The sequence below is a fragment of the Pseudomonas sp. VEM90 genome (genome assembly GCF_054611535.1).
The window spans coordinates 1-55,147 of sequence record NZ_JBTRAR010000006.1 but is presented as its reverse complement, the minus strand read 5'-3'; the positions used below and the strand labels follow the sequence as shown (position 1 = coordinate 55,147).

Sequence of the window (55,147 nt, the reverse complement as noted above, 5' to 3'; positions counted from 1 at the left end):
ACCAGTGGTACCACGCCTTGTTGGTATTGGCCGATGACTGCCTGCAACTCAGCCTTGTCCTGCTGCGTCAGGGCATCCTTGAAGTAACCGCTCAGGTGCTGCAGCACGTTGCTGTGGGTGCCGCGGCTGGCGCAGCGGCGCAGAGCCTGCATCAGCTGGCTGAAATAGCGCGGGCCGATGCTCTGTGGTTCGTCATCCTTGCTCATGCTGCCAAGCAGGCGGCCGAGGGTGCGATAGGCCTGAGGGTTGTTGGCCATCAGCAAATACTTGTAGCGCGAATGAAAGCGCACCAGAGCACCACGGTTCAGGCCTTCGGCCAGCAGGCGCTGCCAGTCGGCGTAGGCGTAAACGCGGCTTATGAAGTTTTCGCGCAGCACGGGGTCATGCAGGCGGCCTTCTTCCTCTACTGGCAGGTCCGGGCGCAGCGCGCAGAAGGCCTGGGCATAGACACCACGGCCGCCATGCACGGCCGGGTGGCCATTGTCCTGATAAACCTTTACCCGTTCCAGGCCGCAAGAAGGAGACTTCTGCATGAAGATGTAGCCACAGATGTCGTCAAGTTCGTCGGCCATCTGCTCGCCATAGGTGCGCAGCGGGTCGGTCAGGTCTTTGCCGGGGTCACGGGTGCCGACCACTTCGGGCTGCTCGGGGTTGCCGACCAGCCGAATCGGGTCGCGCGGAACGCCCAGGCCGATTGCCACTTCCGGACACACGGGTAACCAGTCGAAGTGATGCTCCAGCTGTTTACGGCACAGGTCGGAGGCCTTGTGGCCGCCGTTATAGCGCACGCTGTGCCCGGTCAGGCAGGCGCTGATGGCGATACGCGGCTTGCTGTGGGCTGAAGGGTCGTGCATGGCTGCCTCCGAAAATAAACCTGTACGCGACTAAAAACTTGTACAGGTTTATTTCAGCACAGCGCTGAAGTTATGCAAACTAGTATTTTTGTACAGTTCTGCATCACTCAAGGTGTTCGAGCAAGCGCCGCGCTGCTTCCTGGCCACTGAGCCATGCGCCCTCGACACGCCCGGACAGGCACCAGTCCCCACAGGCGTACAAGCCCTGGTCAGCATCGGCCAGTGCCCCCCACTCATGGTTGCTGCTGGGGCGGGCATAGAGCCAGCGGTGGGCGAGGGCGAAGGTAGGCGGCGGTACCACGCAGCCGACCAGTTCGGCGAATTCGCCCCACAACTGCTCGATGACTTCTTCCTTCGGCAGGTCGATGTGCTGCCGGCTCCAGTCTGACGTGGCGTGGAGTACCCAGGTGTCCAGGTGCTCGTCGCGGCCAGGCTTGCTGCGATTGCGGGCCAGCCAGCCCAGCGGGCTGTCCTGCACGAAGCAGCCTTGCATCGGTGTATCCAGTGGTGCCTCGAAGGCGAGGGCGACGGCCCAGGTAGGTTCCATTTGCACCCCAGCGGCCACCGCAGCCAGCTTTGGTGTAGCGGCCAGAAGTGGCGTGGCCTGCGGTGCCGGGACGGCGATGACCACACGGCTGTAGGGGCCGTGGCTGCAACCTTCGGTGTCCTGCAGGTGCCAGTACTGCTTGCCGCGAAACACTTCCGCTATGCGGCAGCCGAAGTTGACGGTGACGTCCTTGAGCAAGCCTCGGGTGATGGCGCTCATGCGTGGCACGCCTACCCAGCGCGTTTGCTCATCGGGGGAGGGCGTGAGTTCGTCATCACGGTAGTTGTACAGTTGGGGCTTCCACTGCTCGGCCCAGCCGGCAGCCACCCATTGCTGCACCTGATCGACAAAACGTCGGTCACGGGCAGTAAAGTACTGTGCGCCCAGGTCGAGCGCGCCGGCCTCGCTGCGCTTGCTGGCCATGCGCCCGCCACTGCCGTGGCCTTTGTCGAACAAGTGCACGGATTGCCCGGCCTTCTGCAAGGCCTGGGCGGCTGACAAACCGGCAATGCCGGCCCCGATGATGGCGATAGGTACTGTCATGATGGCCTCTTCAAACCTTGCTGTGAGCAGACTACGCTGTCAGGCAAACCTGTACAATGCAATAATTCTGTATAAGGTTATTCCGTGTTGGCGGGCAGGTTGGCCTATGTTTATACGAGAGCGTCGGGTCAAAAAAGTGCCTTGATGTTAAAAATAGACCACCGCCGCATTCTGCGAGGACACAGCCATGCATATATTGCTGACAGGTGGCACCGGTTTGATTGGCAAGCATCTGTGCCAGTACTGGCTGGGCCAAGGGCATCGGCTTACGGTTTGGAGCAGGCGTCCTGAACAGGTGGCGAAAATCTGCGGTAGCGGCGTACGTGGTATCGCGCGCCTGGAGCAGCTGGAGGCCAACGATCATCTTGATGCGGTGGTCAACCTTGCGGGTGCGCCAATTGCCGACAGGCCCTGGACAGCCGCCCGGCGCAACTTGTTGTGGGCCAGCCGTGTCACCCTTACCGAGCAATTACTGGCTTGGCTGGGCACCCGTGAGCAGCGCCCGCACGTGTTGATCTCCGGCTCTGCGGTAGGTTGGTACGGAGACGGTGGCGAGCGTGAACTGACCGAGGCTTCACCCCCAGTGCGCGCAGATTTCGCCAGCCAGTTGTGTATTGCCTGGGAAGAGACCGCCCAGCGTTCGCAAGCACAGGGGATCCGCGTGGTACTGGTACGTACCGGCCTGGTGCTGGCCAGCGACGGCGGCTTTTTGTCGCGCCTGCGCATGCCTTTCAAGCTGGGGCTGGGCGGACCTTTGGGCAACGGGCGGCAGTGGATGCCCTGGGTTCATATAGATGACCAGGTCGCCCTGATTGATTTTCTCTTGCAGCACAAGGATGCCAGCGGTCCTTATAATGCCTGTGCCCCGGAGCCTGTGCGCAACCGTGAGTTTGCCAGGCGACTGGGCCGCGCCCTGCATCGGCCGGCGCTGTTGCCAGTGCCGGCATTGTTGCTCAAGGCGGGCCTTGGCGAGATGTCGACCTTGCTGCTGGGAGGCCAGCGGGCGCGCCCGGTACGCTTGCTGGAAGCCGGCTTCACCTTCCGCTTCAACGATCTGCAATCGGCGCTGGACAACCTGTCCAGTCGCCTCTGACATAGGACGCTGCATGACCGATCACGCCCTGCTGCTGGTCAACCTGGGTTCCCCGGCCTCCACCTCGGTGGCCGATGTGCGCCGCTACCTCAACCAGTTCCTCATGGACCCGTACGTGGTCGACCTGCCGTGGCCGGTGCGGCGCTTGCTGGTGTCACTGATCCTGGTCAAGCGCCCGGAGCAGTCGGCACACGCCTACGCTTCGATCTGGTGGGAGGAGGGCTCGCCTCTGGTTGTGCTGACCCGTCGCCTGCAGGCAGCGATGGTCGAGCACTGGCCCCATGGCCCGGTGGAAATTGCCATGCGCTACGGCCAGCCGGCCTTGCCTGAGGTGTTGGCGCGGCTGGCCGCCCAAGGTGTGCGCAAGGTGACTTTGGCACCGCTTTATCCGCAGTTCGCCGACAGTACGGTAACCACTGTGGTCGAGCAGGCGAAACAGACGGTCAGCGAGCGCCAGTTACCGTTGCAGATGCGCGTGCTGCAGCCGTTCTACGAGCACCCGGCGTACATCGAGGCGCTGGCAGCCAGCGCCCGGCCGTACCTGGAGCAGGGTTACGACCACCTGCTACTGAGCTTCCATGGCTTGCCGGAACGGCACCTGAAGAAGCTGTTTCCGAAGGGGGTCAAGCACGACCTGCGTGCTGCCGATTGCTGCCACGGTGCACCCGCCGAAGTACGTTCGGTTTGCTATCGCGGGCAATGCCTGGCTACGGCCAAGGCCTTTGCGCAGAGCATGGGCATTCCTGATGGCAAATGGTCGGTATCGTTCCAGTCGCGGCTGGGGCGGGACAAGTGGATCGAACCCTACACCGAGACGCGGTTGGATGAGCTGGCCAAGGCCGGTGTGAAGAAGCTGCTGGTGATGTGCCCGGCGTTTGTGGCGGATTGCATCGAGACACTGGAAGAGATTGGCATGCGTGGCAGCGAGCAGTTTGTCGAGGCTGGTGGCCAGGAACTGGTGCTGGTGCCGTGCCTGAATGATCACCCGGCGTGGGTCAGGGTGTTGGCTGATATGTGTGAAAAGGCCTGAATCGAAGGGGCCGTGTTGCGGCCCCTTCCGACCGGTTATACATCCAGCTTCTTGTGCTTCCAGCCATCATTGCCCGGCAGAATCAGGTTCAGGGCAATAGCTACAATGGCGCACAGGGCGATGCCCTTCAGGCCCCAGTCATCCGGGCCGTCACCGCTGCCGATCAGCACGCCGCCGATACCGAACACCAGTGTCACCGAGACGATCACCAGGTTGCGTGCTTCGGCCAGGTCGATCTGGTGGCGGATCATGGTGTTCATGCCCACCGCTGCAATCGAGCCGAACAGCAGGCACAAGATGCCGCCCATCACCGGCACCGGGATGCTTTGCAGCAGCGCGCCGAACTTGCCGATGAACGCCAGGGTAATGGCGAAGACCGCCGCCCAGGTCATGATCTTCGGGTTGTAGTTCTTGGTCAGCATCACCGCGCCGGTCACTTCGGCGTAGGTGGTGTTGGGCGGGCCGCCGAACAGGCCGGCTGCAGTGGTAGCCAGGCCGTCGCCCAGCAACGTCCGATGCAGGCCAGGCTTTTTCAGGTAGTCACGGCCGGTCACGCTGCCCACTGCGATCACCCCGCCGATATGCTCGATCGCCGGCGCCAGCGCAACCGGGACGATGAACAGAATGGCCTGCCAGTTGAACGCAGGGGCGGTGAAATTGGGGATTTCCAGCCACGGTGCGGCAGCGATCCTGGCGGTGTCGACCACGCCAAAGGCGAACGACAGGGCAAAGCCCACCAACACACCGGAAATGATGGGAACCAGGCGGAAAATGCCCTTGCCAAATACGGCAACGATCAGGGTTGTCAGCAGCGCAGGCATCGAGATCAGCATGGCCGTCTTGTACGGCATCAGCGCTGTACCGTCCCCACCTTTGCCCATCGCCATGTTGGCGGCGATCGGTGCCATGGCCAGGCCGATGGAGATGATCACCGGGCCGATCACCACCGGCGGCAGCATGCGGTCGATGAAACCGGTGCCTTTGACTTTGACCATCAGCCCCATGAAGGTGTACACGAAGCCGGCAGCCATTACGCCACCCATCGTCTCGGCAAGGCCGAACTGGCCTTTGGCGAGGATGATCGGCGTGATGAAGGCAAAGCTCGAGGCCAGGAACACCGGTACCTGACGACCGGTGACCAGCTGGAATAGCAGCGTGCCGATGCCGGCGGTGAACAGCGCGACGTTCGGGTCGAGGCCGGTGATCAGGGGCATCAGCACCAGCGCGCCGAATGCCACGAAGAGCATCTGCGCGCCCGAAACGACCTGGCGCCAGAGCGGGTCGTTGAAGCCGTCCTGCATGGTCAGGCGTCCTTTTGCTTGGTGCCGAAGATCTTGTCACCGGCATCGCCCAGGCCAGGCACGATGTAGCCGTGTTCGTTCAGGCGCTGGTCGATCGAGGCGGTGTAGATCTTCACGTCCGGGTGGGCTTTTTCCACCACCTCGATGCCTTCTGGCGCGGCGACCAGGACCATGGCGCGAATCTCTTTACAGCCGGCCTTTTTCAGCAGGTCGATGGTGGCAACCATCGAGCCGCCGGTGGCCAGCATCGGATCGATGATCAGGGCCAGGCGCTGGTTGATGTCCGGCGCGAGCTTTTCCAGGTAGGTGTGGGCTTCGAGGGTTTCTTCGTTACGGGCAACGCCGACGGCGCTGACCTTGGCACCCGGGATCAGGCTGAGCACGCCGTCGAGCATGCCGATGCCGGCGCGCAGGATCGGTACTACAGTGATCTTCTTGCCGGCGATTTTTTCAACCGAGACCTTGCCACACCAGCCGTCGATCTCGTAGGTTTCGAGGGGCAGGTCCTGGGTGGCTTCATACGTCAGGAGCGCGCCGACTTCCTGGGCGAGTTCGCGAAAATTTTTGGTGCTGATATCGGCACGGCGCATCAGGCCGAGCTTGTGGCGGATCAGCGGATGGCGGATCTCACGAGTGGGCATAGGGGGGCTCCGAAAGGCGGGCAAAAAAACCGCGCTAGATTAATCTATTCAGCCTGTGCTGTCGTCTGGTCATTCTGGACGTTAGTCCATAAATGCTTGATCTGTGACGAGCGGATGCGTACCTTTGCCCGCTTTTCCAAAATGCCCCCCCGGAGAGCGCCATGTCCGCCGATCTCGAGCATATCCGTCAAGTCATGCGTGAAGCTGACTGCCTGTACACCGAAGCCGAAGTCGAAGCGGCCATCGCCAAAGTCGGCGAGCAGATCTGCAAGGACCTGCATGACAAGAACCCGGTTGTGTTCTGCGTGATGAACGGCGGCCTGATCTTCTCCGGCAAACTGCTGACCCACCTGCAGTTCCCGCTGGAAGCCTCGTACCTGCACGCTACCCGCTACCGCAATCAGACCAGCGGCGGCGAGCTTTTCTGGAAGGCCAAGCCGGAAGTGTCGTTCATCGACCGTGACGTGTTGATCGTCGACGATATCCTCGACGAAGGGCACACCCTCAGCGCCATCATCGAGTTTTGCAAGCATGCCGGCGCCCGCTCGGTGTACACCGCTGTGCTGATCGACAAGGACCACGACCGCAAGGCAAGCCCTGACCTCAAGGCCAACTACGTGGGCCTGCCTTGTGTTGATCGCTATATCTTCGGTTACGGCATGGACTACAAAGGTTACTGGCGCAACGCTAACGGCATCTTCGCCGTAAAGGGGCTGTAACCGTGCGCCAGCCTGCGTTCATCGACCAATCGCTGTTCGCCGGGCTGGCCGAAAAGGCTGCTGGCAACCCGCGTGGGCGGCAGCACCATAACTTTCACGAAATGGAAGAGCCCTGCCACCGCATGGCGGTCGGGCTGCAACCGAGCACCTATATTCCGCCGCATCGCCATTTGAGCGCCGACAAGGCTGAAACCTTGATAGCGCTCAAGGGGCGCTTTGGCCTGTTGATTTTCGATGAACAAGGCGCGGTGACTGACAAGCGGGTGCTGCAGGCCGGGGGCGACTGTCTGGGTGTGGATCTGGCGCCTGGTACCTACCATGGTTTGGTGGTGCTGGAGCCGGACAGTATGCTGTTCGAGTGCAAGGCTGGGCCATACCGACCGGTGGGCGAGGGCGAACACGCACACTGGGCGCCGCGCGAGGGTGAAGCTGGTGTGGCCGATTACCAGGCCTGGATGCGCGCGCAGTTCGATTGATATCGGCTGTACCCGGCGTGCTAGAGTGCTCCTTCATACAAGGAGCCTCACATGCGTGCGATTCTTCCCCTCCTGCTGGCGGTCAGCCTGCCGCTCGCTGCCGCACCGCTGCACAGCCAGTTCCTGCCTCCTGATGACCAGTCCCTGCGCCAGGAAGCGCCGACCAGCCAGCAATTGCTGCAAGTGACTGACTATTCCGTGGTCGTAGGGGCTCAGCGCCAGTCCGATCAGCAGCCGATCCCGATCACATCGTCGTTGCAGGTGCGCCTGAAGGGCAAGCCGCTGAGCAAGGGGGCGACCATTGCCCAGGTGCTGCTGACGTTCGATGGTGAAGCGGCCAAAAGCCTGAAAAAGCCTGTGTATGACGCTAAAACCCGCACCTTGAGCCTTAATTACCCGATCAGCAACTACCGGGTGGTCATGGACCTGCTGCGTAACGAAACCTTGTACGTGCAGTTTCTGACTTACGGCAACGGCCACATCTGGGCCGACCTGCACACCGGGACGGTACGTACGCGTTGAGGCACGCAGCCTGCGGGGGGTAAACTGCCGGCCTTCGAAATTCCGTGATGGTCCAGTTGGAGTCGGCAATGCGTAAAGACAAGAAACAGGTAATCGGTGACGAAATCAGCGACGACTACATCAAGTCGTTCCTTCAGTTCGAGCCGGCCGATGGTGTGACTTCGCCGTCACTGCACAAGCTGGTCAAGGCCTACCGCGGCCTGCGTGTCGACGACTTCGAGCGCTTTGTAGGTTTCTTCGTCGAAGCTGGCCTGGACCTGGATGGCAAGGACGAGCACGGCAAAACCTTCGTCGAGCAGATTGCCGACCAGCGCAATGCACCTGAGTACATCGAGATCATCGATAAAGCCCGTGGCTGATTGGTAACCTGTGCCGGCCCTTGCGCGGGTAAACCCGCTCCTACAAAGGATATGCGGTCCTTGTAGGAGCGGGTTTACCCGCGAAAGGGCCGGCACAGGCTGACAAACGCCCAGGCACAAAAAAACGCCCCGAGGGGCGTTTTTGCGTTTCAGGCCGGCTTAGGCGTAGTGCTTGGCCGCCGGGCTGCTTTCTGCCAGGTCCAGGGCCGCGTCGTTATCGGCACTGATCTTGTGGTACAGCGCAGCATCGGTTGCCAGGGTCTTCTCGCGAGCCGGGAAGATTTCCTTGAGCTTGGCAGCCCAGGCACCCTTGGCCTGCTCGGGGAAGCAGCGCTCGATCAGTTCCAGCATGATCGACACGGTCACCGAGGCACCCGGCGATGCGCCGAGCAGTGCTGCCAGGCTGCCGTCCTGGGCCGAGACCAGCTCGGTACCGAACTGCAGTACGCCGCCTTTTTTCGGGTCTTTCTTGATGATCTGCACGCGCTGACCAGCCACTTCCAGGCGCCAGTCTTCGGCCTTGGCCTGCGGATAGAAACGACGCAGGGCTTCCAGACGCTGCTCCATCGACTGCATCACTTCGCTGACCAGGTACTTGGTCAGGTCCATGTTGTCGCGGGCCACAGCCAGCATCGGGCCGATGTTGCCCATGCGCACCGACAGCGGCAGGTCCATCAGCGAGCCGTGCTTGAGGAACTTGGTAGTGAAACCGGCATACGGGCCGAACAGCAGCGAAGTCTTGCCGTCCACGACGCGGGTGTCCAGGTGCGGCACCGACATCGGCGGGGCGCCGACAGCGGCCTGGCTGTAGACCTTGGCCTGGTGCTGCTTGACGATTTCCGGGTTGTCGCAACGCAGCCACTGGCCGCTGACAGGGAAGCCGCCGAAGCCTTTGCTTTCCGGGATGCCGGACAACTGCAGCAGCGGCAGGGCCGCGCCGCCGGCGCCGAGGAAGACGAAGCGGGCGTCGACTTCACGGCTGCCGCCGCTGTTGACGTCCTTGATGCTCACGGTCCAGCCGCTGCCGTTACGGCGCAGGCCGACAACCTTCTTGCTGTACTTGACTTGCGCGTCCGGCGAGTCGCCCAGCAGCTTGAGCAGCTTGTTGGTCAGTGCGCCGAAGTTCACGTCGGTGCCTTTGGCCACGCGGGTAGCAGCGATGTGCTGGTCGGCCGGGCGGCCAGGCATCATCAGCGGCATCCAGTCGTTCATCACGGCCTTGTCTTCGGTGTATTCCATCTCGGCGAAGGCGTGGTGTTGCTTGAGCAGCTCGAAGCGCTTCTTGAGGAAGGAAACACCCTTGTCACCCTCGACATAACTCAGGTGTGGGACAGGGTTGATGAAGGCACGCGCCGAGCCGAAGTTGCCCTTCTTGCTCAGGTAGGCCCAGAACTGGCGCGAAACCTCGAACTGGGTGTTGATGTGCACGGCCTTCTTGATGTCGATGCTGCCATCGGCGGCCTGCGGCGTGTAGTTCAGCTCGCACAGGCCGGCGTGGCCGGTGCCTGCGTTGTTCCAGGGGTTGGAGCTTTCCGCGGCCCCGGAGTCCATCGCCTCGACGACCTCAAGCTTCAGGGTCGGGTCAAGCTCCTTGAGCAGTACGGCCAGGGTGGCACTCATGATGCCCGCGCCTACCAGTACCACATCAACCGATTCGTTCTGCGCCATTTAACGCGTCTCCACAATCTACAGCTACCTAATTGACAGCATAGGACCTGGGGTTGCCAGGGTCGCCATGTCCGACTTTTCGCAGTTCTTGCAACTTCCGCGGACACCGCCAATCAGTCTTCGGGTTCGTGTATTGAACGCCGTTTGCCACAGGTGCGGCAATTCGACTTATGGTCAAGGTGTCGTGCGTGCGTTATGGAACGGTTCAGACACTCATACGGGATGAGCGCATCTGCCGCCTGTTCAGGGCTGTTCGGGACACATCTGCCGCTTTTGCACATGCCAGACTGTTCATTTGCTCGCCACACTCTTGTGAAGTTGTGAAAACCGTTTTTTCACGCTCTTTTGGAGACGTGAACCTCAAAAGGGGACTGCGCGATGGCAACCCGCAGGTTCATGCAGTGTGAAGGGCCGGAAAAACAGGCACGACAGCCGATGCAAGACCTGAGTGGAAGGCTCTCTGTGGGCGAAGCGGTGAAGTTGCCGGGGTCAATCGGCGAGTGCGGGGCCCGATCAGGAGACGTCCTTATAATCGGGGGGAGATTATAGCGATGTCGCGGGCAGAAATGTCGCCATTCGTGGTTTTTATTGCAGCGTTTGTCAGGCAGCGAGGAGGCGCTGGTGCCAACGGCGGTTTGCGCGGGCGCAAACCCGGGCTTCGATGGGCAGCTCGCGGCCCAGCCAGGCCAGCTGAATTTCGCGGATCTGCACCCAGTCGAGGCCGCTTGGTGCCTGGCTGCATTGCTTGAACGCCAGGCATTTGCCATCAGCGTCAAGGCGGGCATAAGCGTTGTGGCGCGGCCGTTGGAAGAGCTGAGTCCAGAGCGAGGTCATGGCGGCGAGTCCTTTGCGTTAGGGCTTGGCGCAAGGATAAGGGGGTGGCCATGAAACGATTGTGACAAGCGGGCCGGGCCGATGACTGGTCTGTGCCTGGCTAGGTATACTGTGGGCCTTTGCCGCATTTTCTGGAGAAACGCGCATGTTGCAACGTCTGTTGTTCGGTTTGATCGCCGTGGCCAGCCTTAGCCTTGTCGGTTGTGCCCACAGCCCGCAACAACTCAACCCGCAACCCACGCTCAAGGCCCAACTGGCCCCGGTTGGCCATGGCCAGCCGGTGGTGGTCCGGGTAGTCGATGGCCGGCCTTCGCAGTCTCTGGGTACTCGCGGTGGCATGTACCCCGAGACCAGCACCATCAGCGTCAGCGGTAATGACGTGGTACCCAAGCTGCAGGCCCAGGCTGAAGCCGCTGTGCGCCTGCTCGGCTTCACCCCGACCCCGAACGCCGGCAATGCACCGCAGCTGACCGTGACCTTGGCCGAGCTGAAGTACCAGTCGCCGAAAGACAACCTTTACGTGACCGAGGCCACCATCGGCGCCACTTTCCGTGCTGATGTGACCAATGGCGGCCGCCGTTACAGCGGCCGTTATGGCGCTTCGCTGGACCAGCGTTTCGGCATGGCGCCGAATCAGGACACCAATAACCAGCTGGTGGGGGATGTGCTGAGCGATGCCCTGACCCGCCTGTTCAAGGACCCGAGCATCGGGCAGGTGCTGGGTCAGTAAGCTTCAGGTTATGCCAGAAACCCGCTGCCTGAGTGACAGGCAGCGGGTTTTTGCTGTCTGGCCAGCACAGATTCACGCAGCTTCTATGTGGAAATCCAGCAAGCTGAACCCTGTGCCTGCATCCACTTCGGGCAAGTCCTCATGTACATGCCCGCCAAGCGCGCAGTAGACCAGCCACTGGCGGTCCTGCACATTGATCGCAAAACCATCGATCAGCGCCTGTTGCTCATCACTCTGGGCAACGAGGTAAAGGCGGTCCTGGTTTTCGGCGTGCAACATGAAAAAGCTCCGGGTCATCAAAAGGCCGACAGGGTCGCCTGTATTGATGACGAGCGGATGACAGATGAAATTTAATGACAGTTTGTCGCCAAGACCGGGCGCCAAGGTGCGACTTGGGTAGAATGCTGGCCTTTGCCATTGCTCACATCGAGGTTGCGTGATGTCCTTGCAAGTGCTCTGGGGGTTCCTGGCCGCCCATCCCACCAAGCTGATCAACCTGCTGGCGCTGCTGCTGACCTGCCCGGGCGGTTTGCTGCTGCACAGCGCGCGACGGCGCGAGGCCGAAACCCGCGAGTACATGGCGGCAGACGAGGGGGTAGTGAACGCTTTCGACCTTCGTGTGCCGAAATACTTCTACATTCTTGGCTTTTCGTGCCTGGCGATGGCACTGCTGCTTTCCTGGTTCAGTACCTGGATCTGAGAAGCATCGGGGCTGCAACGCAGCCCCAAACCTGATCAGGCTACAGGTGCCTGCTGCCTGACCTGATACTGGTTGCGCACTGGCGTCGCATACTGCAACACCAGGTACGGCCGCTGCTCTTGCGGGCAGGCATCCAGACGCCGTTGCCATTCTTCCTTGGCCTTGGCCAGTTCATCCGCGGGGAACACCTTCTCGGCGCTTGGCACCTGCAGGGCTTCGTCCTTGCCCTCCCACATCGCATACGCCAGGTAATGCACCGGAAACAGTCGGTAGCCCCCCAGGATCTGCCGGTCGATCTCCGCCGCCAGCTGCTTGGTGTCTTCGTGGTACTCGGTTACCGGCGGCGCAAAGTTGATGTGCACGCGGCCCTTGTAGCCGGTGATGCCTTTGGCGATGCTGTTGTCATCTTCGCCGGGCGCCTTCTGGTAGGTGCCGGTGGTGGCGCGGATGTACAGCTCGCGGGCCTTGGCCTGGTCGCACGGGTCGTATTCGTAGCTGATCGATACCGGGGTCAGGTTCAGGCTCTGGATCACTGCACCGAACGGTTCGTCCTTGCGGCTCATGTGGAACATCTTGAGAATCGCCGAGTCGGTACGGTCGTCACCGTCCTTGGCCCGACCTTCGGCCTGGGCGATCCAGATCGAGGTGGCATCGTTGCGGATCGAGTGGTTGATGTAGGCCGACAGCAGTTGGTAAGCAGCCAGTTTTTCGCGCCGCCCGCTGATCGAACGGTGCACGATGAAGCTCTTGTTCAGGCGCATCATGTCGCTGACAAAGGGCTTCTGCAGCAGGTTGTCGCCAATGGCGATACGCGGCGTGGGCAGGCCGGCGTGGTACACCGCGTAGTTGACGAAGGCCGGGTCCATGACGATGTCACGGTGGTTGGCCAGGAACAGGTAGGCGGTGCCGGCCTTTAGCTGTTCCACACCCGAGTAGGTGACGCCGTCGGTGGCGCGATCGATGGTCTGGTCGACGTAGTACTCGACTTTGTCCTGCAAGGTCGAGACACAGGTAACGCCGGCGAATTCCTTGCGCAGGCGGCGTGCGATCAAGGGCTTGAGCAACCAGCCGAGAGCACCGGCCGCACGCGGAAAGCGGAAGTGGGTGAGGATATCGAGGAATGCCGGGTCGCTGAGCAGGCGTGCCAGAACGGCAGGGACCTCAGCGTCGTCATACGGTCGGATGGCATCGAATTCGCCCATCATGCTCTCTTGTTGGAAACGGCTAGGGTAATAAGGTAGGGACGGGCTCCGAAAAACGGCTCGGACGCACACAGACCCTGTAAACAGACCGGCAATTATACGCATAAGTCACTGCGGAGGCCGCGATGCTGGAAACCGACTTCTATGATTGCCCTTATTGTGGCGAACGTGTGGAAACTACCGTCGATCTGTCTGCTGGTGATCAGGTTTATACCGAGGATTGCCAGGTGTGCTGCCAGCCTGTGGTGTGCATTCTGCAGGTGCACGGTGACGAATGGATGCTCGAAGTCCGACGCGAGGACGATACCTGATGCAGCGCATCTACGAACCGGAAGGCCTGCTCGAAGCGGAAATGCTGGCAGGCATGCTTGCCAGCGAGGGGATCGAGGTACATGTGGTCGGCCGTGACCTGGTCGGTGCCGCCGGCGAGCTGCCCTTGCAGGGACTGCTGGGGCTCGTCGTGTCTGATGAGCAGGCCGAATGCGCACGACAGCTGATCGATGCGTACAATGACGCCCAGCCACTGGTTGGCGACGAACCGGAGAATGTCCCCGGTACCTTGATCTGCTAGGTTCTGAATTCGCCCATGTGTGGACGTTATGCCCTGTTTCGCTGGCCCCAGGCCCTTGCCAGTCTGCCAGGTTTTCCCGTCGGCCAGCCGGCCCAATGGAATATATCGCCTGGGGCGTCGGTGCTGATCCAGCGTCAGCTTGACGGCCAGCAGCAACTGGCCAAGGCGCGCTGGGGGTTGACCCCGGCCTGGCTCACCGACCTGTCCCGTACCCCTGCCCATGCCCGCGCCGAAACGCTGGCCGAACAGCCGATGTTTCGCGATGCATTTCGCCAGCGCCGCTGCCTGATGCCGGCCAACGGCTTTTACGAATGGCGTGGCAGCGTGCGCAAACGCCCGTACTGGTTGACCCCGGGGGAGGGCGCGGCGCTCTACTTTGCGGCGGTGTGGGAGGCCTATCCGGTGCAGGATCAGGTTTGGCTGAGTTGCGCGGTGGTGACCCAGGCCGCCATGAACCAGCGTCGGCCGCTCATCCTCGACGAAGCGGGGCAGGCGGCCTGGCTTGACCCGGACACGCCGGTAACCCGCTTGCACGAGCTGCTGGCCAGCCCGCCGGCGACGTTGCGTGAGCGGGCCTTGGCCAATTTCGTCAATGACCCGAAGCTGGATGCGCCGGAGTGCCTGACCCCGGCTTGATGGGTTGTCTGCGCCGGCCCTTTCGCGGGCAAGCCCGCTCCTACAACGGTCGTGTTCCCCTGTACGGGCGGGCTTGCCCGCGAAGGGAGCGGTACAGGCGACGAAAATCTTCCCAGCGGCCAAGGCGGCCATTTTCGGCAATGAGCCGAAGCGGGATTGATGGGGTGCCTGCGCCGGCCCTTTCGCGGGCAAGCCCGCTCCTACCAACGGTCGTGTTACCCGTGTAGGAGCGGGCTTGCCCGCGAAGAGGCCGTTACAGCGACGAAAATCTTCCCTGCGGCTATGGCAGCCACTGGCGACTCGGCCTAGGATACGGCGCATGTAAAAAGGGAGTGTTTTCATGCGTAAGTCTTTTGTCGTCAGCCTGCTGAGCGCTGGCATTCTGCTGGCCGGCTGCCAGGCGGTGAATACCACCAGCGGTGGTGCTGTTGGCGTCGAGCGCCAGCAATACATGTTCAGCATGCTCTCGACCGATGAGGTCAACAAGATGTACGCCCAGTCGTATCAGCAGACCCTGGGTGAAGCATCGAGCAAGGGTGTGCTCGACAAGTCCAGTGCCGATGCCAGGCGTGTGCAGGCAATTGCCAGCCGCCTGATCGCCCAGGCGCCCAAATTCCGCCCGGATGCCGCGCAGTGGGACTGGCAAGTCAACGTGATCAAGAGTGACGAACTGAACGCCAACTGCGGTCCGGGCGGCAAGATCATCGTCTACACCGGGCTGATCGATCAGCTCAAGCTCACCGATGCGGAAATTGCCGCAGTGGTGGGGCACGAGATTGCCCACGCCTTGCGCGAGCACAGCCGCGAGGCCATGTCCAAGGCATACGGTGTGGAAATGGCCCGCCAGGGTGCCGGTGCCATCTTTGGCCTCGGCCAGGGCAGCATGGCCATGGCCGACACGGTGGTGAACTACGCCATGACCTTGCCCAACAGCCGGGCCAACGAGAACGAGGCCGACCTGATTGGCCTGGAGCTGTCGGCCCGTGCAGGCTACGACCCGAATGCCGCGATCACCTTGTGGAACAAGATGAGCAAGGCTTCCGAAGGTGCACCGCCTGAGTTCATGAGTACTCACCCGGCGTCCGAGAGCCGCATTGCTTCGCTGCAGGCGGCGATTCCGAAGGTGATGCCGCTGTATCAGGCTGCAGCCAAGCCGTGAATGCCTGAATCCTGGGGCTGCATGGCAGCCCCAGCTTTTCCCTTTACCCAATCCAGCCACTGGCCTTCATCGCCGAATAGACGGCCACGATCGCCAGCACGAAGAACGCCGTTGCCGCCAGGCGACGAATCAGCGTCAACGGCAGTTTGTCAGCCGCGAAGTTACCCGCCAGTACCACCGGCACGTTGGCAATCAGCATGCCCAGGGTAGTGCCGATAATGACCATGATCAGGTGCGGGTACTGTGCAGCCAGCATCACGGTGGCGACCTGGGTCTTGTCACCGATTTCGGCCAGGAAGAACGCAATCAGCGTCGTCAGGAACGGCCCGAAACGGCGAGCCGGGTTCTCGTCGTCATCCATCTTGTCCGGTACCAGCGTCCACAGTGCGGTGGCGGTAAAGCTCGCAGCCAGGATCCAGTGCAGGGCCGAATCGCTGAAGAAGCTGCCGACCCACGCCCCCACGGCACCGGCTGCGGCATGGTTGGCCAGGGTGGCGGCGATGATGCCGGCGATGATCGGCCAGGGTTTGCGGAAGCGGGCAGCGAGAATGAGTGCGAGTAGTTGCGTCTTGTCACCGATCTCGGCCAGGGCAACGATAGCGGTGGGGACCAGCAGTGATTCCAGCATCAGGATTCCTACGGGGGCGGGTCGACACGGCTATGACACGTACAGCCTCCCCGCCCCGGGTAAGGTGTGCGTGTCATAGGTCTTGTCAAACCCTCGATCCGTCTATGCGGATCTCGCCATGCAGGCGTGCATGGTGGGTCGCACGCGCCATGGTCTGTGGACCAAGTATGTTGACGCGTACCGGGCGAGCTGGGTGCTCGCGGGAGACTACTCCCCTAGGACGGTGCGGATTCTGCCTAGGCAAAACGTTTTCGGCAAGCGCTGTTTTTTATCCGCGAGTTGCCTGGTAGATGCGGAAACCATCGGCCTCGTCACGTACCTGGCAGTTGCCCAATGCCCCTTCGATGAGTGGCTGGTAGCGCAGGAAACTGTTGGCGACCAAGCGCATTTCGCCACCTTTTCGCAGATGAATGGCGGATTTTTTCAGCAAGTTTTCCGAAGCCTGGTAGTTGGTATGTACGCCGGTGTGGAACGGTGGGTTGCTCAGGATAAGGCTCAGTTCAGTAGGGGCTGCGTCGATGCCATCGCCGCTGATCACTTCGCCTTCCAGGCCGTTGGCCGCCAGCGTCAGGCGGCTGGCGGCCACGGCGAAGGCATCCACGTCCAGCAAGGTCACCCGGCTTTGTGGGTAACGGCGTTTGAGCGTGGCACCCAGTACCCCGGCACCGCAGCCAAAGTCCAGCATGTGGCCACCGGGCAGGCCGTCAAGATGCTTCAGGAGCAGGGCGGTACCTCGGTCGAGTCGGCCATGGCTGAATACCCCAGGCAGGCTGACCACCTGCAGCGGGCCGTCTTCCAGGGCCAGCTCGAAGCGCTCGGCCAGGCTTTCCAGCGGTTTTGCCTGCGGCGCCTGGTCGATGGTCACTTGCCACAGCTGGCAGTGCCGGGCGCTGTCGAGTTTGCGTGGCTTGCCAAAGGCCTGCAGCTGCTTGGCCGCGCCCTCGATGCCACCGCGCTTCTCGCCGACCAGGTACAGCTCGCGGCCAGCCAGTCGCGACGCCAGGGCGTTGAGCAGGTAGGCGGCCAGCTCGCGGGATTTGGGCAGGAACAGCACGGCGCTGTCGAATGCTGCTTCAGGGGCCTCGACGCCGTAATGGCTGCGGCCTGCGAAGCGGCTTTCGAGCATGGCCTGATCACCGGCATGCCAGGTCCAGGCCTGGGCCTGAGGCAACTGGCCGAGCAGGTCGTCGGCGGGGGCGCCGGCGACCAGCAGCGGCCCCTGAAACAGCTCAGCCTGACGGAGCAACACTTCACTGCGCGGGTCCATGGACGACGTCTCCTGGAAAAAAGTGGCGCAGTGTAGCAGAGGCGGGCGCCAGGCTCAGCTGACCACACGGCGTGGCTGCCCGGCGAAGAAAGCCTGGGCGTTCTCGCTGAGCTGGCCGACGATGCGCTGGCGCGACTCCACGGCACCCCAGGCGCTGTGCGGGGTGATGATCAGGCGCGGGATGCCGGGCTCCAGCAGCGGGTTGCCGTTGACCGGCGGCTCCACGCTCAGCACGTCGGTGGCCGCGCCGCCCAGGTGACCACCGCGCAGGGCATCGGCCAACGCCTGTTCGTCGATCAGGCCACCACGGGCGGTGTTGACCACCAGCGCGTTGGGCTTGAGCAGGGCCAGTTCGCGGGCACCGAGCATATGCCGGGTGTGCTCGTTCAGCGGGCAGTGCAGGGTCAGGGCGTCGACTTGCGGCAGCAACTCGTCCAGCGACAACCGGTCGGCGCGCTCCGGTCGGCCAGGGATCTGCCCGCTCAGTACCCGCATACCGAAGGCTTCGGCCAGCCTCGCCACTGCGCCGCCCAGTTCGCCGTGGCCGAGCAGGCCGAGGGTTTTGCCCTCCAGTTCGACGATAGGAAAGTCCAGCAGGCAGAACTGGCTGGCCTTGGCCCACTGGCCATCGGCCACCGCCTGGTTGTAGTCGCACAGCCGGGTGGCCAGGGCCAACAGCAGGGCCAGGGTATGCTGGGCGACAGACGGCGTGCCGTAGCCCTGGCAGTTGCACACCGTGATGCCCTGGGCGCGGGCGGCAGCCAGGTCGACATTGTTGGTGCCGGTGGCGGCCACCAGGATCAGCTTCAGTTGCGGGTTGGCGGCCAGGGTTGCGGCGTCGAGCATGACCTTGTTGCTAACCACTGCCATGGCGCCCTGCAGGCGTTCCGCAACCTGTTCCGGGCGGGTGGCGGCGAACAGTTCGAACGCGTCGAACTGCTGCTTCAGGGGCGAAAGGTCGAGGTCGCCAAGGTCCAGGGACTGGTGATCGAGAAACACGGCGCGACGCGGGCTGGACATGAAGATCTCCGGTGGCAGGGAGGGATAAGGGCGTTGTGGCCATTCGCGGGCACGCCCGCGCCCACAAGGTCACCACAACCCTTGCAGGAGCGGGCTTACCCGCGAAGAGGCCCTCAGCTTCGGCGCAAACCTGAAGCCGCCGCCGCAGTGTCTAGCTCAACCTTGCCGCCAGTCAACGCCCGCCACTCATACCTCTGCCACGCAAATCATTCCTTCGGCTGATTTGGCCGTCACATTGGCGAACTACAGTAAACCCAGACTTGTCCGGCCCGCTTTTCAGAAAAGGGATCCCCATGTTGCAGACACGCATCATCAAGCCCGCCGAGGGCGCCTATGCCTATCCATTGCTGATCAAGCGCCTGTTGATGTCCGGCAGCCGCTATGAAAAGACCCGCGAAATCGTCTACCGCGATCAGTTGCGGCTGACATATCCACAGCTCAACGAGCGCATTGCTCGCCTGGCCAATGTGCTGACCGAGGCTGGGGTGAAGGCCGGTGACACCGTGGCGGTGATGGACTGGGACAGCCATCGCTACCTGGAATGCATGTTCGCCATTCCGATGATCGGCGCTGTGGTGCACACCATCAACGTGCGCCTGTCGCCCGAGCAGATCCTCTACACCATGAACCATGCCGAAGACCGCGTGGTGCTGGTCAACAGCGACTTCGTCGGCCTGTACCAGGCCATCGCCGGGCAGCTGACCACTGTCGACAAGACCTTGCTGCTGACCGATGGCCCGGACAAGACTGCCGAACTGCCCGACCTGGTCGGCGAGTATGAGCAACTGCTGGCTGCTGCCAGCCCGCGCTACGACTTCCCGGACTTCGACGAGAACTCGGTGGCCACTACCTTCTACACCACTGGCACCACCGGCAACCCGAAGGGCGTGTACTTCACCCACCGCCAGTTGGTACTGCACACACTGGCCGAGGCCTCGGTCACCGGCAGTATCGATAGCGTGCGCCTGCTGGGCAGCAACGATGTGTACATGCCCATCACCCCGATGTTCCACGTGCATGCCTGGGGCATCCCCTACGCTGCCACCATGCTCGGCATGAAGCAGGTGTACCCGGGGCGCTACGAGCCGGACATGCTGGTCAAGCTTTGGCATGAAGAGAAGGTCACCTTCTCCCACTGCGTACCGACCATCCTGCAGATGCTGCTCAACTGCCCGAACGCCCAGGGGCAGAACTTCGGCGGCTGGAAGATCATCATCGGCGGCAGCTCGCTCAACCGTTCGCTGTACCAGGCCGCCCTGGCGCGCGGCATCCAGCTGACCGCCGCGTATGGCATGTCGGAAACCTGCCCGCTGATCTCCGCCGCACACCTGAACGATGAACTGCAGGCCGGCAGCGAGGATGAGCGCGTCACCTACCGTATCAAGGCCGGTGTGCCGGTGCCGTTGGTCGAAGCGGCCATCGTCGACGGTGAAGGCAACTTCCTGCCCGCCGATGGTGAAACCCAGGGCGAGCTGGTACTGCGAGCGCCTTGGCTGACCATGGGCTACTTCAAGGAGCCGGAGAAGAGCGAGGAGCTGTGGCAGGGCGGCTGGCTGCACACCGGTGACGTCGCCACCCTAGACGGTATGGGTTACATCGACATCCGCGACCGCATCAAGGATGTGATCAAGACCGGTGGCGAGTGGGTTTCCTCGCTCGACCTGGAAGACCTGATCAGCCGCCACCCGGCCGTGCGCGAAGTGGCGGTGGTGGGGGTGGCCGACCCGCAGTGGGGTGAGCGCCCGTTTGCCCTGCTGGTGGTACGTGACGGCCACGAGATTGACGCCAAGGCGCTGAAGGAACACCTCAAGCCGTTCGTGGAACAAGGTCATATCAACAAGTGGGCGATTCCAAGCCAGATCGCCGTTGTTACTGAAATTCCCAAGACCAGTGTCGGCAAGCTCGACAAGAAACGCATCCGCCAGGACATCGTCCAGTGGCAGGCCAGCAACAGCACGTTTCTTTCCACGTTGTAATCGTTGTGCGGGTCGCGTACGTAAGAGCGCGACCCGCATGTTAGAGAGCCCGCCGTCTTGCCAAACGACAGAAATGCGCCATCCTTGAGCAGTGCCAGCCCGCAACCGAGACAAAACTGCAGCGTGATGGTGGCATGGAGCGCAAATCACACTTTAGAGGGATCAAGCGCCTGTGCCTGCTGGCTATAGTCGGGGCCAGGGGATTTTCAGGAATGGGGGAGGGCGACATGCGCAAGCTGTGTCGCCGGCAGGTGAAAGCCTGTCATCCGGTCGCTCGGGCCGTTCTTGAAAGGACTCACTGCCATAACAAAAAAGTACATGGAGTAGCGTCGATGAAATCTGCAAACCTGTTCTGGCGCCGGGCCAAGCTGCCCTTGGCCGTCAGCCTTGCTTCCACGCTCGCAAGTCCTGCTTTCGCTGTCAGTTTCAACATTGGTGAAATCGAAGGCCAGTTCGACTCGTCGCTCTCCATCGGCGCCAGCTGGTCGACAGCCAACCCCAACAAGAACCTGATAGGGGTGAACAACGGCGGCAAGGGCCTGTCACAGACATCCGACGATGGCCACCTGAACTTCAAGAAGGGCGAAACCTTCTCCAAGATCTTCAAAGGCATTCATGACCTGGAGCTCAAGTACGGCGACACCGGTGTGTTCGTCCGCGGCAAGTACTGGTACGACTTCGAACTGAAGGACGAAAACCGCGAGTTCAAGGACATCAGCGACTCCAACCGCAAGGAAGGCGCCAAGTCGTCCGGCGCCGAGCTGCTCGACGCCTTTGTCTACCACAACTACGCCATCGGCGATCAGCCTGGCTCGGTGCGTTTCGGCAAGCAGGTGGTGAGCTGGGGCGAAAGTACCTTCATCGGCGGCGGCATCAACGCGATCAACCCCATCGACGTGTCGGCGTTCCGCCGTCCCGGGGCCGAGATCAAGGAAGGCCTGATTCCCGTCAACATGTTCTACATCTCGCAGAGCCTGACCGACAACCTGTCGGCCGAGGCCTTTTACCAGCTCGAGTGGGACCAGACGGTCGTCGACAACTGCGGCACCTTCTTCTCCCAGCCGGACATCATTGCCGACGGCTGTACCGACAACTTGCGTGTGCTCAATAGCAGCCGCACGGTGCCGGGCGCTGCGCAGCAGTTCCTCGCCACGCAGGGCGTGAACATCAACGAAGAGGGTGTGATGGTGCGCCGTGGTGCCGACCGCGATGCGCGTGACAGCGGCCAGTTCGGTGTGGCCTTGCGCTATATGTTCGAGCCGTTGGACACCGAGTTCGGCGCCTACTTCATGAATTACCACAGCCGTGCTCCGATCTTCAGTGCCACAGGGGCCCCGCCGTCCGTGTTCGCCGGGCTGAGCGCCCTGCCTGCACAGTTGCGCGCATTGGCACCTTTGATCGTGGCAGGTAATTCCGAGTACTTTGTGGAATACCCCGAGGATATCCGCCTTTATGGCTTGAGCTTCTCCACCACGTTACCCACTGGCACCGCCTGGAGCGGCGAAGTCAGCTACCGCCCCAATGCGCCAGTGCAGCTCAATACCACGGATATCCTGTTCGCCGGTGTCCGTCCAATTGGCGGCGCGTTGAGCAACGCATCGCTGCTGACCGGTACGCCAGGGCAGGACCTTCACGGGTATCGCCGCAAGGAGATCACTCAGTTCCAGACCACCCTGACCCACTTCTTCGACCAGGTGATGGGTGCCAGCCGGATGACTGTCGTCGGTGAAGTGGGTGTTACCCATGTCGGCGGCCTGGAGAATGCCCACGATACCCGCTACGGTCGCGACCCGGTGTTCGGCCCAGGTCCGTTGCCATCCACCGGTGGCGCCGATACCTGCCAGGCGCTCAATGGCAGCACCATCGCCGGCGCCGGTGCGGGGGCGTCCACCGCCAACCTGAACCGCAAATGCGAGAACGACGGCTACACCACCAGCACTTCCTGGGGTTACCGCGCCCGTGTCATCTGGGACTACAACGACGTTTTCGCAGGTATCAACCTGAAGCCGAGCGTGGCCTGGTCGCATGACGTGTCCGGTTACTCGCCGGGCCCTGGCGCCAACTTCGAGGAAGGCCGCAAGGCTGTCAGCCTGGGCCTGGATGCCGAGTATCAGCAAACCTACACGGCGAGCCTCTCGTACACCAACTTCTTCGATGGCAAGTACAGCACCGTGGATGACCGCGACTTCGTCGCCCTCAGCTTCGGCGTGAACTTCTAAGCATACAGATCCAGGACGACACGACATGAACAAGACCAGAAGTCTGCTGCAAGCCGGTGTACTGGGCCTGTCCCTGCTGGCGACCAGCGTCATGGCTGCGGTATCCGCCGACGAGGCGGCCAAGCTGGGCAGCACCCTGACCCCGATGGGTGCCGAGAAGGCCGGCAACGCCGACGGCTCCATCGGCCCTTGGGAGCCGCTGTCGAAGACGGCAGGCAGCGTCGACGGCAAGGGCTTCCTGTCCGACCCGTACGGCAGCGAAAAGCCGCTGTTCACCATCACTGCGCAGAATGCCGACCAGTACAAGGACAAGCTCTCGCCCGGCCAGTTGGCCATGTTCAAGCGCTACCCGAACACCTACAAGATCCCGGTGTTCAAGACCCATCGCGGCGCAACCGTCCCTGCCGATGTGTTCGCGGCCATCAAGGAAAACGCCACCAAAACCACCCTGGTGGAAGGCGGCAACGGCCTGAGCAACTTCCGCACGGCAGTGCCGTTCCCTATCCCGAAAAGCGGCCTGGAGGTGATCTGGAACCACATCACCCGCTACCGCGGCGGCAGTGTCAGCCGCCTGGTGACCCAGGCCACGCCGCAGCAGAGCGGCTCGTTCAACCCCGTGTACTTCTCCGACCAGTTCGTCTTCCGCGACAAGATGAAGGACTACGACCCGAACAACCCAGGCAACATCCTGTTCTACTTCAAGCAGGAAGTTACTGCGCCTGCGCGCCTGGCCGGGACTGTGCTGCTGGTGCACGAAACCCTTGACCAGGTGAAGGAGCCGCGCAAGGCGTGGATCTACAACGCAGGCCAACGCCGTGTGCGCATGGCACCGCAAGTGTCGTATGACGGCCCGGGCACCGCCGCCGACGGCCTGCGTACGTCGGACAACCTGGACATGTTCAACGGTGCACCCGATCGTTATGACTGGAAACTGGAAGGCAAGAAGGAGCTGTACATCGCATCGAACGCCTTCAAACTGGATGATCCGAAGCTCAAGTACGCCGACATCATCAAGGCCGGGCACATCAACCAGGACTTGGCCCGTTACGAGCTGCGCCGCGTCTGGCACGTAGTTGCAACCCTCAAGCCGGGCCAGCGGCACATCTACGCCAAGCGTGACTTCTATATCGATGAGGACACCTGGCAGGCTGCAGTGATCGACCAGTACGACGGCCGTGGCCAACTGTGGCGTGTGTCCGAGGCTCACGCCCAGCCTTATTACAATGTGGAAGTACCTTGGTACACCCTGGAAGCCATTTACGACCTGCAGTCCGGTCGTTACCTGGCCCTGGGCATGAAGAACGAAGAGAAACGCGCCTACGACTTCGGCTTCAGTGCCAGCAAGGCCGACTTCCAGCCAGCGGCGCTGCGTCAGTCGGGTATTCGCTAAGCTGAGATCACTGAACGCCGTGTGATCCCCAGAACGCCCCGGCTCGCCGGGGCGTTTCTATTTCCTGAAGCGGCCTCTTCGCGGGTGAACCCGCTCCTACAGGTTCCGCCCTGTAGGCGCGGGTTTACCCGCGAAGAGGCCGGACAAGGCAATAAACCTCCTGAATACCTCCCCAAACCCCCCGTCCCAGCCCCTGTCCATCAGTCATGTTGCTTTTTGTCGCAGTCTTTTCCACGCCAATTGCGCCCATTATCTTCAAATGCGCAGCGTTAACGGCTAGTCTCGCAAACATCCATACCGCCGTTGTCTTCCAACCAGAATGAGCCGGCCATGACAGATCTGTCCCGTACCCATGGATTCGCAAGTCAGGCCCTTGGCCTGCGGGACGGGCGTTTCTTCCGGCCGCCGCTGCCGGACGGCCATGTACCGCGCCTGCGTTTGTGCCAGCGGCTGGAGGCCGGCTTGGGCGGGCGGCTGCTGCTGGTCAATGCGCCGGCGGGTTTCGGCAAAAGCTCCCTGGCCATCGAGTTTTGCGAAACGCTGCCCGAGCACTGGCGCAGCCTGTGGCTGGGCCTGAGCCAGCGGGATGCCGACCCCGGCCGCTTCCTTGAGCGCTTGCTTGAAGGCCTGCAGCAATACTGTCCGGCACTGGGCGGCCAGGCCATGGGCCTGCTGAAAATGCGCCAGCGCCATCAGCCGTTTGCCTTTGAAGAGTGGCTCGACGGCCTGCTCGACGAGCTGGCGCTGTACCTGCAAGCTGATACGCCGCTGCTGCTGGTGCTGGACGACTATCACCTGGCCCAGGGGCCGGTGCTCGACCGTTGCCTGCAGTTCTTCCTCAATCACCTGCCCCCCGGCCTGGTGTTGCTGGTGACCAGCCGCCAACGGCCAGACTGGCACCTGGCGCGCCTGCGCCTGTCCCGGCAGTTGGTCGAGCTTAACGAACAGGACCTGCGCCTCACCGCGGATGAGGCACTGGCAGTGATCGGTCGCCAGCCTACCGGCCTGCGCGGCCAGGCGCTGGACAACCTGATCCAGCGCAGCGACGGCTGGGTGGCCGGGTTGCGTTTCTGGCAGCTGGCTGCCAGCGACAGCGCTGACGAGCAAGCCTTGCCCCAGGCGCTGCATGGTGGCGAGGGCCTGATCCGCGACTACCTGCTTGAAGAAGTCATCGACAGGCTACCCGCAGACGTGCAGGCTTTCTTGTACGAAACCGCCTGCCAGGAGCGTTTCTGCGCTCCGCTTTGCGATGCGATGCGTGGCTGCCAAGACAGTGCCGCCGTCCTGAGCTTCCTGCAGGCGCATCAGGTGTTCCTTGTGCCGCTGGACGAGCATGGGCACTGGTTCCGCTATCACCATTTGTTCTCCGACCTGCTGCGCAGTCGTCAGGCCAGCGAATCGCAGGTCGCTCTGCATTTGCGGGCCTGCCGCTGGTTTGAAGCCCAAGACCTGCTGGACGAGGCGGTGGAGCAGGCTTTGCGTGCAGGCCACCTCGATGTTGCCGCCGACCTCGTGCAGAGCCTGTCCGAGGAGCAATTGCTGGCCGAGCAGAACGTCGGCATGTTGCTGCGCTGGAAGATGGACCTGCCCGACAGTCTGTTGATCAGTACGCCGCGGCTTATCGTGCTGTACAGCTGGGCGTTGGGCCTGGCTTGCCAGCTGGATGCTGCCGAAGAACTGGCCGGCTACCTCAGTCGCTTTCTGCCCGCGCCTTCGGCGACTGCGCAGAAGTCGATGCTGGCCCAATGGTTGGCACTCAGTGGGGTCATTGCCCGCGGCCGTGGCGACCGCGAGCGCACCTTGGCCTATTGCGGCGAAGCACTACAGAGCCTGCCGAGCAAGCGATATGGCCAACGCCTGGTGTGCTTGTCGACCCTGTCCAACCTGGCCATTGCCGATGGTGACTTCTGGCGTGCCCGGGGCTGGAACCGTGAAGCCCTGGAGCTGGCCCAACGGGTTGGCAACCCCTTGTTCGAGGCGCTGGCTCATTACGACCGGGCGCGGGTGCTGCATGCCCGTGGCGAGGTGCTGCGCGCACTGGACGAAGTGCGACAAGGGTTGCAACGTCTGCAAGGGCTTTCGGCGCAGCGGCTGTATGCCGTGCGTGCGCGGCTGACGCTTTACGAAGGTTACCTGCTGGTCTCGCGCCTGCAGCCGGCTCAGGGCCGGGCGCGTTTGCGCGCGGGGCTGGGCGAGGCGCGAGCGTGCCGGGACATCAGTGTGCTCATCGGCCATTGCGTGATTGCCACGCTCGATGGCCGGGAGGGTCACTTTGCCGAGGCCTTTGCCGAACTGGCCGAGGCCGAACGCTTGATGCATATCTGGGATGTGCCCCCGGTCTACTACCTGGCCATGATTACCCTGGTCAAATGCGAACTGTGGCTGGCCCAGGGGCGGATCGACCTCGCGGAGTCCTGGCTGCAGCGCCTGGGTCAGACCTATGGCGGCGAGCAGCCGGCGATGCCACCGGAATTCCATCCGCTGCTGCCGTTGCACATTGCGCTGCAGCAGGCATTGCTCGATCGCATCCAGTTGCGTAGTGACGATGCCGTGCAACGCCTGGCCTGCCTGGTAGAGCGCGGCCGGGCCAGTGGCGGCATGATGCTCGCCGTCAGCGCTCTGTGCCAATGGCTTTCGCTGTTGCTGGACGAAGGCAAGGAAGGGCAGGCCGCGCATTTGTTGCCCGGCTTGCTGGAGGCGGCTCACGGCGGCGTGATACAGCCGATGCAGCCACTTCTGGAAAAGCACCCGCAATGGCTTCATGAACAACTGCAGGCAGGTGCCACTTGCCCGGTTCAGGCTGAACTGCTCAAGCAGCTGCCGCCAGTGCCAATCGCCAGTACGGGCAATGGCGAAGCGCTGAGTGGTCGCGAGTTGGCCGTGCTCGAACTGATTGCCCAGGGCTGTTCCAATCAGCAGATCAGCGAGCGGCTGTTCATTTCCCTGCACACGGTGAAGACCCACGCCAGCCACATCAACAGCAAGTTGGGCGTGGAGCGGCGCACCCAGGCGGTGGCCAAGGCCAAATCCCTGGGGTTGCTGGCGTGATACTGGCCCTGTAGGTCATTGCTCGTTAAAGTGATGGCCTGACGCCATGGTTCGTGGCCGGCAATGCTCTACCCTCATCTTTCCCGACCAGCTGCCGATACAGCTATCGGTGGCATCGCCTCGCGCGATTTTTCAATCATTCCAAGGCAGGTCGTGTTGATGCTGCAGTACGGGCAAAAGAGCTTTCTGATCGTCGACGACTTTACCGACTTTCGTACGTCGACCCGTTCCATGCTGCGCGAGTTGGGCGTGCGCGACGTGGACACCGCTGACAGCGGCGAGCAGGCGCTGCGCATGTGCGCGCAGAAGCGCTATGACTTCATCCTGCAGGACTTCCACCTGGGCGATGGCAAGAAGAACGGGCAACAGGTGCTTGAAGACCTGATCATCGACAAGCACATCAGCCATGAGTGCGTGTTCATCATGGTCACCGCCGAGAGCAGTCAGGCGATTGTTCTCAGCGCCATCGAGCACGAGCCCGATGCCTACCTGACCAAACCGTTCAACCGGGTTGGCCTGGCCCAGCGCGTCGAGAAACTGTTCCAGCGCAAGACGCTGCTAAAACCGATCCTGCAGGCGCTGGACCGCAACCGTCCGGCCGAAGTACTGGCGGCCTGCGCCGAGCTGTGCAAGAAGGATCCGCGCCTGGCGCCATTGTGCTTGCGCTACCGGGCCGATGCCCTGCGCAACCTCAACCGTTTCGAGGAACTGGAAAAATTCCTCAAGGCCATCCTGGCCAGCCGCCCGCAGCCGTGGGTGTACGCTGCATTGGGCGCACTGATGCACAAGCGTGGTCAGAATGCCCAGGCCCAGGGTGTATACGAGCAGGCGCTCAAGGCGTTCCCGATCATGCCAGGCCTTTACGATGGCATGGCCGAGGTGCTGGTGGCTCAGGGCGATACCCGGCGCGCGCAGAATTTGCTTGAAGAAGCCGTACGCTTGTCGCCATTGTCGGTGCGTCGGCAGTCGACGCTGGGCAAGCTGGCGCTGGAGAACGAAGACTTCGAGAGCGCATCGAAAGCGTTCCGTCATGCGGTGAACCAGGGGCAGAGTTCGCGTTACAAGGATGCCGAAAACAACCTTGGCCTGGTGCAGGCGTTGATGAGCAAGAATGCAGGCTTCGGCCTGGACGCCCGTACCCGGGTCGAGATCAACACCACGCTCAGTGAAGTGGCCAAGGAGAACCCTGAGGACCAAGGCCTGCAGGTGCGTGCGCGGATGATGAAGGCTGCCAGCCTGCAGCAGGCCGGCGACCCGGAAACGGCCGGCAAGCTGACAGAACAGGCGATTCAGCGCCTGGACAAGATGAACCAGTTCTTCTCGGTCGATTCGGCCCTTACTGTCGCTGCGCAACTGCAGGCGATGGGGCAGGAAGCCGCCGCCATCGGCGTGCTGAAGAACTGTGTGGAAAGTTATGGCGATGACCCCAAGGTCATGGAGAAAGTGGGCAAGCTGACGGATGACCCCAGCGTGCTCAACGCCATTACCGAAGCGGTCACCCTCAATCGTCAGGGTGTGCGCAGTTACCAGGGAGGGCAGCTTGGCGAGGCATTGCAGCTGTTCCGAAAGGCATTGGGTTTACAGCCGAAGAACATCAGCATCGCCCTCAACACCGCCCAGGCGCTGCTGCGCATTGGCGGTGACAACCCTCAGCCTGCGATCATGCAGGAGTGCCGCGATGCCTTGACCAGCGTGGCCGGTATCCCTGCCAGCGATAATCGCTATGACCGTTACCGCAAACTGCACATCCGAGTGTTCGGCGCATGAATCAAGACAATCAGGGGCTGGATTTTTCCACGGTGATCGCCTCCACCGTGCACGACCTCAAAAGTTCGTTGTCGGCGCTGATCCAGTCCCACAGCCAGTGGGTTGAGCGCTTGCCAGAGGAACTGCGTGGCGGTGCCGAACAGGGGATCATGGAGCATGAATTTCGTCACCTCAACGGCATGCTCGTGCAGTTGCTGGGCTTGTACAAACTGGGTGTGAACCAGTTGCCGGTATGCCCGGACTACCATGAGCTGGATGATTTCATCGAAGCCCAGCTGGCGGCGCACGAGGAAGTGCTCAAGCACAACGACATTCTCGCCACCTGGCGTATCGACACCGATAACCCGCTGGGTTTCTTCGACCGCGAACTGGTGGCCTCGGTGATCTCCAACGTCATCACCAACGCCACCCGCTTTGCCGGGCACGCCTTGCTGATCACCATCGAAGAGGCCGATAACCAGTTGGCCATTTGCGTCAACGATGACGGCCCGGGTTATCCAAAGCACATGCTCGAGCGCCAGGAGGAGTATATCCAGGGCATCGACTCGACCAGCGGCAGTACCGGCCTTGGGCTGTATTTTGCGGCGCGGATCGCCGCGTTGCATGAAAGCGGCGGGGTGCGCGGGCGGATCGAGATCTCCAACGGCGGGGCGCTTGGGGGTGGGTTGTTCAGGTTGTTTTTGCCTTGAGGTCCGGCTGAATCTACGTTTGAAATTTTTGCAGTTGGAGAGTGGCTTCCCAAAGTGATGTAGGGCATTTCCTTCTTGAGATTGCAGGGCTTTTGTCCGGTCAGGGCAGATGACAGTGTAGATACGACGTTTCTACATTTCGCTTGCAATCATTTGGAGGGTTTCTACTATGTATCTACCTTGGGAGATACTCATGCAGATCAAGATTCAACAGTGGGGTAACAGCGCCGCGATCCGCCTGCCCGCCGCAGTACTCAAGCAGATGCGTCTCGGTGTCGGCTCCACCCTGAGCCTTGACACAACGGGTGAGACGATGGTGCTCAAACCCGTCAGGTCGAAACCCAAGTACACGCTTGAGGAACTGATGGCCCAATGTGACCTGAGTGCACCGGAGCCAGAGGACATGGCCGACTGGAATACCATGCGTCCAGTGGGACGTGAAGTGTGAAACGGTTGAAATTCGCCAGGGGTGATATTGTTCGCGTCAACCTGGACCCAACAGTCGGCCGGGAACAGCAGGGCTCCGGCCGACCTGCACTGGTACTTACTCCGGCTGCGTTCAATGCTTCAGGCCTGGCTGTAATCATCCCGATCACTCAAGGTGGGGATTTCGCGAGGCATGCGGGTTTCGCTGTCACGCTCAGCGGTGCGGGCACGCAGACTCAGGGGGTGATGCTTTGCAACCAGGTGCGCACAGTCGACCTTGAAGCACGATTTGCCAAGCGCATAGAGTCGGTGCCTGAAGTTGTCATCCTGGACGCACTGGCGCGTGTGCAAACCCTATTCGATTAACCGGTTCCCGTATTCACAATGCATATCCCATCGTCAGCTCTCATCCGCGAAACCTTCCCCGTCGGCCCCTTGCAGTGCAACTGCACGCTGATCGGTGACCCTCTGACCAAGAAAGCCATAGTCGTCGACCCGGGTGGTGATGTGGACAAGATCCTTGCTCGCCTGCAGGTCCACGGCCTGACGCTGGTGAGCATCATCCACACCCATGCGCACTTCGACCACTTTCTCGCGTCAGGCAAGCTCAAGGAACTGACGGGGGCCACGTTGCACCTGCACAAGGACGACCAGGTGCTGTGGGACAACCTCGAGATGCAGTGCCAGACGTTCGGTGTACCTTACACCCCGGTACCGGCACCGGACCGCTGGTTGGGCGATGACGAAGAACTCGCCTGCGGCTGCGGTGTGGCGCTGCATACGCCTGGCCATACCCCGGGCTCGATGAGCTTCTGGTTTGCCGATGCCAAATTGTTGATTGCCGGTGACACCCTGTTCCGTCGGGGTATTGGCCGCACTGATTTGTGGGGGGGCGACCAGCGGGCAATCGTGCGCTCCATCAAGGAGCGGCTGTACCGGCTGGACGAAGAGGCCATCGTGGTGACCGGCCACGGGCCCGACACCCGTCTGGGCGACGAGATGCGCGAAAACCCGTTCGTGCGTGCCTGATGGCACATGAAGGCACTTTCATGGAATTTTTCGTTGCCGATGCAATCCAAGGCTGGCATAGATCCCTTCGAGATCTGCCGCATTTATGAATTTCAGTAGGAGCTTGTCCATGTTCACCATGCGTCGTCTGATTATCGTCGCAACCGCCGCAGCACTGATGACCGGCTGCGCCGGCCAGAATCCTTACGACAACCAGGGTCAGGCGCAGGGCTCCACAGGGATGAGCAAGACCGCCAAGTACGGCGGCCTGGGGGCGCTGGCCGGTGCCATCGCCGGTGCTGCGATCGACCACAACAACCGTGGCAAGGGTGCACTGATCGGTGCTGCCGCAGTGGGTGCTGCTGCAGCCGGTTATGGCTACTACGCCGACAAGCAGGAAGCCGAGCTGCGCGCGCAGATGGCCAACACGGGTGTGGAAGTGCAGCGTCAGGGTGACCAGATCAAGCTGATCATGCCGGGCAACATCACCTTCGCCACCGACTCGGCCAACATCGCCCCAAGCTTCTACTCGCCGCTGAACAACCTGGCTGGCTCGTTCAAGCAGTTCAACCAGAACACCATCGAAGTGGTCGGCTTCACCGACAGCACGGGCAGCCGCCAGCACAACATGGACCTGTCCCAGCGCCGTGCGCAGGCGGTCAGCACCTACCTGACTTCGCAGGGTGTGGATGCTTCGCGTATCTCTGTTCGTGGCATGGGCCCGGACCAGCCGATCGCCAGCAACGCTGACGCCAATGGTCGTGCGCAGAACCGCCGTGTGGAAGTGAACCTGAAGCCGATTCCGGGTCAGCAGTATGAGCAGCAAGGTCAGGTTCAGCAGTATCCCTGATCGACCTTAAGGGCCGCTTTGCGGCGCTGTGGGGGCGGGTAGTCCCGCTCCCACAAGGCTTGCAAAGAAGCCTCTGCTTTTAGCGCGCCACGCTGGCCTGAATCGCCGTCAGGGCAATGGTATGCACGATGTCGTCAACCTGCGCCCCTCGCGGCAAGTCGTTCACCGGCTTGCGCAAACCCTGCAGCATCGGCCCCAGGCTGACCCCGTCGGCACTGCGCTGTACCGCCTTGTGCGTGGTATTGCCGGTATTCAAATCGGGGAACACGAACACCGTGGCGCGCCCGGCCACCGGGCTAGCCGGCGCCAGCTCTCGAGCGATCGCCGGGTTGGCCGCTGCGTCATACTGCAACGGCCCATCGATCAGTAGCTCCTGCGCCGCGTCCTGTGCCAGGCGTGTCGCTTCGCGCACTTTCTCGACTTCTTCATCGCTGGCCGAATCGCTTGAATAACTGATCATCGCCACCCGTGGCGCGATGCCGAAGGCCTGCGCCGAGGCAGCACTCTGTTGGGCAATCTCCGCCAGCTCGGCAGCGCTTGGGTGCGGGTTCATCACGCAGTCGCCGTACACCAGCACCTGCTCGGGGAACAGCATGAAGAACACTGAAGATACCAGGCTCGAGCCGGGTGCGGTCTTGATCAGTTGCAGGGCCGGGCGGATGGTGTTGGCCGTGGAGTGCACCAGGCCCGAGACCAGGCCGTCCACTTCGTCCAGGGCCAGCATCATGGTGCCGATCACCACGGGGTCTTCCAGTTGCTGCTCGGCCATCGGCGCGTTGAGGTTCTTGCTTTTGCGCAGCTCGACCATGGGTTCCACGTAGCGCCCGCGAATCAGTTCGGGGTCGAGAATCTCCAGCCCCGGCGGTAACGTGATGCCCTGGGCGCGGGCCACGGCGTCGACGTCTTCGGGTTTGGCCAGCAGCACGCAGCGGGCGATGCCGCGGGCCTGGCAGATGGCTGCAGCCTGCACCAGCAGTGGCTCGGCGCCTTCTGGCAGGACGATGCGTTTGTTGGCTTGCTGCGCACGCTGGATCAGCTGGTAGCGGAACACCGCCGGCGACAGGCGCAGTTCACGCGGCGTGCCGCAGCGTTGGTGCAGCCAGGCTGCGTCGAGGTGGCTGGCGACGAAGTCAGTGATGAACTCGGCACGCTCGCGGTCGTCCACCGGGATTTCGCGGTTCAGCGAGTTGAGCTGGTTGGCGGTGTCGTACGAGCCGGTGCTGACCGATAGAATCGGCAGGCCGGCCTGCAGTGCACCGCGGCACAGGCCAAGGATACGCTCGTCAGGCTTGCTGTCGCTGGTCAGCAGCAAACCGGCCAGTGGCACGCCATTGATCGCTGCCAGGCTGACAGCGAGGATGATGTCGTCGCGGTCGCCCGGGGTTACCACCAGGGTACCCGAGGTCAGTAGCGGGACCGTGTTGGCCACCGTGCGTGCACAGATGATGATCTTGCTCATGCGCCGCTGCTCGTAGTCGCCGGCATTGAGCACCTGGGCGCCAAGCAGCTCGGCCACATCGCGGGTTCGCGGTGCGTTCAGCTCGGGTTGGTAGGGTATGCAGCCAAGCAGGCGGAAGTCATTACCGCGCAGCAATGGCGAGTGCTCGCGCAGGCGGGTGGCGAAGTCCGCCATGCTCTCGTCGGTACGCACCTTGTTGAGGATGACCCCGAGCACTTTCGGGTCGCGTGGGCCGCCGAACAGTTGGGCCTGCAGTTCGACCCGCCCAGACAGCTCGCTGAGCACTTCGTTTTCCGGGGCCGATACCAGGATCACCTCGGCATCCAGGCTCTTGGCCAGGTGCAGGTTGACCCGCGCTGCATAGCTGGCGTGGCGTGTGGGCACCATTCCCTCGACCACGACCACGTCGTTGCCGACGCAGGCTTGCTGGTAGAGGCGGATGATTTCTTCAAGCAACTCGTCCAGTTGGCCATCGCCGAGCATGCGCTCGACGTGGGCCAGGCTCAGTGGGACCGGTGGCTTGATGCCGTGGGTGCGGGCAACCAGTTCGGTGGAGCGCTCGGGGCCGGTGTCACCCGGGTGGGGCTGAGCGATAGGCTTGAAGAAGCCGACCTTCAGGCCGGCACGCTCCAGGGTGCGCACCAGGCCCAGGCTGATTGAAGTCAGGCCGACACCGAAGTCGGTCGGCGCAATGAAAAATGTCTGCATGCGTGCTTCTCGAAATAAGCGGTGCAAGAAATTAACGGTCAAGGGTAGCGCTATCGGCCCCTTGTGCGCACCAGCCGCAAGCGAAAGGCTGGCCGATGTGTTGCGCACGTTGTGCCGGGTCGAGCACCCAAGGGCGTGCCTGCCACGGCGGCTGGTGGCGAAGGTGCTGGGTATGGCCGCACGAAAGTTGCACCACCCAGTGGCCTTCTGCGTCTTGATGAAAGCCATCGATCCGACTGGTGGGCCGTTGCTCGTCTGCAGTTCGTTCGCAATCGGGCGATGGCTTGGTTACACTTGTACGCTCTACATTCTTTTGCAAAAGGTCTTGCCCCATGCTGATCGCCGCCAACAAGGCTGTCTCCATCGACTATACCCTGACCAACGACGCCGGGGAGACCATCGACAGCTCCGCCGGTGGCGCGCCGCTGGTTTACCTGCACGGTGCCGGCAACATCATCCCGGGCCTGGAAAAAGCCCTGGAAGGCAAGCAGGCTGGTGACGAGCTGAACGTTTCCATCGAACCTGAAGAGGCCTACGGCGAGTACCTGGCCGAACTGGTCAGCACCCTGAACCGTAGCCTGTTCGAAGGTGTCGACGAGCTGGAAGTGGGCATGCAGTTCCACGCTTCGGCACCGGACGGCCAGATGCAGATCGTCACCATCCGCGACATCGACGGCGACGACGTTACCGTTGATGGCAACCACCCGCTGGCCGGTCAGCGCCTGACCTTCCAGGTCAAGGTTGTGAACGTGCGTGACGCCAGCGACGAAGAAATCGCTCACCGTCACATCCACGGTGAAGGTGGCCATCACCACTGATTTTCTGCGCTAAGCTCAGAAAGTCGCCAGGCGCTCGGGCAAGCCGATTTGCCTTCCTACGGGAGGTGAACGGTTTGGACGAGCGCCTTTTTAGTGGGCGAAATTCGCCTGCACGGCAATCGGGAACCTGAGAGGGGATTTCAACATGAGTGCATTTCACGACCTGAAACTGGAAGCGCTGAACGGCGGAGAGCTGCCCCTCGCACCCTTCAAGGGCCAAGTGGTGCTAGTGGTCAACGTTGCCTCCAAATGTGGCCTGACGCCGCAATACAAGGCTCTGGAAAACCTCTACCAGATCTACAAGGACAAGGGCTTCAATGTGCTTGGCCTGCCGTGCAACCAGTTTGCCGGGCAGGAGCCGGGCACCGAAAAGGAAATCCAGGACTTCTGCAGCCTCAACTACGGGGTGAGTTTCCCGCTGGGGGGCAAGCTGGAGGTCAACGGGCCGCAGCGCCATTCGTTGTACCGCCTGCTGGCAGGTGAGGGGGCCGAGTTCCCCGGTGACATTACCTGGAATTTCGAGAAGTTTCTGGTGGGCAAGGATGGCCGTGTGCTGGCGCGTTTCTCGCCGCGCACTGCGCCGGATGACCCAGCGGTGGTGCAGGCCATCGAGAAAGCCCTGGCCTGAAGGGTGCCTGTCGCGATGTTTTTGCAGCGCCTGTGAGATCGAGCGCCGCGCGGGCGGCGCTCGATCTCACAGGCGCTGCAAAAATTGCGCAGAACGCCCAGCCGCAGCACCAGGTTGCCGGCAGGCGCTGTTCAGATACCCCTCGAACTGCTCGACAATCGCAGGCCAGCCCTGGCGGCTGGCATGCTGTCGCGCATTCAGGCGCACCCTGCGCAACGTCTCCACTTCTTCCAGCAACCAGCACGCTGCATCGACAAACGCCGCCTGGTCCCCTGGCATGGCCAGCGCGCCATTGTGGCCATGGCGAATATGCTGCGCTGCGGCTGCCTGGTCATAAGCAACCACCGCCAACCCTGAGGCCATGGCTTCGAGCACTACATTGCCAAAGGTCTCGGTCAGGCTCGGGAACAGGAACAGGTCGCCGCTGGCATAGTGCTCGGCCAGTCGTTCACCGCGCTGGACCCCGCAAAACACGGCGTCTGCAACCTGGTGTTCAAGACTGGCGCGCTGAGGCCCGTCGCCGACCATGATCAGGCGCAGGCGCTTCTGTGGATACGTCTTGCGTAACGCCTCAAGGCAAGGCCGTAGCAAGCCAAGGTTCTTTTCCGCCGCCAGCCGCCCGACATGCAATACGGCGATATCCTCCGGGCCTAACCCCCAGCTTTCGCGCAAGGCCTGGCTGCGTCGGGCCGGATTGAACAGGCAGGCATCGACCCCTCGGGCCAGCAGCTCCAAGCGTTCGAAACCGCGACGCTCAAGCTCCAGGCGCTGGCTGGCACTCGGCACCAAGGTGATTGCCGTGCGCCGATGGAACCAGCGCAAGTAGTGGGTGAGCAGGCGCGCCAGCAGGCCAAGGCCGTACTGGCCGGAATACTGCGGGAAGTTGGTGTGAAAGCCACTGACCACTGCCACCCCCAGGCGTCGGGCCGCGCGTAGGGCGCTGAGCCCCAGCGGCCCCTCGGTGGCGATATACAGTACATCCGGGCGCTGCCGGCGCCAGCGGCGCAACAGCTTGTGCATCGACACCTCGCCCCACTGCAAACCCGGGTAGCCAGGCAGCGCCCAGCCACGGCACAGCATCAGCTGCGGGTCGTTGTGCACGTGCCCTTCGCCGGCCTGGCGCGGGCGCACCACCTCGACCTCATGGCCGCGCTGGCGCAACCCTTCGCTGAGGCGGCCAAGGGTGTTGGCCACGCCGTTGATCTCGGGTGGGAAGGTTTCGCTGACCAAGGTGATGCGTAGGGCGGGTGTATTCATGACAAAAAGTTTCCGCCTACCGGGTTGCGCTAATGTGACTGCCTTATGACGTAAATGTGACGCCTGATCGCCGGCATTTTTGCCGCTATGAATATTTCCTCGCACAGCACTCAAGAAGGTGTCGCCGGCAGCCGATGAAGATGCATTCGACTACGTGATGCGCTCCAGGAGAGCGGTGATGTTCAACAACAAGCTCAAGCAAGAAATCCGGCAACTGCGCGAAGACCTGATGTCCATCGAACAGGTCAAGAGTAGTCTCGACAGCGAGATGCTGGTGCTGCAGCTCGACCCTCAGGGACGGATCGAGATGGTCAACGGCAACTTCGAGAGCGAGATGCTCTACCGTGCCGAACAATTGCTTGGACGCAATATCGAGGACATCGTCCCCGCCCACGTAAAGTCGCTGGACTTCTACCAGCGCATGAAAAGTGCGATCAGCCGTGGCGAACACCTGAACGGTGCGTTTCGTCTTCTGCGCGGCAATGGTCAGGAAGCCTGGCTGCGCTCGATCCTGCAGCCGGTGAAGAACAGCGAGGGGCGCATCAAGTACTTCACCCTGCATTCCAGCGACCTCACCCGAACCATCGAGACCTCACGCGAGCACGAAAGCCTGATCAAGGCGCTGATGCGCTCTACTGCGGTGATCGAGTTCGACCTCGACGGCATCATTCTCACTGCCAACGAGCGTTTCCTGGCCACCGTCGGCTATCGCCTGGAGCAGATTCGCGGTAAGCACCACCGCATGTTCTGCGAACCGCAGGAGGTCAACTCGGCTGGCTACCAAGCGTTCTGGGACAGGCTGCGGCGTGGCGAATATGTTGCCGAGCGCTTCAAGCGCATCGATGCCCATGGCCGGGTGATCTGGCTGGAGGCCTCGTACAACCCGATCTTCGATGCCCACGATGTGCTGTACAAGGTGGTCAAGTTCGCCACCGTGATCACCGATCAGGTCAATCAGGAACTGGCAGTGGCTGAGGCGGCAGATGTCGCCTACAACACCTCGCTGGGTACCGATGTCAGTGCTCGCAAGGCCACCGAAGTGGTCACCCAGACTGTCACCGTAATGCGTGGCCTGGAGGCTTCGATGCAAGAGGCCGCCGACGGCATCCAGGCGCTGGATACCCAGTCGCGGGTGATCGGTTCGATCATCAAGACCATCAGCGACATTGCCGGGCAGACCAACCTGCTGGCCCTTAACGCGGCCATCGAAGCTGCCCGCGCGGGGGAGCAAGGGCGGGGCTTTGCCGTCGTTGCCGACGAAGTGCGCCAACTGGCCTCCCGCACCAGCACCGCCACCGAAGAAATCGCCCGGGTGGTACAGCAGAACGAACAACTGGCGCAGGCGGCGGTGGCGATCATCGACACCAGCAAGCGCCAGGCCGAACAGGGGCTGGCGCTGGCGGATGAGACGGGCAGCGTGATTGTCGAGATACAGGACGGGGCGAAGCGGGTAGTGGACGTAGTGGGGCAGTTTTCCAGCCGGCTGAGTCTTTGATATGGCTTGGGGTTTGTAATGGCCATGGGATCGAGCTTCGCCTGCGCGGCGCTCGATCTCAAGAACGATAAAAATTTCCAGCCTTACCCACAGCAACAACTGAACAGCTGAACTTCGCCGAGCATGCCGGAAACGAAGTCGCATTTTCCTACAACTGACTCAGAAACCTCCGATCCGAATCCATGATGGGATTTCCCCCTGCACACGTTGTCAGGGAGACACCTCATGTACCTGGATTACCTCGTGCCCTCCTGGCACGAGATCGAGTCACGTGTCATCGCCATGGTGGGCTACCAAAGCGGTGGCCAGTTCCGCACCAGCCTCAATGAAGAGGTCGCCTCACTGGGCCTCAACCTGCGCCGGATCGAAGCTGTCCGCACAGCCTTCTACCACGCCGAATGGCAGGCGGCGCAGAGGCTGCGCCAGCGCTTCGCCGACCTCGACATCAACAGCATCGTCGACGAACTGCTGAGGGTCGTGCAGCAGATGGCGATGATCGTCGCCGGCAGCACCATTACCGGTGGCCTGCTTGGCGCGGGGGTAGGCGCATTCGCCGGCGGCGCCGGAACCATTCCGTTCGCCGGCGCAGGCGCGGCCATGGGCCTCAAGGTCAGCGGCTGGATCCTCGGTGCGCTGGGGCTTGCTTCCATTGCCGAATTCTTCATCGACGGCTTGCCGCGGATCGGCGAGTACTACGTCGATGGCATCCGCTTCGCCTGGGAAGGCACCTGCGGCAATGAAGGCACCGGCCCGTTCTGCCGGGACGACCCCTATGCGATATCCCGGGCCACGCATCAGATTGCCCAAGGCCATGTGGAAGTCGTGGTGCTGTTGTTGGGGGCAATCGTGTCGTACCTCACCCGCGGGCGCGGCGATGCCCGGGTGCTGGCCCAGGAAATGGCGGCCAGCCGCAAAGGCGCGCGGCTGGGGCAATGGATGCTCCAGCATGAAGAGGGGTTGAAGAAACGGCCGGATCTGCAGGTGCCGGAGCGGCGCAAGGGGGCGATGGATGATCCGCAGCCAGTTCAGCCGAACCGGCAGGCAGGAAAAGACAAGGAGCACTCGACAGGTAAGCCCGGTAGCATGCCTTTGCATACGGTGGCATGTTTCAAGGCTGATAAATTGCCAGCATCGAAGCATGGCGAGTTTGAACGGCAGCTGAAGGGACAGCAGGATGGGTTGAATCGGCTAACGGTTGAAGAGTTTCTCGAAAATATCGCTAATCCGGCGAAGCGAGATCCGCGCATTGCAAAAATAGCGAGAAAGTAACTTTATGATAAGTTACAGGAGAGAATTCAGAGAGATTTGATGAAAACTATGAATGCCATTGAAGCTAGAAAGCTCTCGGTGAAGCAGGCAAAGGAAACCCTGTCATCTCTCGCAGCTTTGCATAATCCTGACTTGATCGCCGGTGGACGGGATACTATTTCTGATTTTGGCGACAGGCAAGTTAACTCGAGCATAGGCCCACAATGGAAAAGCAGAGTCGAGGGCTTGAAAGCTGCTGCCGAGAAAGCTTCAAAATCGGGCTTGGGATCAGGCCTGTTAAACGTAAAACTTCATAAATGCTAGTCGCTTGAGGGTTTCGCCGTGGATGAGGTTTTTTCCCTGTTTGTAGAACAAGTTGGTGAGCCGTTTTTTCGACAGGAGGTTCCTCCCTCAAGTCTGGATCGATACAGAGGCATCTTGCCGAACAAATTGTTAGAGTATTGGAGTGAGCACGGTTGGTGCGGGTATGGTGACGGGATATTTTGGACTGTCAATCCCCAGGAATATGAAGGGGTAACTGCCTCGCTTATCGAAGGCACAATATTGGAGAAGCGAGATAGATACCACCTTATCGCTCGCGGCGCATTTGGTGACCTGTATCTCTTTGGAGAGCAAACGGGTTTCTCAGTAAAGATTTTGGCTCATATTTCACGATACAGGGGCAGTGAATATGAGTTGACGGCGGCGGATATGGACAGGGAAGTGCAAGGTTTCTTCCTTGGCAAAGAAAAGGCGTCTGTTGACTTTGATGGCATGTTCGAGCCAGCAAAGAAAAAACTGGGTATGCTAAAGCATGATGAAATGTATGGGTTCGTTCCAGCCTTGGCGTTCGGCGGGTCAAGCGACCTTGCTAACCTCGAGAAGGTTAAGGCAGTGGAGCATCTAATACTGCTTTCTCAGATTGCCACCCTCGAACCCTACAGTTTCTCCGACTTCTAAAAAAACAATCTGCAAAAAGGGGCTGCCCTGCAGCCCCACGCTCCTTCAGCTCCGCTCCCGCACCCAGAACAGCGTAGCCCCGGCCACCGCCGCCGGCATCATCAGCACGTTCACGCCTGGAATCATCAGCGCCAGGTAGGTAATCCCCCCAAAGCCCAGCGACTGCCAGCGCTTCTGCCGCAGCCAGGCCAGCATGTCCTGCCAGCTCATCTTGTTGTTGTCCGCCGGGTAGTCGATGTACTGGATGGCCATCATCCACACGCCGAAGATCAGCCACAGCGGCGCAGCCACCACGTTGACCACCGGGATCAGCGACAGGACGAACAGGCCGATGGCGCGTGGCAGGAAGTAGCCCAGCTTGCGCATTTCGCGGCTGAGGGTGCGCGGTACCATGGCTGCCAGCTCGCCCCAGCTGAAGGCTGGGAAGGTGTCTTCGCCACGCACTACCACCTCGACCTTTTCCGCCAGAAAGCCGTTGAACGGCGCGGCAATGATATTGGCCACCAGGGTGAAGGTGAAGAACACCATCAGCACCAGCAAGGCAACGAACAGCGGCCAGAGGATGTAGCTGAGGAAGCTCAGCCAGTCAGGCAGCGTGGGCATCAGGGCATCGAGCCACAGGCCGAACTGGTGGCCGGCGAAGTAGATCAGGCCACCGAACAGCAACAGGTTGACCGCCAGTGGCAGCAGCACGAACAACCGCAGGTTGGGGCTCAGCACCAGTTTCAGGCCTTCGCGCAGGTATTGGGGGCCAGAGAGGACAGGGGCTTGCATCTAGATACTCCGCAGAGAAGGAAAACGCGCTGACCTTACCGAGTTTGCCGCGCCGACGAAAGGCACGCAGTGGGCGGGAAACGGGATGTAACAAAAGCGCCCGGCGCGTGTTTATCGATGAAATCGCAGCATAGGCGATGCCTATGAGGTGGATTGTCTAAGGATATTTCCTTAATCTTTGCGACCTCGCTACAGTGCGCTCAACTTTTCGCTTTGCGGACCTGCGCGTTTTAGCCTTCCCCAAGCGCTGCGTGGGTCCTTTTTAATTTCTTGGCTGGCGCAGCCGGTACACCGATGCCGGCCCTGCAGCCCGCTCGACAGGAGTTCGACATGTCTGAAGTACGTCATTCGCGCGTCATCATTCTCGGTTCCGGCCCTGCCGGTTACAGCGCTGCGGTGTATGCCGCCCGTGCCAACCTCAAGCCGCTGCTGATCACCGGCATGCAGGCTGGTGGCCAGCTGACCACCACCACCGAAGTCGACAACTGGCCGGGCGACCCCCACGGCCTGACCGGCCCGGCCCTGATGCAGCGTATGCAAGAGCACGCCGAGCGTTTTGAAACCGAAATCGTCTTCGACCACATCAACGCGGTCGACCTGGCCAACAAGCCGTTCACCCTGCAGGGTGACAGCGGCAAGTACACCTGTGATGCGTTGATCATCGCCACCGGAGCCAGCGCTCGCTACCTGGGCCTGCCGTCGGAAGAGACCTTCATGGGCAAGGGTGTTTCGGCCTGTGCCACCTGTGACGGTTTCTTCTACCGCAACAAGCCGGTCGCCGTGGTCGGTGGTGGCAACACGGCTGTGGAAGAGGCACTCTACCTGGCCAACATCGCCAGCAAAGTGACCCTGGTACACCGTCGCGAAACCTTCCGCGCCGAGAAGATCCTGGTCGACAAGCTGAACGCCCGTGTGGCCGAAGGCAAGATCGAGCTCAAGCTCAACGCCACCCTGGACGAAGTGCTGGGTGACAACATGGGCGTAACCGGTGCGCGTCTGAAGAACAACGACGGCAGCAGCGACGAAATCAAGGTCGACGGCGTGTTCATCGCCATTGGCCACACCCCGAACACTTCGCTGTTCGAAGGCCAGCTGACCTTGAAAGACGGCTACCTGGTGGTCAACGGCGGCCGCGAAGGCAATGCCACCGCGACCAACGTCGAGGGTGTGTTTGCCGCTGGCGACGTGGCTGACCACGTTTACCGCCAAGCCATCACTTCGGCCGGTGCGGGCTGCATGGCGGCGCTGGATGTCGAGCGCTACCTGGACGGTTTGGCCAACGCCTCGTTCTGATCTGAAAACCGGGGCTGCTTTGCGGCCCATTCGCAGCACAAGGTTGCGCCTGCAAGGATATGCAGCCTGTTGCAACTGTGAATGGGGTGCAAAGCGCCCCCAATAAAAAACCGGCCAAGCGCCGGTTTTTTATTGCCTGCAATCAGTTCACAGGCTCAGTCGCATCGACAGGTCCACCGCTTTCACATCCTTGGTCATGGCGCCAATCGAGATGTAGTCCACCCCTGTCTCGGCAATTACCCGCAAGGTCGTTTCGTTTACGCCGCCGCTGGCTTCAAGCTTGGCTTTGCCAGCGGTAATGCGCACGGCTTCGCGCATCTCGTCCAGGTTCAACTCGTCGAGCATGATGATGTCCGCGCCAGCGGCCAGCGCCTGGCGCAGTTCATCCAGGCTTTCGACCTCGATTTCAACCGGCTTGCCCGGCGCAATGCGGTGCGCTGCGGCCACGGCCTCGGCTACGCCGCCGCTGGCGGCGATGTGGTTTTCCTTGATCAGGAAGGCGTCGTACAGGCCTATGCGGTGGTTGTCGCATCCACCGCAGGTAACCGCGTACTTTTGCGCCAGGCGAAGGCCGGGCAGGGTTTTGCGGGTGTCCAGCAGGCGCACCTGGGTGCCTGCTACCAAGTCGGCAAGGAAGCGCGCACGGGTGGCGACCCCCGAAAGCATCTGCAGGAAGTTCAGTGCGCTGCGCTCACCACTCAGCAGCGAACGGGCCGGGCCTTCCAGGTGGAACAACGGCTGATTGGCAGTGGCCTGCTCTCCGTCGGCCACCTGCCAGTGCACTGCAACGCGCGGGTCAAGCTGGCGGAACACGGCATCGACCCAAGCGGTACCGGCGACCACGCAATCTTCGCGGGTGATGATGGTCGCCTTGGCCAGGCGCTCGGCCGGGATCAGTTGCGCGGTGATATCGCCACTGCCGATGTCCTCCAACAGCGCGCGGCGCACGTTGGCTTCAATTTCAGCGGTCAGGTCGGCAAGGCGTAGGTTCGGCATGGTCGGCTCCACAAGCTAGGTGCCCGCGATTATAGGGCAGGGGGCCGGTGTGTACAGCCGCCTTGGTGCTGACCTTTGGTCGGGCGTCATGAGTAATCCGAGCAGATCAGGGTCATTAGCCAGTCAGCGAAACGGCGCTGGCAGGCATACGGTTTTTTACCGATAATGGCGACTGGTATTTGGCGCCATGGCTTTGACGATTTTCAGCCCTTTCGGGCAAGACACCCTGCAAGGAGTCCAGGATGCAAAAGGAAGGCAAGGTGGTGCCCCTGGCGGCAGCCATCGACCGAGGGGGGCTTACGCCTCTGCCTTGCCTTCCGGTCGTGCTGCTGCAGGTGCGCGACAAGGCCGCGTTGCAGTTGCGTCAGGGCCTGCAGGATCTGTTCGACAATGCCGATGACACGCTCTTCGAAATGGCCGACAAGGCCTTGGACCGCGGTGACCAGAACCTGTACTTCGAGGCCATGCGTGACCTGCGCCTGAAGCGCAAGAGCATTGAGCGTGGTTTTCTGGATACGTTCCAGGATGCTTTCCTCCGAACCGGCCAGGTCGACTTGCTGGCAAACCTGGCCCAGCCGGGCCCCCCGCGTAGCAAGGCTCAAATGGAGCGGGCCGCCGCCATCGAGGGCATGGTGGCGCGGGTGTTGTCACGCGATGGCATTGCCCTGCAGCAACTGGGTTTGCGCCTGCAGGCGCTGCTCGACCGCCCCCTGTACGAGCAGCACAACCCGTTGGGGCCAGCCGCGCTGTGTCGTTACTTCCTCGATGCCGGGCGTAATCTGGGCGTTGGCCTGCGGGTCAAGCTGGTGCTGCTGAAGCTGTTCGAGCGTTATGTGCTGCGCGATGTCGATGTGATCTATGGCGAAGCCAACCAGTTGCTGGCCGCTGCCGGCGTACTGCCCGAACTGCAACCGGCGCCGCGCCGGCGTGCCGAAGACCGGCGCATGCGTGCGCGCCCAGGACCGGCGAATCTCGGCCAGGACGTGGGGGCGGATGCCGCAGGGCAGGCGTTGTTTGCCTCGTTACAGGTACTGCTAGCGCCGGTGCGCGGGCAGTTCGCGCCGCGCTTGCACGCGGTGGCTGCCGCCCAGCCGATCAGTACCGCCGACCTGCTCCGGCTACTTTCGCATTTGCAGCGCTACGTGCCCGCCACCCACGAGGCCGATGACTTCGAGCTCGGCCAGCAGCTTGAGCAACTGCTGTTGCGGGTGAGTGTGCGCAGCGGTACGCGTCGGCGTCTTGAAGTGGATGACGAAGACATGATCAACCTGGTTGGCCTGCTGTTCGCGTTCATCCACAACGACGACAACCTGCCGGCCAGCCTGCGGTCGTTGATTACGCGCCTTCATATTCCCCTGCTCAAGGTGGCATTACTGGACAAGGGGCTGTTCAGCCGAGGTAACCACCCGGCGCGTCGGCTGCTCAACGAAATCGCCGGCGCCGCGATTGGCTGGGAGTGCGGCAGCGAAGGCCGGCGTGACAGCTTGCATTTGCGGGTAGAGCGTGTCGTTCAGCGCCTGCTCAATGATTTTGCCGACGATGCAAGCCTGTTCGCCGAGTTGCTCGACGACTTCCTCGCATTCAATCAGGACGAACGGCGACGCAACGAGTTGCTCGAACAACGCACTCGCGACGCCGAAGAAGGCCGTGCCCGGGCACTGCAGGCCAGACAGCAGGTGCAGCACGTGCTCAACCAGCGCCTGCGAGGCCGGGTGTTGCCGCAGGTGGTGGTACAAATGCTGGTGCAGGCCTGGAGCCAGGTACTGCTGCTGGCTTGGTTGAAACAGGGCGAGGCCTCTGCGGCCTGGCGCGGCGCATTGCAGACGATGGACATGCTGCTGGCCAGCATTACCCCGCCACATGAGCCGCAAGCCTTGCTGCAGCAGGTGCCAGCCCTGCTCAAGGCGCTGCGCGATGGCCTGGCCAGCGTAGCCCTGGACGCGGTGGCGACCCGCGAGTTCTTCCTGCAACTGGAACAGTTGCACCTGCGCGCCTGCGCAGGTAAAGACGAAATGCCGGGAGGGGAAGGTCAATTCTTGGGCGATGTGCGGGTGGCCGAAGAGATTGTGCTGGCGATTGCCGAAGAGCCCGCCTGCGTGCCCCTGCACGCTGCCGATGAGCAGGCTGCAGCGCTGCGCCAGGCGCAACGCTTGCGTATCGGCACCTGGGTCGAGGTTCTCGATGAGGATGGGCCACTGCGCTGCAAGCTGGTCGCGCGCATTGAAAGCAGCGATAGGCTGGTGTTTGCCAACCGCACCGGCATGAAAGTGCGCGAGTGGAGCAGCGCCAGCCTGGCCCAGGCACTGCAGCGGCATGAAGTGCGCGTGCTGGATGACCGCCTGTTATTCGAACGGGCGCTGGAGGCGGTTCTTGAGAGCTTGCGGCAAGGGCAGGCGCAATAGGCTGACGCATTACAATCATTCACATGCACACGGCGTTGGCCGCAGGGCATACTGTGGGCATGTTCACGGCGTTTTTCAGGATCTGCCCCATGCAATTGGACCGTGCCACTGGCTGGTTCCACGGAATCGGAATCACCCATTGCCCCTCGCCGAACTTCAATGCGCGCCCCGAAGGCGAATCGATTTCCCTGCTGGTGATTCACAACATCAGCCTGCCCCCGGCCTGTTTCGGCACGGGCAAGGTGCAGCAATTCTTCCAGAACCGCCTGGCCCCTGATGAACATCCGTATTTTGCCAGCATCAACCACCTGACCGTGTCAGCGCACCTGTTCGTCGAGCGTGACGGCGCGGTGACTCAGTTCGTGTCGTTGCATGACCGTGCCTGGCATGCGGGGGTGTCGAGCTTTGACGGGCGCGAAGGCTGTAACGACTTTTCCATCGGCATCGAACTGGAAGGCACCGACGACCTGCCCTATACCGATGCCCAGTATGCGGTGCTGGAGCAACTCACCCGGCACATCCGCAGTGCCTGGCCGGCCATCGACCTGAACCGCATTCAGGGCCACAGCGACATTGCCCCGCAGCGCAAGACCGACCCCGGCCCGGCCTTCGACTGGCCGCGCTACCGCCAGGCGCTGCAGCACAACGAGGACAAGGCATGAGTTTTCTGGTGTTGGTGCTGGCGCTGTGGGTCGAGAAGTTTTCGGCGCTGCGTCATCAGGTGCAGCGCGACGGGTTCTTTATTGGCGAATTGGTGCGTCTGGAGCGCAGCGGCAAGGTGCACCCATGGTGGACGTTGGCCATCCTGGTGTTGGCACCGGTAGCGTTGCTTGTGTTGTTGCTGCATGTGCTGGAGCCAGTGGCCTATGGCTTGCTGGCTTTGCCGGTGCACCTGCTTGTGCTGATCTACAGCCTGGGCCGCGGCGATGCCAAGGCATCGCTGGGGCCGTTTCGTGACGCCTGGCGGCGGGGGGACGATCAGGCGGCGCTGCACGTGGCCGAGCGCGACCTGGGCCTGGTGGCCGATGAACCGCACACCCTGCTGGTGCGGGTGCAGGGTAATTTGCTGTGGCAGGTGTACCAGGGCTTTTTCGCGGTGATCTTCTGGTATTTCGTACTGGGCCCTGGCGCTGCGCTGGCTTATCGACTGTTGGCGCTGTGTGGTGAACACAGCAGGCAGCCGGCGCTGAAGGTGCGTGCCGAGCAGTTGCGGCACATCATGGACTGGTTGCCGGTGCGGGGGCTGGCGTTGAGCTTTGCCCTGGTGGGCAACTTCCTTGCGGTTACAAGGGTGATGCTGCACGAGGTGCTCAACTGGCACATCAGTGCCGGGCACCTGGTGGCTCGGGTCGGGCGCATTGCCGATGACATTCCCGAGGAAGAGGACAGCCAGCGCGGGCTGGGGCGGTTGGACAGCCTGTGGGAACTGCTGTTGCGCTGTGCAGTGCTGTGGTATGCAGGGTTCGCGCTGTGGACCGTGCTGGTCTGAATCGGGACCAGGCGCATCCCACGGGAATCCCGTTCACCTGAGTTTCACCAGCCAAACAACGCGCAAGCATTGCGGGTGCTGGCCTGTGCCAGCACCTCGACATCCAGCCCCATCACTTGCGCCAGTGCCGCGGCAATGTCCGGCAGATGCTCCGGGCTGTTGCGTACCCCCGGGTACATCACCGGTGCCATGTCCGGTGCATCAGTCTCCAGCACCACGCTGTCCAGTGGCAGCCGCGCCAGGGTCTTGCGCAGCCGCAGTGCCTGCGGCCAGGTAGCCGCACCGCCCAACCCCAGCATGAACCCCAGCTTGATGTACTCGCGGGCCTCTTCGTAGCTGCCGGCAAACGCATGAATCACCCCCGCCCGCGCAGGCTTGTAGCGCTTGAGCGTGGCAATCACCTGGGCATGGCTGCGGCGCACGTGCAACAGGGCCGGTAGTTCGAAGTCGCAAGCCATCTGCAGTTGCGCTTCGAACAGCGCCTGCTGGCGGGTCTTGTCGAGGTCTGTGAGGTAATAGTCCAGGCCAAACTCACCCACGGCACATAGCCGCGGGTTGTCGCGCAGGCGCTCCAGCCACTCGCGCAGTTGCAGCAGGTGCTCAGGTCGATGCTGGTCGAGGTAGACCGGGTGCAGGCCAAGCGCTGCGAACAGGCGCGGCTCGGTGCAGGCGAGTTCCCACACCCGTTGGAAATTCGCCTGGTACACCCCCAGCACCACCATCCGCTCCAGCCCACGCGCCGCCGCGTTGGCCAGCAGGCGCGGGCGGTCGGCGTCGAAGTCGGGGAAGTCCAGGTGGGTGTGGGTGTCGATCAGGCGCATGTTCAGGCCGCTGAGATGCGTTGCTTGAAGGTGCGGCCAACAGCATGAACGCCGGGTTCATAGCGTTTTTCCTCGATGGCGGCCAGTGCCAGTTCAAGCGCGGTGGCGGCAATCTGGCCGTGCTGCTGGGCCATGGCATTGACCGGCAGCGGCAGGAAATCGAGCAACTGGTTGTCGCCAAAGGTACCCAGCTGCAGTTGGCGCGAGTCGACCGGGCGCGCCTGTAGGGTGTCGAACACGCCCTGCAATAGCACGTACGACGTGGTCACCAGAGCATCCGGCAGGCCGCCCAGGTCGTCGATCAGTTGTTGCATCAGGCGTTGGCCGCACTCGCGGCTGAACGCTTCGCCCTGATAGCGGCGCACTTCGCCGGCATAGCCTTGCAGGGCCTCGTCGAATCCGCCGGCACGCGCCTGGCTAACCGACAGCTCGGGGCGTGCGCCTATCAGGGCGATGCTGCGTGGGGCCGCGCTGAGCAGGCTGGCGGCCAGCTGGCGGCTGGCATCGCGGTCGTCGCTGATCACTGAGCAGAAGTGTGCGGGGTCCAGGCGGCGGTCGATGGCTATCACCGGCAAGCCTTTGTCCTGCAGCTCGCGGTAGCTGTCATCTTCTGGCGGCAGGCAACTGGCAACGAACAGCGCATCGCAGCGCCGCGCACGGAACAGCTGCTGCAGTTGGCGCTCGCTGTCTGGCTGGTCGTCGCTGCTGGCGATCAGCAACTGGTAGCCGCGGGCGCGGGCGCCTTGCTCCAGTTGCTTGGCAATGCGGGCGTAGCTGGGGTTCTCCAGATCCGGGAGAATGAAGCCCAGGGTGCGGGTATGCCGGCTGCGCAGCCCAGCTGCCTGCGGGTTGGGGGTGAAGCCGTGGGCTTCGACCACCGCGCGTACCCGCTCGACAGTACTGTTGCTGATGCGCTGCTGTTCTGCCTTGCCATTGATGACGTAGCTGGCAGTGGTCACGGACACACCGGCCAGACGGGCGATATCGCTGAGTTTCACCGAATTTTCCTTGTTATTACCGGGGCTGGCTGTAAGGCCGGACCGGGTAGTTTGACCCGGTACAGGCATCACGCGCAGACGACCATTGTCGCAATTGTCCGACAGGATGGGGCTTTTTACTGGGCAGATTATCGAGTAACGTGGCCGTCTGGTCAGATTAAACGTTTCAGCTGCCGATTTTTCTGCCTCGGCTCCACCCGTGCAAGGTTGCTGAACTGGCCCTTTATGTGAATTTCACAACAATACTCCAGTACCCGAACGGGAACTGCAAAAGGAGAAGGTCATGCTCGAGCTCGCCAATGAGCAGATAGCCATGGGCCAGAAGGCCGCCGACAAGGATGAGGCATTGCGCCTTTTGGCGGATCGACTGGTTGCGGACGGCCTGGTCGCCGAGGGTTACCTGCAAGGGCTACAGGCCCGGGAGGCACAAGGCTCCACGTTCCTTGGCCAGGGCATCGCCATTCCCCATGGTACGCCGCAAACACGCGATCTGGTGTATGCCACCGGCGTGCGGCTGCTGCAGTTTCCTGAGGGGGTAGACTGGGGTGACGGGCAAATGGTCTACCTGGCCATTGGTATTGCCGCCCGCTCCGACGAACACCTGCGCCTGCTGCAGCTGTTGACCCGTGCGCTGGGCGAAACCGACCTGGCCGAAGCCTTGCGCCGGGCCAGCTCAGCCGAAGCGCTGCTCAAGCTGCTGCAGGGCGCGCCACAAGCGTTGGCGCTGGATGCGCAACTGGTGGGTCTGAACTTGCCGGCTGAAGACTTCGACGAACTGGCCTGGCGCGGTGCGCGCCTGTTGCAACGTGCCGACTGTGTCGACAGTGGCTTTGCCGCCGTGCTCCAGCAGGCCGAGCCTCTGCCGCTGGGCGAGGGCCTGTGGTGGCTGCACAGCGAGCGCCAGGTTCGTCAGCCGGGCCTCGCCTTCATCACCCCGCAGCAGCCGCTGCGTTACCGCGACCAGCCGCTCAACGGTCTGTTCTGCCTGGCCAGCCTTGGCGCCGCTCACGAGGCCCTGCTTGAGCGTCTGTGCGAAGTGCTGATCGAAGGCCGCGGGCAGATGCTCTACCAGGCCACCAACAGCCGTGCGGTACTGGAAGTACTGGGCGGCGAAGCGCCGGCGGACTGGCCCAGCGCACGTGTCGTGCTGGCCAATCCACATGGCTTGCATGCCCGCCCGGCCAAGGTGCTTGCACAACTGGCCAAAGGCTTTGAAGGGGAAATTCGTGTGCGCCTGGTCGATAGCGCGCAGCCAGCGGTATCGGTGAAGAGCCTGAGCAAGCTGCTCAGCCTCGGCGCCCGCCGTGGTCAGGCACTGGAGCTGGTCGCCGAGCCGAGCATCGCTGCCGATGCCTTGCCGGTGTTGCTGGCCGCTATCGAACAAGGCTTGGGTGAGGAGGTGGAACCCCTACCGCAGAGCGTCACGCCCATTGCCGATGACGTACCCGAAGTACTGCAAGCGCCTGCGGCCGGCAGTCGTATCCAGGGTGTGGGTGCCGCCCCCGGCATTGCCAGCGGCCCGGCGCATGTCTGTGTCGAGCGTGAGTTCGACTATCCCTTGCGGGGTGAATCGTGCGCCCAGGAGCGGCAGAAGCTGCGCGAAGCGTTGGCCATCGTCAATGGCGAACTGCAGGCTTTGGTCCTGCGCAGCGACAAGGCCATTGGCGAAATTTTCGTCACCCACCAGGAAATGCTTGCCGACCCGGCCCTGACCGACGATGTCGAGCAGCGCCTGGCCCAAGGCGAAAGTGCCGCGGCCGCGTGGATGGCCGTGATCGACGCCGCGGCCCGCCAGCAAGAGGCATTGCACGATGCGCTGCTTGCCGAGCGCGCTGCCGACCTGCGCGATATCGGCCGCCGCGTGCTGGCGCAGTTGTGTGGTGTGCAGGCGCAGGCTGAACCCGAGCAACCCTATGTGCTGGTGATGACCGAAGTCGGTCCATCCGATGTCGCCCGCCTGGACCCCAACCGGGTTGCCGGCATTGTCACCGCCCAGGGCGGCGCCACGGCCCACAGTGCCATCGTCGCCCGTGCTTTGGGTATACCAGCGGTGGTCGGCGCGGGTGCGTCGATACTGTTGCTGGACAGTGGCACGCCGCTGCTGCTCGATGGCCAGCGTGGTGTGGTTAGCGTCGCACCGCCTGCGGATGAACTGCAGCAGGCGCTGGCCGAGCGTGACCTGCGCGAGCAACGCCTGCAGGCCGCCTGGGCCAACCGCTTCGAGCCGGCCATCACCCGGGATGGGCATGCCGTCGAGGTGTTTGCCAACATCGGCGATAGCAACGGTATCGCCAAGGTGGTGGAGCAGGGCGCCGAGGGTGTGGGCCTGCTGCGCACCGAACTGATTTTCATGGCCCACCCTCAAGCGCCGGATGTGGCTACCCAGGAAGCCGAGTACCGCCGCGTGCTCGATGGCCTCGATGGGCGCCCGCTGGTGGTGCGTACCCTGGATGTCGGCGGCGACAAACCGCTGCCTTACTGGCCGATCGCTGCCGAGGAAAATCCCTTCCTCGGCGTGCGTGGCGTGCGTTTGACCCTGCAGCGCCCGCAAGTGATGGAAGACCAGTTGCGCGCATTGCTGCGGGCCGCCGACCAGCGCCCGTTGCGTATCATGTTCCCGATGGTTGGCCAGGTGCACGAGTGGCGTGAGGCTCGGGCCATGGTGGAACGCCTGCGCGCAGAAATCCCGGTAGCCGACCTGCAACTGGGCATTATGGTCGAGGTGCCTTCAGCGGCCCTGCTGGCAGCGCAATTGGCGCGCGAAGTGGACTTCTTCAGCATCGGCACCAACGACCTGACTCAATACACCTTGGCCATCGACCGTGGCCACCCCAGCCTCTCGGCACAGGCCGATGGCCTGCACCCGGCGGTGTTGAGCCTGATCGACATGACCGTGCGCGCCGCCCATGCCCACGGCAAGTGGGTGGGCGTGTGTGGCGAGCTGGCGGCCGACCCGCAGGCGGTGGCCGTGCTGCTGGGGCTGGACGTGGACGAACTCAGCGTCTCCGCGCGCAGCATCGCCGAAGTCAAGGCACTGGTTCGCCAGGCCGATCATCAGACAGCCCGCGCCCTGGCGCGCGAGGCCCTGCAACAGGACAGCGCCGCAGCAGTTCGCGCGCTGGTGGAGCGTTACTGAATGGCCAAGATCCTCACTCTCACCCTGAACCCGGCACTGGATATCACCATCGGCCTGGACGCTCTGCGCCCAGGGCAGGTCAACCGTAGCCAGGCGCAGCACAGTCACGCCGCGGGCAAGGGGCTGAACGTTGCCCAGGTACTGGCCGACCTGGGGCACAGCGTAACCGTTGGCGGTTTCCTTGGGCGCGACAATCTGCAGCCCTTCGAGGCGCTGATCGACGGTCGCGGTTTTACCGACTGCTTCGTCCGTGTGCCGGGCGAAACCCGCAGCAATATCAAGCTGGTCGAGGCCGATGGCCGCGTTACCGACATCAACGGGCAAGGCCCGGAGGTGGACGAGGCGGCACGCAATGCCTTGCTGCACAGGCTGCAACAGGTTGCCCCAGGCCACGATGCCGTGGTGGTGGCTGGTAGCCTGCCGCGCGGAATCAGTACTGACTGGTTCCGCCAGTTGCTCGAACTGTTGAAGGCTCAAGGCCTCAAGGTCGTCCTGGACAGCAGTGGTGAAGCCCTGCGTGTCGGTTTGCAGAGCGCGCCCTGGCTGGTCAAGCCCAATACCGAAGAACTGGGCGAAGTGCTGGGCCTGCCTGTGGATAACCTGGCGCAACAGACGGCTGCCGCCAAGCGCCTGCTGGCCAGTGGCGTTGAACACGTGGTGGTGTCTGCGGGCGAGCAGGGCGTCAGTTGGTTCAGTCGTGACCTGGCCATGCACGCCCGCCCACCCAAGGTGCGGGTTGCCAGCACGGTGGGGGCGGGGGATTCGCTGGTGGCCGGCATGGTCCACGGCCTGCTGCTGGCCGAGGCGCCTGCGCAGACGTTGACCCGAGCCACTGCCATTGCCGCCCAGGCCGTTACCCAGGTTGGCTTCGGTATCCGTGACCGCGAGCACCTGGTGCAACTGGAAGCGGCCGTGCAACTGACAGAACAACAAGAGGGTTGCCGATGAACATTGCCATAGTCACCGCCTGCCCCAATGGCCAGGTATCGAGTGTACTGAGCGCACGCTTGCTGTCCGCCGCTGCCCAGCGGCGCGGCTGGAGCACCAGCGTCGAAGTGCAGAATACTGAACACCCCGAGCGGCAGCTGAGCGCCGCACAGATCGCCGAGGCTGACTGGGTGCTTGTGGTCAGCACCGGTCCGGTGGACCTGGCCCGCTTCGTCGGCAAGCGCCTGTACCAAAGCACGCCATCCCAGGCGCTGGCTGATCGCGAAGGCTTTCTCGACGAAGCGGCGGCCAACGCCGAGCTGCTGGCCGCAGTGACAGATGGCCCGGCCGCCGCTGGCAGTGCTGGTACCCGCATCGTTGCGGTGACTGCTTGTCCGACCGGCGTAGCCCATACCTTCATGGCCGCAGAAGCCTTGCAGCAAGCCGCACAGCAACTGGGCTACCAGTTGACCGTCGAGACCCAGGGCTCGGTCGGTGCGCGCAATCCCTTGTCTGCTGAAGCCATCGCTGCGGCGGACGTGGTGTTGCTGGCCGCCGACATTGAAGTTCCCACTGCACGTTTCGCCGGCAAACGTATTTACCGTTGTGGTACCGGCATTGCCCTCAAGCAGGCCCGCGCCACTCTGGACAAGGCCTTGGCGCAGGCCACGGTGGAAAACGGCGCCGACGCCGCAGCGGCATCCACGCCGACGAAGGGCGAGAAAACCGGCGTGTACAAGCATTTGCTTACCGGCGTGTCGTTCATGCTGCCGATGGTGGTGGCCGGCGGCCTGCTGATTGCCCTGTCGTTCGTGTTCGGTATCGAAGCCTACAAAGAGGCGGGCACCTTGCCGGCGGCGTTGATGCAAATTGGCGGCGAAGCCGCCTTCAAACTGATGGTGCCGCTACTGGCGGGTTATATCGCATGGTCCATCGCCGACCGCCCCGGGCTGGCCCCCGGCATGATCGGCGGCCTGCTGGCCAGCACCTTGGGTGCCGGCTTCATCGGTGGCATTGTCGCCGGCTTTCTTGCCGGCTACAGCGCCAAGGCCATTGCCCGGTGGGCGCGCTTGCCCAGCAGCCTGGAGGCGCTCAAGCCAATCCTGATCATTCCATTGCTGGCCAGTCTGTTCACCGGCCTGGTGATGATCTACGTGGTTGGCCAGCCGGTAGCGGCGATGCTCGAAGGGTTGACGCACTTCCTCGACAGCATGGGCACCACCAATGCCATCCTGCTGGGGCTATTGCTGGGCGGCATGATGTGCGTCGACCTTGGCGGGCCGATCAACAAGGCCGCCTATGCGTTCTCGGTGGGGCTGCTGGCCTCGTCGAGCTACGCGCCAATGGCGGCGACCATGGCCGCCGGCATGGTGCCGCCGATCGGCTTGGGCATCGCTACTTTCCTGGCCCGGCGCAAGTTCGCCCAGAGCGAGCGCGAGGCGGGCAAGGCGGCGCTGGCGCTGGGGCTGTGCTTCATCTCCGAGGGGGCGATTCCGTTTGCCGCCAAGGACCCGTTACGGGTGATCCCGGCCAGTATCGCCGGTGGTGCGTTGACCGGGGCATTGTCGATGTATTTTGGCTGCAAGCTGATGGCGCCGCATGGCGGCTTGTTCGTGTTGTTGATCCCCAACGCGATCAACCATGCGTTGCTGTATTTGCTGGCGATTGTGGCGGGTAGCCTGGTGACAGCGGTGGTGTATGCGGTTATCAAGAAGAGCGAGCGTGTGGAGTTGGCCGTGGCGCCTGCTAAAAGTGTATGAGCAGACCTCGTTCTGTGGGAGCGGCCTTGTGTCGCGAAAGGGCTGCGAAGCAGCCCCAGATTTTCAGCTTCGCAACTTAGATTGCCGGGGCCGCTTTGCGGCCCT

General features: G+C 62.3%; 51 protein-coding genes, 2 pseudogenes and 1 riboswitch (1 of these 54 cut by a window edge). Of the genes and pseudogenes, 35 read left to right on the top strand and 18 right to left on the bottom strand.

Features of this window, described 5'->3' with window-relative positions; genetic code table 11:
* Both ACYCCG_RS08095 and ACYCCG_RS08090 read right to left on the bottom strand, forming a co-directional pair.
* Positions 1 to 854: the 5' portion of a YbgA family protein gene (locus ACYCCG_RS08095; RefSeq protein WP_209968015.1), read on the bottom strand. Its footprint begins 115 nt before the window's first position; only the first 854 of its 969 coding nucleotides appear in the window; its start codon is at positions 852 to 854; the stop codon falls past the left edge of the window.
* Positions 855 to 957: 103 nt separating this feature from the next.
* The gene (locus ACYCCG_RS08090; RefSeq protein WP_176684973.1) at positions 958 to 1,944 is read right to left on the bottom strand and encodes an NAD(P)/FAD-dependent oxidoreductase; all 987 of its coding nucleotides are present in this window, start codon (positions 1,942 to 1,944) and stop codon (positions 958 to 960) included.
* Between the two features lie 187 nt (positions 1,945 to 2,131).
* Between ACYCCG_RS08090 and ACYCCG_RS08085 the strand changes: the two genes are divergently transcribed.
* On the top strand, positions 2,132 to 3,037 hold the full coding sequence (locus ACYCCG_RS08085; protein WP_176684974.1) for a TIGR01777 family oxidoreductase: 906 nt from the start codon (positions 2,132 to 2,134) through the stop codon (positions 3,035 to 3,037).
* A 13-nt stretch (positions 3,038 to 3,050) separates the two neighbouring features.
* Positions 3,051 to 4,067 (top strand): ferrochelatase, encoded by a 1,017-nt coding sequence (gene hemH / locus ACYCCG_RS08080; protein ID WP_176684975.1) that lies wholly within the window; start codon positions 3,051 to 3,053, stop codon positions 4,065 to 4,067.
* A 35-nt stretch (positions 4,068 to 4,102) separates the two neighbouring features.
* Here hemH and ACYCCG_RS08075 read toward each other — a convergent pair whose 3' ends face one another.
* Positions 4,103 to 5,368, bottom strand: coding sequence for a uracil-xanthine permease family protein (locus tag ACYCCG_RS08075; RefSeq protein ID WP_103443485.1), 1,266 nt, complete (start codon positions 5,366 to 5,368; stop codon positions 4,103 to 4,105).
* 2 nt (positions 5,369 to 5,370) lie between these two features.
* Positions 5,371 to 6,009, bottom strand: a complete 639-nt coding sequence (upp, locus tag ACYCCG_RS08070; RefSeq protein ID WP_003247366.1) for a uracil phosphoribosyltransferase — start codon at positions 6,007 to 6,009, stop codon at positions 5,371 to 5,373.
* Between the two features lie 161 nt (positions 6,010 to 6,170).
* Here upp and ACYCCG_RS08065 point away from each other — a divergent pair, with 161 nt between their 5' ends.
* The 4 genes from ACYCCG_RS08065 (at position 6,171) to ACYCCG_RS08050 (ending at position 8,085) form a co-directional block, all read left to right on the top strand.
* Complete coding sequence (locus ACYCCG_RS08065; protein WP_003247364.1) at positions 6,171 to 6,728, top strand: hypoxanthine-guanine phosphoribosyltransferase; 558 nt, start codon at positions 6,171 to 6,173, stop codon at positions 6,726 to 6,728.
* Positions 6,729 to 6,730: 2 nt separating this feature from the next.
* Positions 6,731 to 7,204 (top strand): WbuC family cupin fold metalloprotein, encoded by a 474-nt coding sequence (locus ACYCCG_RS08060; RefSeq protein WP_176684976.1) that lies wholly within the window; start codon positions 6,731 to 6,733, stop codon positions 7,202 to 7,204.
* Positions 7,205 to 7,255: 51 nt separating this feature from the next.
* On the top strand, positions 7,256 to 7,726 hold the full coding sequence (locus ACYCCG_RS08055) for a hypothetical protein (protein ID WP_176684977.1): 471 nt from the start codon (positions 7,256 to 7,258) through the stop codon (positions 7,724 to 7,726).
* Positions 7,727 to 7,794: 68 nt separating this feature from the next.
* Positions 7,795 to 8,085: a PA4642 family protein gene (locus ACYCCG_RS08050; RefSeq protein WP_003247360.1), complete on the top strand. Its 291-nt coding sequence runs from the start codon at positions 7,795 to 7,797 to the stop codon at positions 8,083 to 8,085.
* A 159-nt stretch (positions 8,086 to 8,244) separates the two neighbouring features.
* Here ACYCCG_RS08050 and mqo read toward each other — a convergent pair whose 3' ends face one another.
* On the bottom strand, positions 8,245 to 9,753 hold the full coding sequence (mqo, locus tag ACYCCG_RS08045) for a malate dehydrogenase (quinone) (protein ID WP_003247357.1): 1,509 nt from the start codon (positions 9,751 to 9,753) through the stop codon (positions 8,245 to 8,247).
* A 600-nt stretch (positions 9,754 to 10,353) separates the two neighbouring features.
* A complete protein-coding gene (locus ACYCCG_RS08040) occupies positions 10,354 to 10,587 on the bottom strand; it encodes a hypothetical protein (protein ID WP_176684978.1) in 234 nt (77 codons plus the stop codon).
* Positions 10,588 to 10,732: 145 nt separating this feature from the next.
* Between ACYCCG_RS08040 and ACYCCG_RS08035 the strand changes: the two genes are divergently transcribed.
* Complete coding sequence (locus ACYCCG_RS08035; protein WP_021783486.1) at positions 10,733 to 11,317, top strand: YajG family lipoprotein; 585 nt, start codon at positions 10,733 to 10,735, stop codon at positions 11,315 to 11,317.
* 72 nt (positions 11,318 to 11,389) lie between these two features.
* Here ACYCCG_RS08035 and ACYCCG_RS08030 read toward each other — a convergent pair whose 3' ends face one another.
* Positions 11,390 to 11,596, bottom strand: coding sequence for a hypothetical protein (locus tag ACYCCG_RS08030; RefSeq protein ID WP_003247353.1), 207 nt, complete (start codon positions 11,594 to 11,596; stop codon positions 11,390 to 11,392).
* A 160-nt stretch (positions 11,597 to 11,756) separates the two neighbouring features.
* On the opposite strand from ACYCCG_RS08030, the gene ACYCCG_RS08025 reads away from it, so the two are divergent.
* The gene (locus tag ACYCCG_RS08025) at positions 11,757 to 12,017 is read left to right on the top strand and encodes a hypothetical protein (protein WP_176684980.1); all 261 of its coding nucleotides are present in this window, start codon (positions 11,757 to 11,759) and stop codon (positions 12,015 to 12,017) included.
* 35 nt (positions 12,018 to 12,052) lie between these two features.
* Here the strand turns inward: ACYCCG_RS08025 and ACYCCG_RS08020 are convergent, their stop codons facing one another.
* Complete coding sequence (locus ACYCCG_RS08020; protein WP_176684981.1) at positions 12,053 to 13,222, bottom strand: 1-acyl-sn-glycerol-3-phosphate acyltransferase; 1,170 nt, start codon at positions 13,220 to 13,222, stop codon at positions 12,053 to 12,055.
* A 122-nt stretch (positions 13,223 to 13,344) separates the two neighbouring features.
* Here ACYCCG_RS08020 and ACYCCG_RS08015 point away from each other — a divergent pair, with 122 nt between their 5' ends.
* From ACYCCG_RS08015 to ACYCCG_RS08000, 4 genes are all read left to right on the top strand, one after another.
* Positions 13,345 to 13,530, top strand: a complete 186-nt coding sequence (locus tag ACYCCG_RS08015) for a CPXCG motif-containing cysteine-rich protein (protein WP_010951999.1) — start codon at positions 13,345 to 13,347, stop codon at positions 13,528 to 13,530.
* Positions 13,530 to 13,790, top strand: coding sequence for a putative signal transducing protein (locus ACYCCG_RS08010; protein WP_176684982.1), 261 nt, complete (start codon positions 13,530 to 13,532; stop codon positions 13,788 to 13,790). The genes ACYCCG_RS08015 and ACYCCG_RS08010 overlap by 1 nt, the downstream gene beginning before the upstream one ends.
* Before the next feature lie 15 nt (positions 13,791 to 13,805).
* Complete coding sequence (locus tag ACYCCG_RS08005; RefSeq protein WP_176684983.1) at positions 13,806 to 14,426, top strand: SOS response-associated peptidase; 621 nt, start codon at positions 13,806 to 13,808, stop codon at positions 14,424 to 14,426.
* A gap of 340 nt (positions 14,427 to 14,766) precedes the next feature.
* The gene (locus ACYCCG_RS08000; RefSeq protein ID WP_209968009.1) at positions 14,767 to 15,585 is read left to right on the top strand and encodes a M48 family metallopeptidase; all 819 of its coding nucleotides are present in this window, start codon (positions 14,767 to 14,769) and stop codon (positions 15,583 to 15,585) included.
* Between the two features lie 43 nt (positions 15,586 to 15,628).
* Here the strand turns inward: ACYCCG_RS08000 and ACYCCG_RS07995 are convergent, their stop codons facing one another.
* The 3 genes from ACYCCG_RS07995 to ACYCCG_RS07985 form a co-directional block, all read right to left on the bottom strand.
* Positions 15,629 to 16,213 (bottom strand): TMEM165/GDT1 family protein, encoded by a 585-nt coding sequence (locus ACYCCG_RS07995; protein ID WP_003247342.1) that lies wholly within the window; start codon positions 16,211 to 16,213, stop codon positions 15,629 to 15,631.
* An 87-nt stretch (positions 16,214 to 16,300) separates the two neighbouring features.
* A riboswitch (yybP-ykoY riboswitch) is annotated at positions 16,301 to 16,441 on the bottom strand.
* Positions 16,442 to 16,481: 40 nt separating this feature from the next.
* On the bottom strand, positions 16,482 to 17,480 hold the full coding sequence (locus tag ACYCCG_RS07990; RefSeq protein WP_176684985.1) for a class I SAM-dependent methyltransferase: 999 nt from the start codon (positions 17,478 to 17,480) through the stop codon (positions 16,482 to 16,484).
* Between the two features lie 54 nt (positions 17,481 to 17,534).
* Positions 17,535 to 18,500, bottom strand: coding sequence for a 2-hydroxyacid dehydrogenase (locus ACYCCG_RS07985; protein WP_459669988.1), 966 nt, complete (start codon positions 18,498 to 18,500; stop codon positions 17,535 to 17,537).
* Positions 18,501 to 18,793: 293 nt separating this feature from the next.
* On the opposite strand from ACYCCG_RS07985, the gene ACYCCG_RS07980 reads away from it, so the two are divergent.
* From ACYCCG_RS07980 to ACYCCG_RS07935, 10 genes are all read left to right on the top strand, one after another.
* Positions 18,794 to 20,476: a fatty acid--CoA ligase gene (locus tag ACYCCG_RS07980; protein WP_176684987.1), complete on the top strand. Its 1,683-nt coding sequence runs from the start codon at positions 18,794 to 18,796 to the stop codon at positions 20,474 to 20,476.
* Positions 20,477 to 20,808: 332 nt separating this feature from the next.
* Complete coding sequence (locus ACYCCG_RS07975) at positions 20,809 to 22,695, top strand: DUF1302 domain-containing protein (protein WP_176684988.1); 1,887 nt, start codon at positions 20,809 to 20,811, stop codon at positions 22,693 to 22,695.
* A gap of 25 nt (positions 22,696 to 22,720) precedes the next feature.
* Positions 22,721 to 24,085, top strand: coding sequence for a DUF1329 domain-containing protein (locus ACYCCG_RS07970; protein ID WP_176684989.1), 1,365 nt, complete (start codon positions 22,721 to 22,723; stop codon positions 24,083 to 24,085).
* 330 nt (positions 24,086 to 24,415) lie between these two features.
* Positions 24,416 to 27,133: a LuxR C-terminal-related transcriptional regulator gene (locus tag ACYCCG_RS07965; protein ID WP_459669985.1), complete on the top strand. Its 2,718-nt coding sequence runs from the start codon at positions 24,416 to 24,418 to the stop codon at positions 27,131 to 27,133.
* A gap of 159 nt (positions 27,134 to 27,292) precedes the next feature.
* Positions 27,293 to 28,900 (top strand): tetratricopeptide repeat-containing response regulator, encoded by a 1,608-nt coding sequence (locus tag ACYCCG_RS07960; protein ID WP_003247330.1) that lies wholly within the window; start codon positions 27,293 to 27,295, stop codon positions 28,898 to 28,900.
* The gene (locus ACYCCG_RS07955; protein ID WP_003247329.1) at positions 28,897 to 29,589 is read left to right on the top strand and encodes a sensor histidine kinase; all 693 of its coding nucleotides are present in this window, start codon (positions 28,897 to 28,899) and stop codon (positions 29,587 to 29,589) included. The genes ACYCCG_RS07960 and ACYCCG_RS07955 overlap by 4 nt, the downstream gene beginning before the upstream one ends.
* 169 nt (positions 29,590 to 29,758) lie before the next feature.
* Positions 29,759 to 30,037: an AbrB/MazE/SpoVT family DNA-binding domain-containing protein gene (locus tag ACYCCG_RS07950; RefSeq protein WP_392487488.1), complete on the top strand. Its 279-nt coding sequence runs from the start codon at positions 29,759 to 29,761 to the stop codon at positions 30,035 to 30,037.
* Complete coding sequence (locus ACYCCG_RS07945) at positions 30,034 to 30,381, top strand: type II toxin-antitoxin system ChpB family toxin (RefSeq protein ID WP_076402560.1); 348 nt, start codon at positions 30,034 to 30,036, stop codon at positions 30,379 to 30,381. Before ACYCCG_RS07950 ends, ACYCCG_RS07945 begins: the two co-directional genes overlap by 4 nt.
* Before the next feature lie 18 nt (positions 30,382 to 30,399).
* On the top strand, positions 30,400 to 31,044 hold the full coding sequence (locus ACYCCG_RS07940; protein ID WP_176684991.1) for an MBL fold metallo-hydrolase: 645 nt from the start codon (positions 30,400 to 30,402) through the stop codon (positions 31,042 to 31,044).
* Between the two features lie 109 nt (positions 31,045 to 31,153).
* Positions 31,154 to 31,873, top strand: a complete 720-nt coding sequence (locus ACYCCG_RS07935; RefSeq protein WP_003247328.1) for an OmpA family protein — start codon at positions 31,154 to 31,156, stop codon at positions 31,871 to 31,873.
* A 79-nt stretch (positions 31,874 to 31,952) separates the two neighbouring features.
* On the opposite strand, the gene pta is transcribed toward ACYCCG_RS07935, so the two are convergent.
* Together pta and ACYCCG_RS07925 are read right to left on the bottom strand one after the other, a co-directional pair.
* On the bottom strand, positions 31,953 to 34,040 hold the full coding sequence (gene pta / locus ACYCCG_RS07930; protein ID WP_176684992.1) for a phosphate acetyltransferase: 2,088 nt from the start codon (positions 34,038 to 34,040) through the stop codon (positions 31,953 to 31,955).
* 31 nt (positions 34,041 to 34,071) lie between these two features.
* On the bottom strand, positions 34,072 to 34,374 hold the full coding sequence (locus tag ACYCCG_RS07925; RefSeq protein ID WP_176684993.1) for a DUF3565 domain-containing protein: 303 nt from the start codon (positions 34,372 to 34,374) through the stop codon (positions 34,072 to 34,074).
* On the opposite strand from ACYCCG_RS07925, the gene ACYCCG_RS07920 reads away from it, so the two are divergent.
* On the top strand, positions 34,373 to 34,858 hold the full coding sequence (locus ACYCCG_RS07920; RefSeq protein WP_003247325.1) for an FKBP-type peptidyl-prolyl cis-trans isomerase: 486 nt from the start codon (positions 34,373 to 34,375) through the stop codon (positions 34,856 to 34,858). The genes ACYCCG_RS07925 and ACYCCG_RS07920 overlap by 2 nt on opposite strands.
* Positions 34,859 to 35,003: 145 nt before the next feature.
* Positions 35,004 to 35,486, top strand: a complete 483-nt coding sequence (locus ACYCCG_RS07915) for a glutathione peroxidase (protein WP_176684994.1) — start codon at positions 35,004 to 35,006, stop codon at positions 35,484 to 35,486.
* 66 nt (positions 35,487 to 35,552) lie between these two features.
* On the opposite strand, the gene ACYCCG_RS07910 is transcribed toward ACYCCG_RS07915, so the two are convergent.
* Complete coding sequence (locus ACYCCG_RS07910) at positions 35,553 to 36,743, bottom strand: glycosyltransferase family 4 protein (protein ID WP_209968000.1); 1,191 nt, start codon at positions 36,741 to 36,743, stop codon at positions 35,553 to 35,555.
* A 157-nt stretch (positions 36,744 to 36,900) separates the two neighbouring features.
* On the opposite strand from ACYCCG_RS07910, the pseudogene ACYCCG_RS07905 reads away from it, so the two are divergent.
* From ACYCCG_RS07905 to ACYCCG_RS07890, 4 genes and pseudogenes are all read left to right on the top strand, one after another.
* Positions 36,901 to 37,644, top strand: a pseudogene (locus ACYCCG_RS07905) (PAS domain-containing protein); the annotation flags it as partial.
* A 162-nt stretch (positions 37,645 to 37,806) separates the two neighbouring features.
* Positions 37,807 to 38,238 (top strand): methyl-accepting chemotaxis protein, encoded by a 432-nt coding sequence (locus tag ACYCCG_RS07900; RefSeq protein WP_370853134.1) that lies wholly within the window; start codon positions 37,807 to 37,809, stop codon positions 38,236 to 38,238.
* Positions 38,239 to 38,463: 225 nt separating this feature from the next.
* Positions 38,464 to 39,810, top strand: a pseudogene (locus ACYCCG_RS07895) (DUF6861 domain-containing protein).
* An 18-nt stretch (positions 39,811 to 39,828) separates the two neighbouring features.
* A complete protein-coding gene (locus ACYCCG_RS07890; RefSeq protein WP_275966819.1) occupies positions 39,829 to 40,446 on the top strand; it encodes a GAD-like domain-containing protein in 618 nt (205 codons plus the stop codon).
* Positions 40,447 to 40,491: 45 nt separating this feature from the next.
* Here the strand turns inward: ACYCCG_RS07890 and cysZ are convergent, their stop codons facing one another.
* Complete coding sequence (gene cysZ, locus ACYCCG_RS07885) at positions 40,492 to 41,220, bottom strand: sulfate transporter CysZ (protein WP_209967990.1); 729 nt, start codon at positions 41,218 to 41,220, stop codon at positions 40,492 to 40,494.
* 330 nt (positions 41,221 to 41,550) lie between these two features.
* Between cysZ and trxB the strand changes: the two genes are divergently transcribed.
* Positions 41,551 to 42,513 (top strand): thioredoxin-disulfide reductase, encoded by a 963-nt coding sequence (gene trxB / locus ACYCCG_RS07880; protein ID WP_003247318.1) that lies wholly within the window; start codon positions 41,551 to 41,553, stop codon positions 42,511 to 42,513.
* Positions 42,514 to 42,660: 147 nt separating this feature from the next.
* Here trxB and nadC read toward each other — a convergent pair whose 3' ends face one another.
* Entirely contained in the window at positions 42,661 to 43,509 is an 849-nt protein-coding gene (gene nadC / locus ACYCCG_RS07875; RefSeq protein WP_021781721.1) for a carboxylating nicotinate-nucleotide diphosphorylase, read from the bottom strand.
* A 242-nt stretch (positions 43,510 to 43,751) separates the two neighbouring features.
* Between nadC and ACYCCG_RS07870 the strand changes: the two genes are divergently transcribed.
* From ACYCCG_RS07870 to ampE, 3 genes are all read left to right on the top strand, one after another.
* Positions 43,752 to 45,911, top strand: coding sequence for a DUF1631 domain-containing protein (locus ACYCCG_RS07870; RefSeq protein WP_209967985.1), 2,160 nt, complete (start codon positions 43,752 to 43,754; stop codon positions 45,909 to 45,911).
* An 89-nt stretch (positions 45,912 to 46,000) separates the two neighbouring features.
* Entirely contained in the window at positions 46,001 to 46,573 is a 573-nt protein-coding gene (gene ampD, locus ACYCCG_RS07865) for a 1,6-anhydro-N-acetylmuramyl-L-alanine amidase AmpD (protein WP_004575862.1), read from the top strand.
* Entirely contained in the window at positions 46,570 to 47,400 is an 831-nt protein-coding gene (gene ampE / locus ACYCCG_RS07860) for a regulatory signaling modulator protein AmpE (RefSeq protein WP_176685000.1), read from the top strand. Before ampD ends, ampE begins: the two co-directional genes overlap by 4 nt.
* 44 nt (positions 47,401 to 47,444) lie before the next feature.
* Here the strand turns inward: ampE and ACYCCG_RS07855 are convergent, their stop codons facing one another.
* Complete coding sequence (locus ACYCCG_RS07855) at positions 47,445 to 48,221, bottom strand: TatD family hydrolase (RefSeq protein WP_176685001.1); 777 nt, start codon at positions 48,219 to 48,221, stop codon at positions 47,445 to 47,447.
* A gap of 2 nt (positions 48,222 to 48,223) precedes the next feature.
* The gene (cra, locus tag ACYCCG_RS07850; RefSeq protein WP_176685002.1) at positions 48,224 to 49,219 is read right to left on the bottom strand and encodes a catabolite repressor/activator; all 996 of its coding nucleotides are present in this window, start codon (positions 49,217 to 49,219) and stop codon (positions 48,224 to 48,226) included.
* Positions 49,220 to 49,502: 283 nt separating this feature from the next.
* Here cra and ptsP point away from each other — a divergent pair, with 283 nt between their 5' ends.
* Genes ptsP through ACYCCG_RS07835 form a run of 3 tightly spaced genes read left to right on the top strand, consistent with a single transcriptional unit; the run spans position 49,503 to position 55,042 of the window.
* Positions 49,503 to 52,355, top strand: coding sequence for a phosphoenolpyruvate--protein phosphotransferase (ptsP, locus tag ACYCCG_RS07845; RefSeq protein WP_209967978.1), 2,853 nt, complete (start codon positions 49,503 to 49,505; stop codon positions 52,353 to 52,355).
* Positions 52,356 to 53,303 carry a 1-phosphofructokinase gene (gene pfkB / locus ACYCCG_RS07840; protein WP_209967976.1) on the top strand — a complete coding sequence of 316 codons (948 nt, stop codon included), beginning with the start codon at positions 52,356 to 52,358 and terminating at the stop codon, positions 53,301 to 53,303.
* Positions 53,300 to 55,042, top strand: a complete 1,743-nt coding sequence (locus tag ACYCCG_RS07835; RefSeq protein ID WP_209967974.1) for a PTS fructose-like transporter subunit IIB — start codon at positions 53,300 to 53,302, stop codon at positions 55,040 to 55,042. Before pfkB ends, ACYCCG_RS07835 begins: the two co-directional genes overlap by 4 nt.
* Positions 55,043 to 55,147: the final 105 nt, after the last annotated feature.

What these genes read in the sequence shown, in the direction of transcription:
- ACYCCG_RS08090 (WP_176684973.1), bottom strand. Translation starts at nt 1,944, where the DNA reads ATGACAGTACCTATCGCCATCATCGGGGCCGGCATTGCCGGTTTGTCA.
- ACYCCG_RS08085 (WP_176684974.1), top strand. Translation starts at nt 2,132, where the DNA reads ATGCATATATTGCTGACAGGTGGCACCGGTTTGATTGGCAAGCATCTG.
- hemH (WP_176684975.1), top strand. Translation starts at nt 3,051, where the DNA reads ATGACCGATCACGCCCTGCTGCTGGTCAACCTGGGTTCCCCGGCCTCC.
- ACYCCG_RS08075 (WP_103443485.1), bottom strand. Translation starts at nt 5,368, where the DNA reads ATGCAGGACGGCTTCAACGACCCGCTCTGGCGCCAGGTCGTTTCGGGC.
- upp (WP_003247366.1), bottom strand. Translation starts at nt 6,009, where the DNA reads ATGCCCACTCGTGAGATCCGCCATCCGCTGATCCGCCACAAGCTCGGC.
- ACYCCG_RS08065 (WP_003247364.1), top strand. Translation starts at nt 6,171, where the DNA reads ATGTCCGCCGATCTCGAGCATATCCGTCAAGTCATGCGTGAAGCTGAC.
- ACYCCG_RS08055 (WP_176684977.1), top strand. Translation starts at nt 7,256, where the DNA reads ATGCGTGCGATTCTTCCCCTCCTGCTGGCGGTCAGCCTGCCGCTCGCT.
- ACYCCG_RS08050 (WP_003247360.1), top strand. Translation starts at nt 7,795, where the DNA reads ATGCGTAAAGACAAGAAACAGGTAATCGGTGACGAAATCAGCGACGAC.
- mqo (WP_003247357.1), bottom strand. Translation starts at nt 9,753, where the DNA reads ATGGCGCAGAACGAATCGGTTGATGTGGTACTGGTAGGCGCGGGCATC.
- ACYCCG_RS08040 (WP_176684978.1), bottom strand. Translation starts at nt 10,587, where the DNA reads ATGACCTCGCTCTGGACTCAGCTCTTCCAACGGCCGCGCCACAACGCT.
- ACYCCG_RS08035 (WP_021783486.1), top strand. Translation starts at nt 10,733, where the DNA reads ATGTTGCAACGTCTGTTGTTCGGTTTGATCGCCGTGGCCAGCCTTAGC.
- ACYCCG_RS08030 (WP_003247353.1), bottom strand. Translation starts at nt 11,596, where the DNA reads ATGTTGCACGCCGAAAACCAGGACCGCCTTTACCTCGTTGCCCAGAGT.
- ACYCCG_RS08025 (WP_176684980.1), top strand. Translation starts at nt 11,757, where the DNA reads ATGTCCTTGCAAGTGCTCTGGGGGTTCCTGGCCGCCCATCCCACCAAG.
- ACYCCG_RS08020 (WP_176684981.1), bottom strand. Translation starts at nt 13,222, where the DNA reads ATGATGGGCGAATTCGATGCCATCCGACCGTATGACGACGCTGAGGTC.
- ACYCCG_RS08015 (WP_010951999.1), top strand. Translation starts at nt 13,345, where the DNA reads ATGCTGGAAACCGACTTCTATGATTGCCCTTATTGTGGCGAACGTGTG.
- ACYCCG_RS08010 (WP_176684982.1), top strand. Translation starts at nt 13,530, where the DNA reads ATGCAGCGCATCTACGAACCGGAAGGCCTGCTCGAAGCGGAAATGCTG.
- ACYCCG_RS08005 (WP_176684983.1), top strand. Translation starts at nt 13,806, where the DNA reads ATGTGTGGACGTTATGCCCTGTTTCGCTGGCCCCAGGCCCTTGCCAGT.
- ACYCCG_RS08000 (WP_209968009.1), top strand. Translation starts at nt 14,767, where the DNA reads ATGCGTAAGTCTTTTGTCGTCAGCCTGCTGAGCGCTGGCATTCTGCTG.
- ACYCCG_RS07995 (WP_003247342.1), bottom strand. Translation starts at nt 16,213, where the DNA reads ATGCTGGAATCACTGCTGGTCCCCACCGCTATCGTTGCCCTGGCCGAG.
- ACYCCG_RS07990 (WP_176684985.1), bottom strand. Translation starts at nt 17,480, where the DNA reads ATGGACCCGCGCAGTGAAGTGTTGCTCCGTCAGGCTGAGCTGTTTCAG.
- ACYCCG_RS07985 (WP_459669988.1), bottom strand. Translation starts at nt 18,500, where the DNA reads ATGTCCAGCCCGCGTCGCGCCGTGTTTCTCGATCACCAGTCCCTGGAC.
- ACYCCG_RS07980 (WP_176684987.1), top strand. Translation starts at nt 18,794, where the DNA reads ATGTTGCAGACACGCATCATCAAGCCCGCCGAGGGCGCCTATGCCTAT.
- ACYCCG_RS07975 (WP_176684988.1), top strand. Translation starts at nt 20,809, where the DNA reads ATGAAATCTGCAAACCTGTTCTGGCGCCGGGCCAAGCTGCCCTTGGCC.
- ACYCCG_RS07970 (WP_176684989.1), top strand. Translation starts at nt 22,721, where the DNA reads ATGAACAAGACCAGAAGTCTGCTGCAAGCCGGTGTACTGGGCCTGTCC.
- ACYCCG_RS07965 (WP_459669985.1), top strand. Translation starts at nt 24,416, where the DNA reads ATGACAGATCTGTCCCGTACCCATGGATTCGCAAGTCAGGCCCTTGGC.
- ACYCCG_RS07960 (WP_003247330.1), top strand. Translation starts at nt 27,293, where the DNA reads ATGCTGCAGTACGGGCAAAAGAGCTTTCTGATCGTCGACGACTTTACC.
- ACYCCG_RS07955 (WP_003247329.1), top strand. Translation starts at nt 28,897, where the DNA reads ATGAATCAAGACAATCAGGGGCTGGATTTTTCCACGGTGATCGCCTCC.
- ACYCCG_RS07950 (WP_392487488.1), top strand. Translation starts at nt 29,759, where the DNA reads ATGTATCTACCTTGGGAGATACTCATGCAGATCAAGATTCAACAGTGG.
- ACYCCG_RS07940 (WP_176684991.1), top strand. Translation starts at nt 30,400, where the DNA reads ATGCATATCCCATCGTCAGCTCTCATCCGCGAAACCTTCCCCGTCGGC.
- ACYCCG_RS07935 (WP_003247328.1), top strand. Translation starts at nt 31,154, where the DNA reads ATGTTCACCATGCGTCGTCTGATTATCGTCGCAACCGCCGCAGCACTG.
- pta (WP_176684992.1), bottom strand. Translation starts at nt 34,040, where the DNA reads ATGCAGACATTTTTCATTGCGCCGACCGACTTCGGTGTCGGCCTGACT.
- ACYCCG_RS07920 (WP_003247325.1), top strand. Translation starts at nt 34,373, where the DNA reads ATGCTGATCGCCGCCAACAAGGCTGTCTCCATCGACTATACCCTGACC.
- ACYCCG_RS07925 (WP_176684993.1), bottom strand. Translation starts at nt 34,374, where the DNA reads ATGGGGCAAGACCTTTTGCAAAAGAATGTAGAGCGTACAAGTGTAACC.
- ACYCCG_RS07915 (WP_176684994.1), top strand. Translation starts at nt 35,004, where the DNA reads ATGAGTGCATTTCACGACCTGAAACTGGAAGCGCTGAACGGCGGAGAG.
- ACYCCG_RS07910 (WP_209968000.1), bottom strand. Translation starts at nt 36,743, where the DNA reads ATGAATACACCCGCCCTACGCATCACCTTGGTCAGCGAAACCTTCCCA.
- ACYCCG_RS07900 (WP_370853134.1), top strand. Translation starts at nt 37,807, where the DNA reads ATGCGTGGCCTGGAGGCTTCGATGCAAGAGGCCGCCGACGGCATCCAG.
- cysZ (WP_209967990.1), bottom strand. Translation starts at nt 41,220, where the DNA reads ATGCAAGCCCCTGTCCTCTCTGGCCCCCAATACCTGCGCGAAGGCCTG.
- trxB (WP_003247318.1), top strand. Translation starts at nt 41,551, where the DNA reads ATGTCTGAAGTACGTCATTCGCGCGTCATCATTCTCGGTTCCGGCCCT.
- nadC (WP_021781721.1), bottom strand. Translation starts at nt 43,509, where the DNA reads ATGCCGAACCTACGCCTTGCCGACCTGACCGCTGAAATTGAAGCCAAC.
- ACYCCG_RS07870 (WP_209967985.1), top strand. Translation starts at nt 43,752, where the DNA reads ATGCAAAAGGAAGGCAAGGTGGTGCCCCTGGCGGCAGCCATCGACCGA.
- ampD (WP_004575862.1), top strand. Translation starts at nt 46,001, where the DNA reads ATGCAATTGGACCGTGCCACTGGCTGGTTCCACGGAATCGGAATCACC.
- ampE (WP_176685000.1), top strand. Translation starts at nt 46,570, where the DNA reads ATGAGTTTTCTGGTGTTGGTGCTGGCGCTGTGGGTCGAGAAGTTTTCG.
- ACYCCG_RS07855 (WP_176685001.1), bottom strand. Translation starts at nt 48,221, where the DNA reads ATGCGCCTGATCGACACCCACACCCACCTGGACTTCCCCGACTTCGAC.
- ptsP (WP_209967978.1), top strand. Translation starts at nt 49,503, where the DNA reads ATGCTCGAGCTCGCCAATGAGCAGATAGCCATGGGCCAGAAGGCCGCC.
- pfkB (WP_209967976.1), top strand. Translation starts at nt 52,356, where the DNA reads ATGGCCAAGATCCTCACTCTCACCCTGAACCCGGCACTGGATATCACC.
- ACYCCG_RS07835 (WP_209967974.1), top strand. Translation starts at nt 53,300, where the DNA reads ATGAACATTGCCATAGTCACCGCCTGCCCCAATGGCCAGGTATCGAGT.